The sequence below is a fragment of the Pseudomonas sp. W5-36 genome, from assembly GCF_046540455.1.
Taxonomy (GTDB): Bacteria; Pseudomonadota; Gammaproteobacteria; order Pseudomonadales; family Pseudomonadaceae; genus Aquipseudomonas; species Aquipseudomonas graminis_B.
The window spans coordinates 113725-170221 of the sequence record NZ_JAXCIQ010000009.1; the positions used below are offsets into that span (position 1 = coordinate 113725).

Genomic DNA, 56497 nt, shown 5'->3' on the forward strand with positions numbered 1-56497 from the left:
ATCCGGCCGACGCGGTCATCGAGCAGCTGCTGCATGAATTTGATCGCGCAGGGAAAACCTCCGGCGGCGGTTTTTACGACTACCCCGACGGCGCGCCCAAGCACTTGTGGCCAGAGTTGAAAATCCGGTTCGAGAAGCCCGACGCACAGATCAGTGGTCAGGATATTCGCGACCGCTTGCTGTTCATCCAGGCCCTCGAAACGGTGCGCTGCATGGAGGAGGGTGTGCTGCGCTCAACAGCGGACGCCAACGTTGGTTCGATGCTCGGGATCGGCTTTCCGGCCTGGACCGGTGGGGCGTTGCAGTTCATCAATCAATACGGGCTGAAGCTGTTTATTAACCGCGCCCGCGCCTTGGCTGAGCGCTACGGCGAGCGCTTTCAACCGCCTGCGCTGCTGTTGCAGAAAGCCGAGGAAGGGACGCTGTTCTAGCGAAGACTCCTCGCTGTGCCATATCAAGGGTTGGGACAGCGTGGGTTCAGCTGAACACGGCGCACTGCCTCAACTGGGCCTTGCCTTGCCCTGGCCTTCAAGGCAGGCTTGGCCCACGCATTTTCGCTTTTGTCGCTTCAGGGACTTTTATGTCGTTACGCATCTGCATTCTGGAAACCGACGTACTTCGCCCGGAACTGGTCGATCAATACCAGGGTTACGGGCGGATGTTCGAGAAACTCTTCGCGCGCCAGCCGGTGCCAGCGGAATTTGTCGTCTACAACGTCATGCAGGGCGATTACCCGCCAGATGACGAGCCGTTCGACGCGTATCTGATCACCGGCTCCAAGGCTGATTCCTTCGGCACCGATCCGTGGATCGAAACCCTGAAGACGTATCTGCTCGACCGCTACAAGCGCGGCGACAAGTTGCTGGGTGTGTGTTTCGGCCATCAGTTGCTGGCACTGCTGCTGGGCGGCAAGACCGAGCGCGCGCCACAGGGGTGGGGCGTCGGCATTCATCATTACAACCTCGCACCCACTCAACCGTGGATGACGCCGGCGCTGGACAAGCTCACGCTGCTAATCAGCCATCAGGATCAGGTCACTGCGCTGCCCGAAGGCGCGACGGTCATTGCCACCAGCGAGTTCTGCCCGTTTGCTGCTTATCACATCAACGACCAGGTGCTGTGCTTCCAGGGGCATCCGGAATTCATCCACGACTACTCGCGCACGCTGCTCGACATCCGCCAGGACGCCCTGGGCGAACAGGTCTACGGCAAAGGCATCGCCAGCCTGGAAGAAGACCACCACGGCACGGCGGTGGCGGAATGGATGATGCGGTTTGTGGCGAACAAGCGGCCGGTGAGCTAAAGCGCTGTTTTGCCGGGTGCAATAACCAGGCAGGACCGGCTTCAGCTGGATCGCCCGTAGGACCGGCTTCAGCCGGGAAGGGGTCAGTTGCCACGCTGCAAAATTGATGGTGCTCACGCTGGCCTCTTCCCGGCTAAAGCCGTTCCCACAGTCGTAGGCGTATTCGAAGCCGGTGCCACAGCCGTAAGCACATTCAAAAGCCTCAAAGCCAACCCGACCGCTTGAAGCTGGCAAACAAGATCCCGCACCCGCCGACGATCACCCCCAACACCATGTAATACCCGTAGTGCCAGGTCAGCTCGGGCATGTTCTCGAAGTTCATCCCATAGATCCCGGCGATGGCGGTGGGGAAGGCCAGGATCGCGGCCCAGGCGGCAAATTTGCGCTGGGTCAGGCTCTGCCGCGAAGACTCCAGCAGCAGGCTGATTTCGATGGTTTGGCTGGCGATGTCGCGCAGGTTGGAAAGGTCTTCCATCTGCCGCTTAACGTGGATTTCCACGTCGCGGAAGTACGGGCGCATGTTCTTGTCGATGAAGGGGAAGCTGAGCTTCTGCAGCTCCTCGCCAATCTCGACCATGGGCGCCACGTAACGGCGCAGGCGCAGCAGGTCCCGACGCAGCGAGTGGATGCGGTGGATGTCGGCTTCGTTGAGGTCCTTGCGCAGCACGTTGTGCTCAAGCTCTTCAAGCTCGCAGTGAATCGATTCGGTGACCGGCTGGTAGTTCTCGGTAACGAAATCCAGCAGTGCGTACAGGACGAAGTCTTCCCCATGTTCCAGCAGCAACGGCCGGGCTTCGCAGCGCTGACGCACCAGGCCATAGGACTTCGAGTCACCGTTGCGCGAGGTGATGACATAGCCCTTGCCGGCGAAAATATGGGTTTCGATGAAGATCAGCTTGCCGTTCTCGCGAATCGGCGCGTAGGTCACGATGAACAGCGCGTCACCAAAAGTCTCCAGCTTCGGCCGGCTGTGGACTTCCAGCGCGTCTTCGATGGCCAGCTCGTGCAGATTGAACTGCCGTTGCAGCGTGGTCAGTTCTTCGAGGCCCGGATGCTCCAGGCCGATCCAGACGAAATGCCCGGGTTTCGCCGCCCAGGCTGCGCCTTCGTCGAGGGCAATATTGGTGACTTTCTTTCCCGCACTGTAAACCGCAGCGGCAACCACTCGACCCATAATGTCTGCTTCTTCTTTTAGGGAAAACTCACGCGCAGCTTAGCGCGCTCCCTGATCAGAGTCGGCGGATTTAAACGAGTTCGCAGGTTTTTTCAGTGCCGTTCAGCGTCTGTTGGGAGGGTAGCCGCGCAGCCTCGGACTTGCGCGTCCATGCTGGCGATGCAGGCTTGCATCTGGCCGTGGCACAGCGCGATGAGTTGAGGGATATCGTCGCCGGTGAGGTTTGCGGTCGGGATCGCGGGCAGCGTGCGGATGATCACCTCGCCGCTGTTCCATCGGTTCAACGCCATGCTGCGCACGTAGGTGCTCACGCACACAGGCACAATGGGCACACCGGCTTTGATCGCCATCTGAAACGCCCCGCGCTTGAACGGCATCAGCCCTTCGCCCTTGTTGCGCGTGCCTTCAGGGAACACCCAGATGGACGTGTCCTTGTGCTGCAGGGTGTCGGTGGTCTGGAGAATGGCGCGGCGTGCCTTCTGCGGATTGCCTCGGTCGATCAGCACGTTGCCCGCCAGCCAGAAAAGCTGGCCAAAAAACGGCACCCACTTGAGACTTTTTTTGCCGATGCAGACCGTGCGCGGCGGCACGATGTTGCCGAGGACAAACAAATCGTAGTTGGACTGATGGTTACAGATGATCACGCAGGGCCTGGTCTGCTCGAACTGCGGGCTGAGCTGGGTGTTCAGGCGCAGCCCGAGAATGCCCATGGCGGGGAGGGCGTAGAGGCGAGCACACAGACGGCTGTTGTCAGGGTTGAACGGGCGGCACAGGCCAAGTAAAAGCCCCAGTGCGCCTGCGATGAGAAAGTGCAGGCCCATCAACAACATACGCAGTACGAACAGCATGCAAACCACCCGGTAGGCGAAAAGCCGCGCAGTGTACGGATGTACACTGGAATCGGCAATCGCCCACAGGGCGGGCGGGGGATCAGGAATTTAACGGGATGTTTCAGCGGGAACGCGCTGCCGGGAATGCAGCGCGTTGTCAGGGCTACCTCAGAGCGGGATCTGGCGATCCAGCTCGATAGCCCGGTCGAGGGTCTCGAGAAATGCCTTGCGCACTTTCAGTTTGGTCTGCTTGTGGGCCCGCATGTTGATCTTCTTCATCTGCAGCGCCACGGCGCGCGCGGCCCCGGTGAGTTGTTCCGGTGCGACCACCTTGTCGAAGAACCCGGCTTGCAGCGCGCCCTGGGGATCGAACATCTCGCCGCAGATCACCGAGCGACCGAAGGCACTTTTGCGCAGGCGATCACGGGCCAGTTCGATGCCGGCATGGTGCATGGTCATGCCGATCTGCACCTCGTTCAGACCGATGCTGAACGGGCCTTCGACGCCAATACGGTAATCCGCCGACAGCAGCAGAAACGCGCCTTTCGCTACAGCATGACCGCCGCACGCGACCACGACCGGGAACGGGAACGACAGCATTCGCCGCGCCAGGGTTGAGCCTTCGGCGACCAGGGCCATGGCGGCTTCCGGCGACGAGGTCATGATTTTCAGGTCATACCCGCCGGAGAGAATTCCCGGCTGACCGGTGATGATCACCACGGCACGGTCCTGCTCGGCGCGGTCCAGTGCGGCATTGAACGCGGCGACCACGTCGTTGCTGATGGCGTTGACCTTGCCGTTGGTCAGGGTCAGCGTCGCAACGCCGTCATCCAGTTGATAGGCGACCAAATCACTCATGGCGCGAGTCCTTTTTTGTTTTGAAGTGGCGCAGACGTTACTCACCCGGCAGGGCAAGGTAAAGCGTAAAGGATGACTGGCAAGTCAGGGGGCGGGCCGCCAGGTCTGGCGACCCTGAGAGGGAACGGGGCGGTTAAACCTCGACTTCATTCAGTTCGCAGTACTCATCCCAGTCCATGTCCAGTGCCTCGGCCGCTTCCTTGTGCGTAGCCAGACGCAGTTCCTTCAATTGCTCGGGGGTTTCGGCAATGAAGGTCAGCGCCAGCTCCCAAGTCGGGATGCCTTGGGCTTCGGCTTCGTCTTCGAAAGCCCAGAGGGTTTGCTGCTGCTGTTCTTTCGGGCTCAAATCCTGGATTTCAGCCTGCAACATCGGATTGGTCACGATGTACTTCGCCAAGGCAGCTTCGGTCCAGTCGTTTGCGTTCATGCGGGGGTGATCTCCTGTGGGTCGAGCTGACGTGTTGCGGTGGGTGGGATGCTGCTGAGGTCATGAGCCAAGCGGCGATTGTGCGTGATGTGCATCACTGGCGCCAGTCACAGGCGACCCGTCGGTCGGTGTAGCCCGGGGCTTGGATCGCTGAACGAATAGCGCCGCCGCGGACACATAAAAAGGGCCCGCCTTGCAGCGAGCCCGCGGGCAACGGCGTCGGACTGTCAACCGATCGCCATCGGCTTCTTCATATTACGGCGCGCGTTATTGCCGAGCAGCGGGTGCGGACCCTGAGCACCATACACGCCGACCGGTTCCGGGAAGGTGCGCAGCAGGGTGATGTACAACAGCGTCGCCAGGCCAAGGGTGATCGGCAGGCTGATGTCGATACCGCCCGCCAGATTGCCCAGTGGACCGACAAACTGCCCTGGCAAGTTGACGAAGCACAGGCCCACTGCCGCGCTTGGCAGCCACGCGCCCAGCCCGCGCCAGTTCCAGCCATGCTCGAACCAGTAGTGTCCGCCGCTCTGGCCACGGGTGAACACTTGCAGGTCCGCCGGATGATAGAAGCCACGGCGTACGATCAGGCCCAGGACCATGATGACGATCCACGGCGAGGTGCAGGTGACGATCAGCACCGCGAAGGTCGACACGCTTTGCACCAGATTGAAGGCGAAACGGCCGATGAAGATGAAGGCAATCGCAGCGATGCCGATGAGAATCGTCGCTTGGGCGCGATTGAGCAGGCGCGGAAACATGCTCGACAGGTCCAGCCCGGTGCCGTAGAGCGACGTCGTGCCGGTCGACATCCCGCCGATGATCGCAATCAGGCACACCGGCAGAAAGAACCAACTGGGCGAGACCGTCAGCAGGCCGCCGACGTAGTTGTTGTCCGTGATGTATTGCGGCGCCTGGGTGGCCACGATGGTCGCCGTGCACAGCCCAAACAGGAACGGAATCAGCGTGCAGATCTGCGCCAAGAACACCGACGCCATGATGCGTTTTTTCGACGTCTGCCGTGGGATATAGCGCGACCAGTCACCGAGAAATGCACCGAACGACACCGGATTGCTCATCGCCAGAAGCGCAGCCCCGATGAACGCTGCCCAGAACCCTTCGCTGCCCCGATTGACCGTGCCAGCAAAGCCCGCATCGAAGCTGCCGCCGAAGGCAAAGAGGCCGAGCAGGAACAACAGGCTGGAAGCGAAGACCGCGATCTTGTTGACCCACAGCATGAAGCGGAAACCGTAAATGCACACCGCCAACACCAGTACGGCAAACACGCCGTAGGCCAACGCCAGGGTGACGTCGTTTTCCGGCAGGCCGACCATGCGTTTGGCGCCGCCGATCAACGCATCCCCCGAGCTCCAGACCGACAGCGAGAAGAACGCGACCGCCGTGAGCAGCGACAGGAACGAGCCGACGATGCGTCCGTGAACGCCAAAATGCGCGCCGGATGAAACCGCGTTGTTGGTGCCGTTGAGGGCGCCAAACAGACCCATCGGCGCAAGGATGATCGACCCGAGCACGACGCCCAACAGGATGGCCCAGACGCCGGCCTGGAACGACAGGCCGAACAGCACCGGAAAGCTGCCCAACACTGCCGTGGCGAACGTGTTGGCGCCGCCGAAGGTCAGACGAAACAGGTCGAGGGGCGCAGCGTCGCGCTGATGATCGGGGATCTGTTCGACCCCGAAGGTTTCGATCGTGGTGGTGGGGTGAGCCATGGGAGGTTCCTGCGCGCTGTCGTGTTGTTATGGGGCCGGCGAAAAGCGCTGGCCCGTTATCTCGACCGGTGAACCCGATCGTGGCATTGGCAGTGGTCGGCATTGCGACCCTGAATCAGGTGAAGCAGTGGGTGGTGCGTACGGCAGCCTCTGAGGGCCACTCGCCATTGATTGCGCGTCGCGCTAGTGGGTTTTCACGGACAGGTGTTCGTGGCACGCCAGCCAGCGCGCGCCATATTGCCGAAAGACAATGGTTTCACGTTCGCTGGAATGGCTTTCCTGATCGCCGAAGCGGACGTGGGTGTCGACGTCGTGCATGAAAATCGCGGTCTCACCCTGCAGGCAGATGTGCGCGTTGCGCGATTGGCAACCCAGCACCGCAAAGCCGTCGGCCTGCCAGCCGGCCCACACATCGCGGTAAGCGGCGCGTGACGGCAGGGGCGCAGGCAGCGTGTGAAAGAGGAAAGTGGCGTCTTCGGCGAATGCGGCGAAGTAGGCGTCCGTGTTGTTGCTGGCGAACGCGTCGATGAGCGCTTGTGCCGCGTGTTGAACGGCGTCGTGGCGGGTGTCGTGGCGGGTGTCGGTGGAGGTCATGGCCGGCTCGTTTTTGTGATTCTGGCGATGGGGCCCGACTGTAAGCAGCTGTCACGGGGCGTCACATCGGCGCCGGTAAAAACTTAGTTCAGAAAATCGAGAAGTAACGGTGAGCGGCAAGCCTTAAGCGGCAAGCCGTAACTAAGCAATAAGCAGGCAACGCTGTCAGTTTCCTGAGGATTTCATCAGGCCGCTTTTGACCGGCTGACGAACCCGGCCGCCGGAGGGGTCGAAGCAGGCACTGTCGTAACGAGGGGCGACGCAGGTCGAGGGAAGGCCAGGGGGAGGGGGGCGAATGCTTTGCAGGCGATCGGCGATCTCCCGCTCGTTGGTGATGATGAGCTTTCGGCGTCGGCTGACTTGCAGAATTTCAGTGGCGTTTTTGTTCAGGCGATAGGGAAAATCAGTCTCTTCCCACTCGCTGGAAAGCCGGGACGGAGGCGGGCGCTGTACCGTGGATTCGCCCACGTAAGTCGGGCAAGGGCTTTGGGCGAAACTGATGGCGCCGTTGGCGGCGACGCATTTGAACACGTCGGCGTTTACCATACCGGACAAGGGCAACATTATGGCCGTCAGGCACAGCGCTGGAAATCTGATCATCGAAACCTCCCTGGATGGCGCAAGGCTACCATCTGAGAGGTTCGGCTGTCAGTCACGCTGATCGGGATCAGTGGGTTTCGTGGGCGGCTTTCTGGACTTTCGCCAGGGCGAGTGCCGCGAACATGTCGGCGTCGCTTTGCAACACCCTCAGGTGGTCTTCGACATGATCAGCGCTTGCGCGCGGTTCTTCGGAATTCACCAAACGGGTCACTTCGCACAATGCATTGGCCGTGATCCACAGGCTCTGGCGCAGCTGGCTGATGATTTTCACCATGCTTTCCGAGCTGTCGAGATCGGCTGCACCCTCCATGTCCTGGTCTGTCTGCACCGTCGAAAAGGTGGGCATTTCAGCGCGGGCCGAGGGGTCGACCCCAGTGACAACGCGGTTAATGTCCACTCCGGCGGCGGCGATCTTGAACAGATAATCCGCCCTGGGCAATCGCTGCCCGCTCTCGTAATGCCCCTGAGCGTTGGCTTCCACACCACCGATAGCGCCCAGCGCGCTTTGTGTCAATTTCAGACGTTTTCGTTCTTGGCGCAAACGTTTGCCGATGCCATTCATCTACCTTCTCCTGCGAATTCGCACCCTGCAGATGTCTCTTGCGGGTGCGCAATGGGGGCCGGAATACGGACTGTTTTCTGTTGGTGTAGCGCTAGCCGTTAACGGGAATTGGAGTCATTCCCACGTACAACGGGTAGACCTTAGCTGCTAAGACACCCAAATGGCGATTTTTCCGACGCTTTGCGTGGAAAAATAAACGCGGGGCGATTCTAGTTATTCTATTGGGTCGGGTCACGTGTTGGTGACATGGGGGAATGGCGGGGGCATGGCGAGATACCTCACAGTTGTTTCAGTCGATGAAAGAACTGTGGGAGCGAGCTTGCTCGCGAAGATCGTGTTTAATCTGCAGAGTAGTCAACGGTTGAAATGCCGTCTTCGTGGGCAGGGTCACTCGCGCATAGACAGTGGTTGCCACGCACCACAAACAAAAATCCCCGCACGCCAGAAGCGTTGCGGGGATCTTTTTAATGTGGCGGTGAAGGAGAGATTCGAACTCTCGATACAATTTCTTGTATACACACTTTCCAGGCGTGCTCCTTAAGCCACTCGGACACTTCACCGTATCTCTTCAGACGTTCAGTCTGTAGAGGCGCGCTAATGTAGTCGAAAGCTTTGGCGAAGGCAAAACTTTTTTTCAGAATTTTCATGCGCTTAAGCAAAAAAGTCCGAGGCCCCGGCTCCTGAACGAGGTCCGGGGCTTCGTGTCGGTGGCGAGTGCGCGGGGATCAGGCGCCGAAGCCGCCGTCGATGGTCAGGCTGGCGCCGGTGACATAGCCCGCTTCGGGGCCGGCGAGGTAGGCGACCATCGCGGCGATTTCTTCGGACTTGCCGTAGCGCGGGATGGCCATCAGGCCCATCAGTGTTTCGGCGAACTCGCCGTCGGCCGGGTTCATGTCGGTGTCGACCGGGCCGGGCTGGACGTTGTTGATGGTGATGCCGCGCGGACCGAGGTCGCGGGCCAGGCCCTTGGTCAGGCCGACCAGCGCCGATTTGCTCATCGCGTAGACGCCGCCTCCGGCGAAGGGCATGCGGTCGGCGTTGGTGCTGCCGATGTTGATGATGCGACCGCCTTCTTTCATGTGACGCGCCGCTTCCTGACTGGCGATGAACACGCTGCGCACGTTGACCGCCAGGGTTCGGTCGAAGTCTTCGAGGGTGAATTCGTCGAGCGGCGCGATGGCCAGCACACCGGCGTTATTGACGAGGATGTCGAGGCCGCCGAAGGTCTTCACGGTCTCGGCGACGGCGTCGCGGATGTTTTCGGCGTTGGCGCTGTCGGCCTGGATCGCCAGGGCTTTGCCGCCGGCTGCGGTGATGCTGTCTTGCAGTTCCCGGGCTTTGGCTTCGGAGCTGACGAAGGTGAACGCCACCGCTGCGCCTTGTTCGACCAGACGCTTGACGATCGCAGCGCCGATACCGCGCGAGCCGCCTTGTACCAGTGCTGTTTTACCGATCAGATTGGTGGGATGAGTCATGTCGATCTCCTTTAGGCCTGAGTGCTCAGTCGTGGGTGGATGGGCAACAGTATCTGCGCTCCGTGGCTCGCGCGGTAACCGGTGGTCGAGATAGTCTGGGTAAACCGGAGGTCGTGAGTGAAGGCGATGAAATACTTTCAACGCGCCTTGGTCTTCACGGCACTGACGTCTTCAAAGGGGACAACATGCACATCCAACCGAAAGCCGCCCTGGTCCTCATCGACATGCAGCAGGGCATCAACCACCCGAAATTGGGCCAGCGCAACAACCCGGACGCCGAGCAGCGGATGCTTGAGCTGCTGGGCGCGTGGCGCGACAGCGGGCGCACGGTGATTCACGTGCGGCATTTCTCCCGCTCACCGGACTCGGTGTTCTGGCCGCAGCAGTCCGGCGTGGAGTTTCAACCGGCGTTTATGCCGTGGGATGACGAAGGCGAGCTGCACAAACAGGTGCCCGACGCGTTCTGCCATTCGGCGCTGGAAGGTTGGCTGCGTGCGGACGGGATCAATCAGGTGGTGATCGTTGGCGTGGTGACCAACAATTCCGTGGAGTCCACCGCGCGCACTGGCGGCAATCTCGGCTTCGAGGTCATCGTGCCCCATGACGCCTGCTTCACCTTCGACGGCGCGGACTTCTTCGGGCAATCGCGCAGTGCCGAAGACATCCACGCCATGTCGCTGGCCAACCTGCACGGTGAGTACGCGCAGGTGATGGCGACCGAGGCGGTTCTGCGAGCGCTCAGTTAACCCGCATGTCAAGGCTCAACGCGCGGCTCAGGCGTGCTGCACACCCGCGCGCTTGAGCAGCTTTTTGCAGCGTTCCGACAGATGCACGACACGCAGGTGTTTGCCCGCCTTCTGGTAGCGCTCGCGCAGGGTTTTCAGCGCCGCGATGGCGGAATAGTCCACGAAGATCAGATGACGGCAGTCCAGGCTGACCTGTTGCGGATCGTTGACGTGATCGAACTGATCCAGGAAGGGCGTGGTGGAGGCGAAGAACAGCGTGCCGTGCAGGTGATACATCTTGCTGCCGTCCGGCTCGGTGTGGCTGTCGGCGTACAGCTCGCGGGCCTGTTGCCAGGCGAAATTCAGCGCCGCCACCAGGATGCCGAACAGCACGGCGGTGGCCAGGTCGGTGAGGACGGTGACGATGGTCACGGCAATGATTGCGAAGACATCGTTCAGCGGGACTTTGCGCAGCACGCGCAAGGACGCCCAGGCGAACGTCTGCTGGGCCACCACGAACATCACGCCGACCAGCGCCGCCAGGGGAATGCGCTCGATGAGGGGCGACAGGAACAGCACGAACATCAGGATCATTACCCCGGCGACGATGCCGGACAGACGACCGCGGCCGCCGGAACTCAGGTTGATCACGGTCTGGCCGATCATCGCGCAGCCGCCCATGCCGCCGCACAGGCCCGAAGCCAGGTTGGCGACGCCGAGGGCGACGCACTCGCGGTCGGGGTAGCCGCGGCTCTCGGTGATTTCGTCGGTGAGGTTCAGGGTCAGCAGGGTTTCCAGCAGACCGACCAGCGCCATGAGTATCGCGTAGGGCGCGATGATCTGCAGGGTCTCCAGATCCCACGGCACGTCCGGCAGCGACAGGCTCGGCAGACCGCCGGCGATGTGCGCCATGTCGCCGAGGGTGCGCGTCGGCAGGTCGAACAGGTACACCAGCAGGCCGACGCCGAGGATGGCGACCAGCGCCGGCGGCACCGAGCGGGTCAGGCGCGGCAGCAGGTACACCACCGCCATGGTCAGCGCCACCAGGCCGATCATCAGGTACAGCGGCGTGCCGCTGAGCCAGGATTCGCCGCTTTTGAAATGCTCCAGCTGCGCCATCGCGATAACGATGGCAAGGCCGTTGACGAAGCCGAGCATGACCGGATACGGCACCATTCGCACCAGTTTGCCCAGGCGCAGCAGTCCGAACGCGATCATCACCAACCCGCCCAGCAACACCGTCGCCAGCAGGTACTGCACGCCGTGTTGCACCACCAGCGCCACGATGACCACGGCCATCGAACCCGCCGCGCCGGAGACCATGCCGGGACGCCCGCCGAACAGCGCGGTCAGCGTACAGATGATAAAGGCCCCATACAGGCCCATCAGCGGGTTGAGGTGCGCGACCAGCGCGAAGGCGATGCACTCGGGCACCAGGGCAAAAGAGGTGGTGAGTCCGGCGAGGACATCGGCGCGAAGACGGGCGGGTTTCATGACATTCCTGAAGGGCGGTGGGCAAAAGGAGGGGATGTTACGGAATGTAAGCGGCGACGGCCAGTCGCAGGAATGCCGCACCCTGCTGCCTTTCACTCATTCTTCATGTGTCCTGTCGCGGCCGATTATGTAACGATGTTTGACTCAAACAGCTCGCCGATTCCTGTCGCCCAGGCTCGGCACGTCATCAAGGACAGAACACGGATGCTCGCTGCGCTCAGACACTACCCGGCTTCGGTCAATCTCCTGCTTTCGTCGTCGTTGTTTCTGACGCTGGGCAGGGCGATTACTCTGCCGTACCTGGTGATTTACCTTTCTTCGAATTTCGTCCTGGGCATGAGCGACATCGGCATGGTCGTCGGCGGAGCGCTGATTGCCGGCTCATTGCTGAGTCTGTACGGTGGCTACCTCACCGACAAACTGTCCAGCTACCGGCTGATTCTGTGCTTCACCGGGTTCTTCGTCGCCGGCTTCATCGGCATGTGCGTGACCAGCAAGCTGTGGCTGTTCTTCCTGTTTCTGGTGTCGTTCAATTTCGCGTATTCGGTCATTGATATCGTGGTCAAGGCGGCATTCGGCAAGCTGCTGCCGGTGGCCGAGCAGAGCAAGGTGTTCTCGGTGCGCTACACGCTGATCAACATCGGCTATGCGGTCGGGCCGTTCATTGGCGCAGGGCTGGCGCACTGGAACATGAAGCTGCCGTTCGTGATGTCGGCCGCGCTGGGCCTGGGTTTCCTGGTGGTGTACGCGATGTACGGGGACCGCAAGCTGAGCTCGGCGGACCCGGCCAATGCGCCGATTTCCTTCATCGCCGTCGGACGCATCCTGCTCAAGGACTACCGACTGGTGTGCTTCACCATCGGCGGCGTGCTCAGCGCGGTGGTGTTCGGGCAGTTCACGGCGTACCTCTCGCAATACCTGGTGACCACCAGTACGCCGGAATTTACCTATCAGGTGATCAGCTCGGTGGTCGCGGTGAACGCCGCCGTGGTGATCTGCTTGCAGTACCTGGTCGGCAAACGCATCAGCCATGAGTACCTGAATCAGTGGCTGACCGCGGGTTTCAGCCTGTTCCTGATGGGCGTGGTGGGGTTCGCCCTATCCACGACGGTGCTGCACTGGTCGCTGGCGGTGGCGGTGTTCACCCTCGGCGAGATCATCGTGTTTCCCGCCGAGTACATGTTCATCGACCGCATCGCGCCCACTCATTTGCGCGGCATGTATTACGGCGCGCAAAACCTCTCCAACCTCGGCGGCGCGCTGGGGCCGGTGCTGTGCGGCTTCGCACTGGCGACCCAGTCGGCGCATTTCATGTTCTACATGCTGGCGGCGTTCATTATCGCCGGCGGCTGCTTCTATCTGTTGGGCGCCTCGTATTCCAGACGCCACGACCAAAATTCCACTGCGCAGTGAAGCGTTTCGATGACCGTTCTGTCTCCACTTGAGGCCTGGCAGCAGGCCGTTGATGCCCAGGGCTTTCAGCCGGACGAGGCCCAGCGCAGTGCCGTGTTGCACTTGCAGGCGTGCTGGCAGGGGCTGAACGACGGCAAGCGCGGCCACGCGGTCAAGGGCGTTTATCTGTGGGGCCCGGTGGGGCGTGGCAAGACCTGGCTCATGGACCGTTTTTACGAAGGCCTGCAGGTCCCGGCCCGGCGCCAGCATTTTCATCACTTCATGCGGTGGGTGCATCAGCGGCTGTTCCAGCTGACTGGCGTGGCCAAACCCCTTCAGGTGCTGGCCCGGGAGCTGGCCCAGGACGTGCGCGTGCTGTGTTTCGACGAGTTGTTCGTCAATGACATCGGCGACGCGGTGATTCTCGGCGGCCTGTTGCGCGCGATGTTCGACGAGGGCGTGGTGCTGGTCTGCACCTCAAATCAGTTGCCCGAGCAGCTGTACGCCACGGGGCATAACCGCGAGCGTTTCGTGCCCGCTATTACAGCGATCAACCACTTCATGGAAGTGGTGTCGGTTGACGGCGGCGAGGACCACCGGTTGCACCCCGGTCAGGCTCAGCAGCGTTACTGGGTGAAGGCGGAGCAGGGGCCGAGCGCGTTGGTGGAGGTATTCGAAGCGCTGAGCAGCGGTGAGTCGGTGTCGACTCAGCCGGTTCCGCTGGGTCGTCGCCATGTGCCGGTGGTGCGCAGCAGTCGAACGGTGATTTGGTGCCGGTATGCCGTCTTGTGCGAGCAACCGCTGGCGGCGATGGATTTCATCGAGCTGTGCGATCGCTATAAAGCGGTCTTGTTGAGTGAAGTGCCGGCGTTGAGCGCGCCCCAGCGCGAAGGGCGCATTGCCCGTGGTACCGAGGATGGCGTGGAGCAGGTGACGGCGGGGGACCGCGAGCTGCCCCAGCTGTCGCCTTACGACGACGGCGTTCGGCGCTTCATCGCCTTGGTCGACGAGTGCTACGACCGCAAGGTGCCGCTGTACATAGAAGCCGCGATGCCGATGGCCGAGCTGTACACCGAAGGCTACCTGGCGTTCGCGTTCCGGCGCACGCTGAGCCGGTTGCAGGAAATGCAGCTGGCGCGCTTCGGTCATTAACGCTGCCAACGAGCAAACGTCAATTCACACGCTGTTGCGTCGCCGCTGGGCCAACACATGTTTGGCGCCTTCTCCCACCAGGACCATGACCGCCAGCCAGATGGGCAGGTAGGTCATCCATTCATCGCGGCCGATGGATTCGCCCAGCAGCAGGGCGACGCCGACCAGCAGCACCGGCTCGACGTAGCTCAGCAGGCCGAACACGCTGAACGCCAGCAGGCGGCTGGCGCGAATGTAGCTGACCAGCGCCGACGCACTGATCGCCCCCAATACCGGAATCAGCACATAGAACCGCGGGAATTGTTCCACCACCGACGGGTTGCCTTGGCAGATGAACAGCACCGCGACGGGCAGGATCAGCAGCATGTCCCACCACAGGCCGCCGAGGTTGTCGGTCTTGAGCTTGCGCCGCAGCACGAAGTACAGCGGATAACCCAGGCAGACGAGCAGGGTTTCCCAGGAAAAACTGCCCAGGCGCAGCAGTTCGTTGCCGACGCCGACGAGGGCGCAGCAGGCGGCGATTTTTTGCAGGTGGGACAGGTGTTCGCCATACACCACGCGTCCGGTGAGGATCATCGTCAGCGGCAGCAGAAAATACCCCAGTGATACTTCCAGGCTGCGGCCGTGCAGCGGCGCCCACATGAACAGCCACAATTGCGCGCCCATCAAGGTCGCTGACAACGCCATCGCCGCCAGCAGGGCAGGCGTCTGACGCACACGGGCGGCGAGGGCGCGGGCGAGTTTCCAGTCTCCGGTGGAGAGCATGAATACCGTCACGCAGGGCAGGGTCAGCAGCATGCGCCAACCGAAGATTTCTTCACCGCTCAATGGCGTGAGCAGTGAGGTGTAGTAGTACATGACCGCGAACAGGCAGGAGGCCATGACCGATAACGCAACGCCCTTGTACACAGGGGCTCCTTGTTTTCGATGCTTCAGGATTGGGGTGCAGGGATGCTTTTATCGGCGGGCTCTGATGGCGCGCTTTGATGGCACTTGTTGAGGCGCTTTTTGAGGCATAGCGCACTGCAACGGCGCAGAGTTTATCTGAGGTCGTGCCGTCGGTCCGCAGCAATCTGGTAAGCCGCAGGTGGGCTGGCAGTAAACGATGCTCGTTCGGGATCAAGATCAAGATCAAGATCAAGGTCAAGGTCAAGGTCAAGGTCAAGGTCAAGGTCAAGGTCAAGGTCAAGAGCGTCTGCCTGAGGGCAGACTGTTTCGCCTTCGGCGAGTTACTTGGAAAAGCACCCCAAGTAACCAAGGGTGCTTGCTCTCGGTTTGGCCCGACTTCGTCGGGTTCCTTTACTCCGGTCTCGCTCCGTGGGCCCGCCGCCATCCGCCATCCATGGCGGGGGACGGCTCTCGCCGCATCCATGCCGCTCGGCCCACTCCGCGAGACCTGCGTTCAGCCTGCACCAAAGTCGCGATTGGCGGTGTTTGAACTACCGCGTAGAAGATCAACAGCGACAGCAACAGCAACGGCAACGGCTTCCCGGCTGAAGCCGGTCCTACTGAAGCAATTGATCGTTCCCACGCTCCGCGTCCGTGTCGTCGAGATCGATTGAGGCGTTCTTGAGGCCACTCCCTTCAACATCCCTTCTTCGGCATTGTTTCAAGCTTTGTTAGGCTGGTCCCTATTTCGAGGGGACTGATTTATTTACAGCGCTTCACCGTAAATGAATCTGTCCCCGTCCAAGAGTCCCCGTCCAAGCATTTCAAGGGAGCGGCAATGACTTCCATCAGCACCGCAGCGCCCGTGGTACCGGGGCGGTTGGAGCAGTTTTCGACGCGGATTGCGTTTTTTGTCACCGGGTTCAGTATGTCGGCCTGGGCGCCGCTGGTGCCTTATGCGAAAAGCCGTCTGGGCCTGGATGACGCCGGCCTCGGGTTGTTGCTGTTGTGCCTGGGCATTGGCTCGATCGTGTCCATGCCACTGGCTGGGGCAATGACGGTGCGTTATGGCTGTCGGCGGTTGATCGTGATAACGGGCGGCATCGCCTGTGTGTGCCTGCCTTTATTGGCGACGCTCAGCTCGGTGCCGCTGATGGTCGCCACGCTGTTTGTCTATGGCGCGAGCATGGGCGCGCTGGGTTGCGTCACCAATATTCAGGCGATCATCGTCGAACGGGCGAGCGGCAAGACCATGATGTCCGGGTTTCACGGGCTGTTCAGCTGCGGCGGGATTCTGGGGGCGGCGGGGGTGTCGGCGTTGTTGAGCGTTGGCGTCTGGCCGTGGCTGGCGATGGCCTTCGTCGCGTTGTTCATTGCCCTCGCGTTGTATAAAGCCGCGCCGCACTTGTTGCCCTATGGCAGCGAACCGGGCGGGCCGGCGTTTGCGATTCCGCGGGGCGTGGTGCTGTTCATCGGGTTGATGTGCTTCACGGTGTTCCTCACCGAAGGCGCGATGCTCGACTGGAGCGCGGTGTTCCTCAGCGCCCAGCGCGGGGTTGAGCCGTCTTACGCAGGGTTCGGTTATGCGGTGTTCGCGCTGTTCATGGCAATCGGGCGCCTGTGTGGCGATCCGATCGTCCGGCGCCTCGGTGTGCACAAGATCATCCTGTTTGGCGGGTTGTGCGCGGCCGCCGGGATGACCGTCGCGACCCTTATTCCGGTTTGGCAGGCGGCGCTGTGCGGGTACGCGCTGGTGGGCATTGGCTGTTCCAACATCGTGCCGGTGTTTTACAGCGCGGTCGGCCGGCAGAAAACCATGCCGGAGAACGTGGCAGTGCCGGCGATCACCACATTGGGCTACATCGGCATTTTGATGGGGCCGGCCGGCATCGGTTTTGTCGCTCACCTCAGCAGCCTCGGCGCGGCGTTCATGATCATCGCCGTGATGCTGCTGGGCGTGGCGATCAGCGGTCGGTTCTTGCGGGTCTGAAGCCAATAACGGAATCAGCTCGGCATCATCGCAAAGCCCACGCCGAAGCGGTTCCAGGCGTTGATGGTGGCGACGGCGAGCGTGATGTTGACCACATCGGCGTCGCTGTAGTGCTTGAGCAGCGCCTCGTACTGATGCTGCGGCGCGCGGTGCACGGGCAGCAGCGTCAGGCTTTCCACCCAGGCAAGTACGACCTTTTCCTTCTCGGTGAAGAATTCGGTGTCTTCCCACACGCTAAGGGTCTGCAGACGGGCCTCGGTTTCGCCGGCCTTGCGTGCGTCATTGGCGTGCAGGTTGACGCAGTACGCACAGCCGTTGAGCTGCGAAGCACGCAGACGGATCAGCTCCAAGAGCGAATGATCCAGCCCCGATTTGCTCAGCGCCGTCTCCAGCCCGGCCATGGCTTTGTAGGCCTCCGGCGATTTCTGGGCCCAGGCGATTCGGTTGTTCATGTCAGTGCTCTCTTCAAAGGTTGCCGGCGATAGCCGCTGGACGTGGCGAAAGCTTACGTCGGCGCTGGGGCATGCCGAATAGCCAATGAAGGAGGTTTAGGGGAGACCAATTACACGGTTATCAATCAGCGGCGCATGACTGGGGCCGGGCAATCAGTCGCTCGCGAATCCCATCGTAGGCCAGGTTGAACAGCATTGTGTACGGCAGATATAAGAGCACCAGGCCGATGTCCAGCAGGAAGGCTTCCAGCAATGTGACCGACAACCACCACGCCACCATCGGCACCACCATGAAAATCAGTCCCGCTTCAAAGCCGATGGCATGCAGCGCACGCGCCTTGAGATTCAGGGCGAAACCCAACCGCGCCCGCAGGCGGTCGAACCCGGCGTTGAAGACCATGTTCCAGAGCATGGCGATGGTGGAGATCATCACGGTCATCGCGCCCATCTTGCCAATGGACTGGCCGAGCACCCAGGCCAGCCCTGGCGCAAACATCAGCACGCCGATCAGTTCGAACAGCAGCGCATGCAGCACGCGCTCTTTGAGGGACTTTCGCGAAACAACCGGCTTCGCGGTCGTGTGGGAGGTCAGGGTATGCAGAGGCATGGGGGCGATCACTTTTTCGGGGCAGGTGTGCATTGTCGTGGTGCGATGGGCTAGAGTGAAAATCGGTCCCATCGGAAAAACCGATGGAGAATTCAGCGCTGTGCAGAGGTGCCACCCCGTGAGTTATTCCCCCGAAGCCCTTGAAGCGTTCGCGCAGACCATCGCGCTGGGCTCGTTCAGTGCCGCTGCGCGACGGCTGGGCAAGAGTCAATCGACCATCAGCGAGGCCATTTCGCGGCTGGAGATTGATCTGGGCGTCGAACTGTTTGATCGGTCAACCCGCCATCCGGCGCTTACCGAAGCGGGCAGGGCGCTGGAAGGGCGCATCGAAGACGTGCTCGCAGCGTCCGACACCTTGCGCCGCGCGGCAGGGCGTCTGGTTGAAGGGATGGAGCCGCGCCTGACGCTGGTGCTGTCCGACGCCAACCAGTTCGCTGAATTTCAGGCACGCATGACCGAACTCGATCAGCGCTTTCCGGAGCTGGAACTGGAGTGCGTGTTTGCCGAGCACGGCGACGCGATCAACTTGATCCAGACGGGTCGTGCCTCCCTGGGTTTGCTGTCGGCCCAGGCCTCGTATCCGCCGGAAGTGGGCTACGCGACCATCGTCGAGCGCGCCGACTTCGGCATCTTCGTTTCCCACAACCACCCGCTGGCCACTGAAAAGGCCGTCGATTATCGCCATCTCGCGCAGCATCGGGCGTTGCGCCTGAACACCATCGTCGACGAAAGCGTGCCCACCGACGACCTGCCCAGTGGCGCACGGCGCAGCTGGTCAGCGCCCAATTACCTGCTGCTGATGGACATGGCGATCTTCGGATTCGGCTGGTCGGCACTGCCGCGCTGGCTGGTCAGCACCTGCGGTCAGGGCCGGTTGAAGGAACTCACGGTGCCGGGTTGGCCGCGCAGCTCGGCGGTCGACGTGATCTGGTCCCGGCAAAAAAGCCTGGGCCCGGCGGGGACGTGGCTGCTGGACACGCTGCTGGAGGGGCGGGGGGGCTATTGATCGGGCTTACTCGGGTTCGCCCTCCAGTACAAACCCTTCCTGCATCTCCTGAGCGAACGCGTTTACCACCTCGCGGGTCAGGCTGACGATGTCTTCCACCAACTCCATGCCCGCGCCGGTGCGCCAGCTGGCGACGATGTCCATCAGCGGCGGCAGCGGGACGTTCTCGATCAGCGTCAACGCGCCTTGGGCCAGTTCGCCATGGACCAGCGTCACCGGCAGCGCGCCGATGCCGAAGCCGTCGCGCACTAGGCGGGTAATCGCCGACGCCGAGTTCACGCAGTTGATCCGTGGCGTGACGATGTTAGCGGTGTGCAGCATGTTGAGGATGTCCTGGTGCGGCCGCGAGTTGCGCGAGAACGTGACGATGCGCGCCTCGGCGATCTCTTCGAGGGTCACGTCGGGGCGGTCGAACGCCGAGCCGGTCGGCACTACCCAGCGCAGGGGATAGCGCGCCAGCACCGCATTGCGCACGCTGTCAAAACGCAGCACGTCGGTCTGGAAAATGATGTCCTGATACCCCTTTTCCAGCTGCGAGCAGAGGTTGCTGGCGGTCTCGGCGGTGAGCTCGATTTCCAGGTTCGGGTAACACTTCATCAGGCGTGTTACCAGGGGGCTGAGCCAGGTGTGTATCACCGTATCCATGGCGCCGATGCGGATGCGGCCGCGCACCTGGCTCGGGTCCTTGATCGCCGCCTTCATGCTTTGCATCGTGTCCATGATGTGCTCGGCGTATTCGAGCACGCGCACGCCCTCTTGGGTCAGCGACACGCCCCTGGAATCCCGGACGAACAGGCGCACGCCCATTTCGTCCTCCAGCGCGGCGATGCGGCTGGAGATGGAGGCCTGGGTGCTGAACAGTTTTTCTGCCGTCAGACGAAAGCTTTTCAGCCGCGCGACCCAGACGAAGGTTTCCAGAAACTTGAGATTCACCGAGGGATTTCCTTGAGCAATTGAGCGCCGGCTGACATTCAGCATGACCTGCGATCGACACATCGTGGCCGGCACGGCCTGTGCAAACCGAGCACTGGAACAGCAGGTTGCATGCCATCCCGGCAACAGAAAATCTTATGGACCATAGCGGGTTTTTCCCGTTGGACGCCCGGGCGGGACTGCGGTGCCATGGGGCAGCGGCGCTGTGAATCCGTTGAGCCTGGGCTTAGCCTGTTCTGAGCATAAGTGCTGCCATCGCTCGTTTCTCGACCCTGTTCCTCATTCGTGCCAGCAAGGTACCGCCACTGCCAACGAGAACCCCATCATGCAAACCGCTATCAACCTCTGGCCGCTGCTTGGCGTGCTGGTCATCGTTCTGGGCTTCGTCCTGCGTTTCAACCCGATGCTGGTCGTGGCGCTTGCCGCTCTGGCCACCGGCCTTGCCGCCAGCATGCCGCTGGAAACCATTCTGGCGACCATCGGCACGGGCTTCATCAAAACCCGCACGCTGCCGCTGATCATCCTCTTGCCCCTGGCGGTGATCGGTTTGCTGGAACGCCACGGCCTGCGTCTGCACGCGCAGAACTGGATCGCCCGGTTCACCGGCGCCACGGCCGGACGCCTGCTGATCGCCTACCTGTTCGTGCGGGAAACCACTGCCGCCCTGGGGCTGACCAGCCTCGGCGGCCACCCGCAGATGGTGCGGCCGTTGCTCGCGCCCATGGCCGAGGGCGCCGCTGAATCCCGCTTCGGCAAGCTGCCCGAGGGGTTGCGCATCAAGCTGCTGGCGTTGTGCGCAGCGACCGACAATGTCGGGCTGTTCTTTGGTGAAGACATCTTCGTCGCGTTTGGTGCGATTGCGCTGATGCACACCTTCCTGCTCGGCTCCGGCATTGATGTCGACCCGATGCACATCGCCTTCTGGGGGATTCCGACAGCGATCTGTGCGTTCGTCATCCACGCCATCCGCCTGCACCGTTTTGATCAGCGCCTGAACCGTGAGCTCAAGGTGCTGCCGCCGGCCGCCGCGGTCGACAAGGAGCTGGCGCGATGATCATTTCCATTCAATACCTGTACTGGCTGGCGGGCGTGATTCTGGCGATCACCGCGTTCATGACCGCGACCGATCGGACCAATCCCAAGCGCTGGACCACGGGCTTGTTCTGGGGCTTGTTCGCCATCGCGTTTCTGGTCGGCGAGAAGCTGCCACCGGTGTGGGTGGGCGTCGGGGTGATCGTCATGGCGGTGATCGCCGGGTTCGGCGGCGTGGGTTTCGGCCAGCATGAGAACCTCAACGACCGGGCGCGGCGGGAGAGTGCAGGGCGCTTGAAGAACAAGCTGTTCATTCCGGCGCTGGCGATTCCTCTGGTCACCGTGATTGGCGCGGTGCTGCTGAAGAACATCAAGTTTGGCGACGTCTTTCTGCTGGACCCGGCCAACAGCACGTTCGTGTCGCTGGGCATTGGCAGTCTGGTAGCGCTGGGACTGGCCTGCTGGCTGACCCGCGACACGCCGGTGCAGGCCATGCGCGAATCGCGGCGCCTGACCGAAGCGCTGGGTTGGGCATTGGTGCTGCCGCAGATGCTGGCAATGCTCGGCCTGGTGTTCAACGATGCGGGCGTCGGCAAAGCGGTGGCTCACCTGGCCACGGCCTACATCAACCTGGATTTTCGTCTCGTCGCGGTGATGGTGTATGTGCTGGGCATGGCGCTGTTCACCATCGTCATGGGCAACGGCTTTGCTGCGTTTCCGGTGATGACCGGCGGCATCGGCGTGCCGGTGCTGGTAGGCATGTACGGCGCCAACCCGGCGGTGATGGCCGCCATCGGCATGTTCTCGGGCTACTGCGGCACGCTGATGACGCCCATGGCGGCCAACTACAACCTGATACCTGCAGCGTTGCTGGAACTGCCTGACAAATATGCCGTGATCAAAGCGCAAATCCCCACCGCGCTGGCGATGCTGGTGGCGAATATTCTCCTGCTGTATTTCCTGATGTAGTCATTTCCTGATCTGGTTTCAGCGCCCGGCCCGCAGGCTTTTGCGGGCAGACCTCCTCCCTCGGCTCGCTTCCACCATTCAAATTCGGCGTTGTCTGCCCCTCACCGCAAACGTTTGCGCGAATTCGTGGTCTGTACGACCAGTGGCTGCAAACCCTCTGCCTCAGGGCTTACAGCCCGCTTCCCGTTACCACCGTGTGCACCCGATACCAGGCCGCATGTCTACCCGGGAAGAAATAGGTTGAATAGTCACACAAAATGTTATTTAAATAACAAAAATAAAACCGCGACGGTGGCTCATTCTTCGGGCCCAGCGCGTGAACAAGGTACTCACACACATGAATAAGATCGCGGTCATCGGCAGCAATATGGTGGATTTGATCACCTACATCGACCGGATGCCGGCGCAGGGTGAGACCCTCGAAGCACCGAATTTCGCCATGGGCTGCGGCGGCAAGGGCGCCAATCAGGCCGTTGCGGCGGCCAAGCTGGGCGCTGACGTGCTGATGCTGAGCAAGGTCGGCGACGACATGTTTGCCGACAACACCCTGGCCAATTTCAAGCGCTACGGCATCGATACCCAATTCGTCCAGCGCGTTCCCGGCGTATCCAGCGGCGTCGCGCCGATCTTCGTGCAAAGCGATTCCCACAACAGCATCCTCATCGTCAAAGGCGCCAATGCGCACCTGAAACCTGCGGACATCGACGCTGCCCAGGCCGCGTTGCGCGACTGCACGCTCATCGTGCTGCAACTGGAAATCGAGCTGGAAACCGTTTACTACGCCATCGAATTCGCCAAGGCCAACGGCATTCCGGTGCTGCTCAATCCTGCGCCTGCCGTGAAGGGCTTGAGCCGCGAGCACCTGTCGCAGCTGGACTTTTTCATTCCCAACGAAACCGAACTGGCGCTGGTCACCGGGCGTGTCATCGACTCGGTGGAATCGGCCCGCGCGGCCGCCCGGCAACTGGTGCAGGACGGCATTCGTCACGTCATCGTCACCCTCGGTGAGAAGGGTGCGCTGTACGTCGGCGAACAAGGCGAATTTCGCGTCGAAGGCATCAAGGTCGATGCCCGCGACACCACCGGCGCCGGCGACGCGTTCATCGGTTGCTTCGCCCGCCACTGGAGCGAAGACGGCGACATGCGCAACGCCATGACCCGCGCGGTGGCCTATTCCGCCTGCTCGGTCACCGGCCTCGGCACCCAGAGTTCCTACCCGGACGCTGCCGCGTTCAGCCACTTTCTCGACACTCTTTGAGCCGCCGCGCCCTGCCGATCGCCTGATCGGTGGGGCGAGTATTTCCTGTACTTCCCGGAGAACAACAATGACAAAGCCCGCGCTCCAACAATCACCGGACGGGTTCTACCTGAACCGCACGCCGTGGTTCGCCTTCCTGCTGCTGTGCTGCTGTTTCGCGCTGTGGGCGGCGGCCGCGAGCATGAACGACGTGCTCATCGCGCACTTCAAGAAAGCCTTCCTGCTCAGCGATGTGCAGACCTCTTTCGTGCAATCGGCGTTCTACCTCGGTTACTTCTTCGTGGCGATTCCGGCGGCGATGGTCGTCAGACGTTTCAGCTACAAGACCACTATCCTCATCGGCCTGGTGCTGTACATGGCGGGCTGCTCGCTGTTCTTCCCCGCAGCGTCGATGGCCAAATACGGCATGTTCCTGATGGCGCTGTTCGTCATCGCGGCCGGCCTGGCTTTCCTTGAAACCGCCTGCAACACCTACTCGACGCTGATGGGGCCGCGTGAAACCGGTACCCGTCGCCTGAACATTTCCCAGACCTTCCACCCGTTCGGCGCGATGACCGGCGTGTACGTGGGCAGTTTTGTGATGTTCAAGGACACCGACGCCACCCGCGAGCAGTTGACGCAAATGAGCGCCTCGGAAGCCGCCGTCCAGCAACTGCAGATGATTCAGTCCACGCTGCTGCCGTATAAATGGATGATCGCGGTGCTGGTCCTGATGTTCGTGCTGATCGCGTTCACCAAGTTTCCGGCGTGCAAGGGCATCGTCAAGGCCAACGTCAAATCCAGCAGCATCGGCCAGAGCCTGTCGCGTCTGTGGCGCAACCCGCGCTTTACCTTCGGCGTGCTGGCGCAGTTTCTGTATGTCGGCGCCCAAGTGGGCGTGTGGAGTTTCACCATTCGCCTGGCGATGCAGATGGGCGGGATGAACGAGCGCAGCGCCTCGTGGTTCCTGCTGACCACTTTCGCGGCGTACTTCGTCGGCAAGATGGTCGCCAACCTGCTGATGCGCAAAATGTCCCCGGCCAAGGTGCTGGCGATCTACGGCGTGCTGGCCATCGTACTGCTGGCCTACACGATTCTGGTGCCGAACATCAGCGCGGTGTATGCGGCGGTGGGTGTGAGTATTTTCCTGGGCCCGTGCTGGCCGACCATTTATGGCCTGACCATCGACGGTCTGGGTGAGGACACTGGCGTCGGCGGTTCGCTGCTGGTGATGAGTATTGTCGGCGGCGGCGTGATGCCGATCTTCCAGGGCCTGCTCTCCGACGCTACCGGCGGCAACATGCAGATTGCCTACACCGTGCCGCTGCTGTGCTTTGTGGCGATCGTCGCCTACGCCATTAAATGCATGCGTGATCCGCTGCCGGCCCAGGCGCCGGCTGGCGCGGTGACGGCATCATGAGGGGCACCGAAAAGCGCACCACGATTTCGCTGTACCCGGAGCTGTTCACCGGCGATGAAAAGACGCTGCTGGAATCCGCGGACTTTCGTGTGCTGGCCTGGACCTACCCCAGCGGCGTGAAAGCCCTGGCGCTGGAGAATGACCGCGGCCGGGTTGTGGTGCTGCCGTATCAGGGGCAGATGGTCTGGTCAGCGGTGTTCGATGGCTGCGACCTGACCATGCGCAACATGTTCGAGCAGCCGCTCCCGAGCCCAACGGTGATCGGCACCTACGGCTGCTTCATGTTCCACAGCGGGATCTTGCGCAACGGCTGCCCGACGCCGGAAGACGATCATCCGTTGCACGGCGAAATGCCCTGCGCGCCGATGGACAGCGCCTGGCTGGAGATCGGCGAGGATGCTGGCGGCGGGTTTTTGCGCATCGGCGGCGAGTATGAATACGTGATGGGCTTTGGCGACCGTTATCGCGCCAGGCCCAGCGTGACTTTGCGCCCGGGTTCGGCGCTGTTCGACATCGGCATGGACGTGCGCAACCTGGCCGGCAAGCCGATGGAGCTGATGTACATGGCGCACATGAACTATGCCTACGTCGACGGCGGACGTTTCGTCGAGCCATTGGGCATGGCGCGTACACGGGTTCGCAGCAGCGTGCCGGCCCACGTCAAGCCGACGCCGGCATGGTCGGCGTACATGGCCGAACTGAGCGAAGACCCTTCGCGGCTGGAAAGCCTGAGCACGCCTGATTTGTACGACCCGGAGATCGTTTGCTTCTTCGACGGCGTCCACGCGGACGCCCAGGGCAATGCGCATTTCCTGCTCAAGCACCCTGAAGGCCCGGCGTTTTACACGCGTTATCAGCCGGCGCAGTTCGACCATGCGGCGCGGTGGATCCTGCACAACGCTGATCAGCAGGTGGCCGCATTTGTGCTGCCCGCGACTTGCGAGCCCGAGGGGTATCTGGCGGAAAAGGCCAAAGGTAATGTGCGTTTGTTGGGTGCGGGGGAGAGCGCGTCTTTTAGCTTGATAACGGGGTATCTGGGGGCTGAAGAGTTGCGGCAGCTGGAAAGCGATCTGAAACGCTGAAGGCGCCTTCGCGATCAAGGTGGAGCGCCACCCCGGTCGCTCCCACCGTGACCGGTTTCCGTCAACAGATGTCCGGTGACTTCTGATTCGCTGAGAGTGAGCTTGCTTACTCTCACAGTGATCAGTTTCCATCCTCGGATCTTGAAACCACATCATACTTGTGGGAGTGAGCTTGCTCACGAATGCGGTGGCGCAGGCAACACAAATTCAGGGCTGATCACACCACCCAACGCGCCCGATACCCCTCAATCAAATCCCGATAAACCTTCGGCAGCTTCTTGTCGCTCACCACCACATGAAAGTCCTGCAATGTCGCGAAATGCGCCGTGCGCACGGCATCGAACTTGGAATGATCGGCCAGCAACATGCAGTGCCGGGCCTGGCGCAGGACCTTTTGCTTGACCTCCACTTCATTGAAATTGAAGCAGGTCACGCCCAGCTCGTCGCTGACCCCGGCTGCTGAAACGAACGCCCAGGTCAGGCGGATGCCATCCAGAATCGTCGCTTCGCTGTGGTGCTCGAACACCTGATTCTTGCGATGAAAGGTCCCGCCGCACAACACGATGGAGCAGTTGGGCTTCTGCTGCAGCTTGAGCAGGACGTTGAGGGAGTTGCACACGGCGGTGAATTCCAGCTCGTCCGGGATGAAGTCGATGACGAAAGGGATCGTGGTGCCGCAATCGAAAAACACCGTATCGCCGGGTTGGATGAACGCTGCCGCGAGCTTGCCGACCCGGCGCTTTTCCTCGACGTGGCGGGTGCCTTGCTCAGTGACCTTGTAATCACTGGCCTCGGACGGATCAAACGCCAGGGTTATGTGCCCGCCCAACAGATGGAATTTGTCGGGGTGGCGGGTCAGGTCCCGACGCAGGGTCATCTCCGAAACGTCCAGCAGGGCGGCCATTTCCTTCAGGTGAATAGCCTTCTGATCGTGCAGGGCTTGCTGGATCAATTTGATCCGGTCGGATTTTTTACTGTCCACGGGCATTCCGATTGTCGAATGGATATGGTAAAAAAATAACATTCATTGTTATATTTACAACATAAAATGATGCGCTCAGGCATGAAGCTTAAAGCGTGTCGCTGGTTACCGCCTCACTATCAGGAAACGATTGGCCATGAAGATCGAACCCGCAGCACTCGCCCAGTACATCGACCACACCTTGCTGGCCGCCGACGCCAGTCGCGAGCAGATCGCGACCCTGTGCCGCGAAGCCCAGGCGCACGGATTCTATTCGGTGTGCGTGAATTCTGGCCAGGTGCCTTACGCCGCCTCGTTGCTGGAAGGTCAGGCCGTCAAAGTCTGCGCCGTGGTCGGGTTCCCGCTGGGTGCCGGGCTGAGCGACACCAAGGCTTTCGAGGCGAAGCAGGCCATCGCGGCCGGCGCGGGCGAGATCGACATGGTCCTGAACATCGGCTGGCTGAAGGACGGTCTGTTTGATGAAGTGCGCGACGACATCGCTGCCGTCAAAGACGCCTGTGGTGCGGTCCCGCTGAAGGTCATCTTCGAAACCTGCCTGCTGGATGACGCGCAGAAAACCCGCGCCGCCGAGATCTGCCGTGACCTCAACGTCGCCTTCGTCAAAACCTCCACCGGTTTCAGCCGCAGCGGCGCGACCCTGGAAGACGTCACCCTGATGCGCAAGGTCGTGGGGCAGGGCGTTGGCGTGAAAGCGTCCGGCGGCGTGCGTGACTATGCAACAGCGGTGGCGATGATCGAAGCGGGCGCGACGCGGCTGGGCACCAGTTCCGGGATCGCGATCGTCAGTGGGGCGGCGGCTTCGGGCTCGGGTTACTGATTCTGCCGGAAGGTGTCTGGCGCTGACCCTCGCAGGGCACCGTCCCTGGTGTGGGCTGGCCTTTCGACAGAAGGCCTTTCGACAGAAGCCTTTCGCCGAAAAGAGCAGGACCCACCCCGCCAATGAGTGGCAAACTGCCGGTGCACTCACTTCTGCACCGGACACCTTTCTCAATGCGAACATTCTCCCTGGCGCGGCTCAAGGCTCGCTGGTTCTTCTGGCTGTGCATGCTGCTGATCGTCGTCGGTCTGCCGGTCGGTTGCGCAGCGCTGCAGCACAAGGAGCGTGAACTGGTCTTCATGATCGAGCCCGGCACGGCGAGCTGGTACCGCGGCCTGCCGTCCGATGTGCAAGAGCTGGAACTCAAGGGGCCATCGTTTGGCCTCGGGCAGAACATCCATGCCTGGTGGTGGGCTTCGGACAAAAAAGACGCTCCCGCCATTCTGTATCTGCACGGCTCGCGCTGGAACCTCACCGGTCAGCTGTTCCGCATCGAACAACTGCGCGCCCTGGGCTTTTCAATCCTCGCCATCGACTACCGCGGTTTCGGTCAGAGCAAGGGCCAGTTGCCGTCGGAAGCGTCGGTCTATGAAGACGCGCGCATCGCCTGGGAACGTCTCAAGCAGATTCAACCCGACCCGCAAAAACGCCTCATCTACGGTCATTCGCTGGGTGGCGCCGTGGCCGTTGACCTCGCCGCCGAACTGGGCCGGGACACGCAGAAAGGCGACGGGCCAATTCAGGCGCGGGGCCTGATCATCGAATCGACCTTCACCAACCTCGCCGACGTCGCGTCCTCCGTCGCCAGCAAACGCACCTCGTTGCCGGTGCGCTGGCTGGTCTCGCAGAAATTCGACTCCATCGACAAGATCGCCGATGTGCACATGCCGGTGCTGATCGTCCATGGCACGGCGGACCCGTTCGTCGCGCCGCATTTCAGTGAAGCGTTGTTCGACGCGGCGCAGGAGCCAAAGAACCTGCTGATGGTGCCGGGCGGTAACCACAACAACAGCATGAATCTCGGGCGCCAGGCTTACAGTCAGGCGATCCAGAACCTGCTCAGCGAGAAGCCACCGGCGGTGCATGCGTCCAACGCATCGGCGGCGTTGCTCAAGCAACCCGGTTAGCCCCTTTTCATGAACGCGGCCGGTGTCCTCTCAAAGCACCTGCCGTCCGCTGCCGCGAGCGCTGCCAATGGACACACACGCAGACGAAGACGCTCACCTGATCCACTCCGCGCGGGACTGGGTGCTGCGTGCCGCGCCACTGCCGCAGATCGAGCGGATCGAGGCGTATTTTCACGGCCACGGTTTCGAGATGCACCGCCACGACACCTACGCCATCGGCCATACGATGTCCGGGGTGCAGAGCTTTCAGTACGGCAAGGAACGGGTCAACAACCTGCCGGGGCAGACGATGGTGCTGCACCCCGACGAAGCTCATGACGGCCACGCCGGGACCGAAGACGGCTTTCGCTACCGGATGTTCTACCTGGAACCGGCGATGATTCAGCAGGTGCTCGGTGGCAAGCCGCTGCCGTTCATCAAGGGCGGGGCGTCGAATGATCCGCGCCTGTTCAGGGCGACTCAGGCGCTGCTGTCCGACCTGAATAACGCGCTGGATCCTCTGGAACTGGACGACGCGATCTACGACCTCGCCATCGCCCTGCAAGCGGCCGCCGGTGTGCGCAAGGGTCGTCAGACCGTCAACTACGCCGGCGCGCAACGGGCGCGGGAAATGCTCATGGCCAGTCTGGAACAGGGCGTGAGTCTCACCGATCTGGAACAGGCCAGCGACACCGATCGCTGGCGCCTGTCGCGGGATTTTCGCGTGCTGTTCGGCACCACGCCTTATCGCTACCTGACCCTGCGCCGGCTGGACCTGGTGCGTCATTCGATCGCGTTGGGCGTGTCCTTGAGTGACGCTTCGGTGATGGCGGGATTCTCCGACCAGAGCCACATGACGCGGCATTTCGTGAAGACCTTTGGCTACCCGCCGGGGCGGTGGTTGAAGATGTTGAGGGCAGGCGCATAGCGGATCGAACGCCCTTGGTGGGACTGGCCTTGGCTGGGAAGGCTGTGCACCTTGTGGGACCGGCTTCAGCCGGGGAGGCGCCAGACGTCACGCCGCAGAGTGGATGGCGTACCCACCGGCCTCTTCCCGGCTGAAGCCGGTCCTACGAAGGCACCGCATACCCCCCCTGAAACACTGCCCGCTTTTGTAGGACTGGCTTTAGCCGGGAAGGCGTCAGTTGAATCACCGCAATACCAACCCACCCACCACCCTGCAATAACGTACAAGACCCCACCCATAACCACGCTCTAGATTGGCTCCACATCAAACACTTTCGGAGCCGCCCACGTGTCCACGTCCAACACTCAACACACGCCCATCAATTTCGCTCAGAAATACAGCCTGTTCACCGAGCAGTGGCAGCCAAAAGTCATCGCGCAGATGAACGACTACCAGTTCAAGCTGGCACGACTGGAAGGAGAGTTTCTCTGGCACAGCCACGCTGACACCGACGAAACCTTCATCGTGCTCGAAGGCTGTTTGCGCATCGACTTTCGTGACGGCTTCGTGGAGCTCAACGCGGGTGAGCTGTATGTCGTGCCCAAGGGCGTCGAGCACAAGCCGTCCGCTGTGCAGGAGGTGAAGCTGATGCTGATCGAGCCCAGCGGCGTGATCAACACCGGCAGCGACACCAACGAGCGCACGGCGCAGAACGACGTCTGGATCTGATTACGCCTCGGGCGTTGCGGCCTCGGTTTCAGCCTCGGGCGCCGGCAGCAACACCGCAATCAACGCCCTGACAACCCCCGGCAGGGCGTCCAGTTCGCGGACCAGAATGCTTCGTTCGCGCACGGCCCAGGGCTCGTCGAGCTCGATGGTCACCAGCTTCATCGTCCTGCTGTGCCGCAACGCCGCCGACTCCGGGATCACCCCGATGCCCACCCCGGCTTCGACCATCCGGCAGATGGCCTCGAAGCTCGACACTTGAATCCGCAACGACAAATTCTGCCCCAGCCGCTCCACGTGATCGCGCAGAAAAGTCAGCAATGTGCTGCCTTCGTGCAGCCCGATGTGCTGAAACGCCAGGGTTTGCTTGAACGTGATCTTTTTCTCGGCCGCCAGCTCATGGCCCACCGGCACGGTCAGCACCAGGCGGTCGGTGCTGAAGTGGATGACCTGCAAACCCGCTGCTTCCACCGGCCCGGCGATGATGCCCATGTCGGTGCTGCCGTCGAGCACGCCGCGCACGATGTCCCGGGACAGGCGCTCTTGCAGGTCCACCGTGACGCCGGGCCGTTTCGCCAGAAACCCTGCCAGCACTTCGGGCAGAAACTCGGTGACGGCAGTGGTGTTGGCGAAGATGCGAATGTGTCCGGCCGAATCAGTCCCGTAACTGGTGAACTCACTCTTCAGGTAGTCCACCTGGCTCATGATCAGCCGCGCATGTTTGAGCAGGCGCTGACCGGCAGGGGTCAGTTCCACGCCGCGGCTGTCGCGGTACAACAGGCGTGTGCCGAGTTGACCTTCCAGCGCCTTGATCCGTGCGCTGGCGGCGGCAGGGGAGAGAAACGCCCGGCGCGCGCCCTGGGTCAGGCTCGGTGATTCGCCGATATGAATGAAGAGGCGCAAGTCAGCCAGGTCGAAATGCATGGGCGTGTCCGGACGTTGCAGAAGGCGTTCATCATACCCGAACGCCGCTATACGCAAATGCAAATTCACAGAATGCCGGCGCACTTCCATGATCGGGCCATAACAACACAACAAACCCAGAGGGTTCCCGCCCATGAGCGCTGCAGCGTCACCCGTGGATTTCACGGCCTGGATCGGCCGCACTGAAGAAGCCCAGGATCATCTGAGCGTCAACCTGATCAAGCGCATCGCCGCCACCTTTGGCGAGCCCACGCCCGCTGCCGGCGATCCATTGCCGCCGCTGTGGCAATGGTGTTTTTTCCAGGAGCCGCTGTTCGAAGCGCAACTCGGCGGTGACGGCCACCCGGCCCGTGGCGGCTTTCTGCCCCCGGCGGACAATCGCAACCGCATGTGGGCCGGTGGCCGCGTCGAGTTCATTCAGCCGCTGAAGGTGGGTGCTGACGCCCATCGCCTGTCGACCATTCTGCACATTGAGGAAAAGCACGGCCGCACCGGGTCGCTGCTGTTCGTGACCGTGCGCCACGACCACTCGCAAGACGGCGAGTTGTGCGTGCGTGAGGAGCAGGACATCGTTTACCGCGAGCCCAATCCGCCAAAGCTCAACAGCGGTGACGCGCCAGATCAGGGCGAGTGGAGCGAGGTCATCGAGCCTACGCCAACGCTGTTGTTCCGCTATTCGGCCGTGACCTTCAACGGCCACCGCATTCACTACGACTATCCCTACGTCACCGACACCGAGGGCTATTCCGGCCTGGTCGTGCACGGGCCGATGATCGCCACGTTCAACCTGCGCGCCTTCATTCGCGCCCATCCCGACAAGCGCGTGCGGCATTTCGCCTATCGCGGCGTGCGCCCGCTCAACGTCCCTGCTGCATTCCGCGTCGGCGGACGAATCGTCGAGGCGGGCAAGGCTCAGCTGTGGGCCGGCAATGACGCCGGCGTCGCCCAGAGCGCCGAAGTCGTTTTTGACTGAACCCTTCTTTCTATACAGCCAGGCGCGCCGATTCCGTGGCCGCCGGCCGATGCGAGTGGACACCATGAACCCTTACGAAAACGAAGACCTCAATGCCATCCGTGACGGCGTGCGCGCGCTGTGTGCTCAGTTTCCGGCCGAATACTGGCGCAAGATCGATGAACAGAAAGGCTTTCCGGAAACCTTCGTCAAGGCGCTGACCGATGAAGGCTGGCTGTCGGCGATGATTCCCGAAGAGTACGGCGGCTCCGGGCTGGGCCTGGGGGAAGCTTCGGTGATCCTTGAAGAAGTGAACGCCTGCGGCGGCAATTCCGGCACCGTGCACGGCCAGATGTACAACATGTTCACCCTGTTGCGTCACGGCAGCGACGCACAGAAAAGCTACTACCTGCGCAAGCTCGCCAGCGGCGAACTGCGCCTGCAATCCATGGGCGTGACCGAACCGAGCACCGGCACCGACACCACCAAGATCAAGACCACGGCGGTGAAGCAGGGCGACAAGTACGTGATCAACGGCCAGAAGGTCTGGATCTCCCGCGTGCAGCATTCCGACCTGATGATCCTGCTGGCGCGCACCACGCCGCTGGCCGAGGTGACGAAAAAGTCCGAAGGCATGTCGATCTTCATCGTTGACCTGCGCGACGCCATCGGCAACGGCCTGACCGTTCAGCCCATCGCCAACATGGTCAACCACGAGACCAACGAGCTGTTCTTCGACAATCTCGAACTCCCCGCCGAGAGCCTGATCGGCGAGGAAGGCAAGGGCTTCCGCTACATCCTCGACGGCCTGAATGCCGAACGCACGCTGATCGCCGCCGAATGCATCGGCGACGGCCGGTGGTTTATCGAGAAGTCCGCCGCCTACGCCCGTGATCGCGTGGTGTTTGGCCGCCCGATCGGGCAGAACCAGGGCGTGCAGTTTCCCATCGCCGAAGCGCACATCGAAATCGAAGCCGCCGACCTGATGCGCTGGCGTGCCTGCGAGGAATACGACAGCGGCAAAAACGCCGGTGCCAGCGCCAACATGGCCAAATACCTCGCGGCAAAAGCGTCGTGGGAAGCGGCCAATGCGTGCCTGCAAACCCATGGCGGATTCGGGTTCGCCTGCGAGTACGACGTGGAGCGTAAATTCCGCGAAACCCGTCTGTATCAGGTCGCGCCGATCTCCACCAACCTGATTCTTTCCTACGTTGCCGAGCACCTGCTCGACCTGCCGCGCAGCTTTTGAGGACGCCGACATGAGCCATACCCAGGCATTGGCGGGTTTCCTCGCCGAGCTGACCTACGAGCAAATTCCCGGCGTCGTGCTGGACCGAACCGAAGACCTGTTCCTCGACTGGATAGGCTCGGCGCTGGCCAGCCAGGGCGCACGGCCGATTCCGTTGTTCGAGCGCTACGCTGAACGCATGGGCCCGCAACAGGGCAAGGCGAAGATTCTGGTGAGCGGTCGCGGCACTTCGGCGTACTTCGCCGCGCTGGTCAACGGTGCGTCTTCGCACCTGGTCGAGCAGGACGATCTGCACAACAGCTCGGTGCTGCACCCGGCGACGGTGGTGTTTTCCGCCGTACTGGCAGCGGCCCAGGACCTCGACAAAACCGGCCAGGATTTACTGCTGGCGTCGGTTGCCGGTTATGAAGCCGGCATCCGCATCGGCGAATTCATGGGCCGCTCCCACTACCGCATCTTCCACACCACCGCGACGGTCGGCACCCTCGCCGCTGCGGTGGGCGTCGGCAAGCTGCTGAATTTCGACAAAGAGCAGTTCATCAACCTGCTGGGCACGGCGGGCACCCAGGCCGCCGGGCTGTGGGAATTTCTCCGTGACGCAGCCGATTCCAAGCAGCTGCACACCGCCAAGGCGGCGGCCGATGGCCTGCTGGCGGCGTACCTCACCGAAGACGGCCTGACTGGCGCACGGAATATTCTGGAAGGCGATCAGGGCATGGCGGCGGGGATGTCCAGCGACAGCGATCCCGCCAAGCTGTCCGACCGCCTCGGCAGCCGATGGGCGCTGGTGGAGACCTCATTCAAGTTTCACGCCTCGTGCCGCCACACCCATCCGGCGGCCGATGCCCTGCTGCACCTGATGCAGCGCGAAGGCCTGCGCCATGGGCAGATCGCCAAGGTCGTCACCCGGGTTCATCAGGGCGCCATCGATGTGCTCGGCCGGGTCGATGTGCCGCAGACCGTGCATCAGGCGAAGTTTTCCATGGGCGCAGTGCTCGGGTTGATTGCGGTTCACGGCAGCGCGCAGTTGATCGAATTCCGCGACCTGGCCCTGAGCGATGCCGACGTTGCGGCCTTCCGCGAAAAATTGACGATGGAGCTGGACGCGGAGGTGGATGGCGCCTATCCGGCGCGCTGGCTGGGGCGGGTGATCGTGACCACCACCGATGGCCGGGTGTTGAGCGCTGGCATCGATGAGCCGAAGGGCGATCCGGGCAACACCCTGTCGCGGCCTGAGCTGGAGGACAAGGTTCAGCGCCTGCTGGCGTTCTCCGGCGCACGCACGGCGGAGCAGGGCACGGCGTTGATCCAGCGGGTGTGGCAGCTGCGCGATGCGCAGAATTTGAACGATCTGATCTAAACGCAAGCGCGCTCCTGCAGGTGGGCACGAAGAGGTTTTCGAACATGACTCAACAACCCCCGCGTCCTTTGGACGGCATCACCGTCGTCAGCCTTGAACACGCCATCGCGGCGCCGTTCTGCACCCGCCAACTGGCGGATCTCGGTGCCCGCGTGATCAAGATCGAGCGCCCCGGCGTCGGCGATTTCGCCCGTGGCTACGACCAGCGCGTCGACGGCCTGGCCTCGCATTTCGTCTGGACTAACCGCTCCAAGGAAAGCCTGACCCTGGACCTCAAGCAGGACCAGGCCGGCGACATTCTTGAGTCGTTGCTCGGCAAGGCCGACGTGCTGGTACAAAACCTGGCGCCGGGCGCCGCTGCCCGTATGGGCCTGTCGTTCGAAGCCCTGCACGAACGCTTCCCGCGCCTGATCGTCTGTGACATTTCCGGCTACGGCGAAGGCGGGCCCTACGAGAAGAAGAAGGCCTACGACCTGTTGATCCAGAGCGAGGGCGGCTTTTTGTCGGTCACCGGTGGCCCCGGGGAAAACGAGATGGCCAAGGCCGGTTGCTCCATCGCCGACATCGCCGCCGGTATGTACGCCTACACCGGGATTCTGTCGGCGCTGATGCTGCGGGACAAAACCGGGCACGGCAGCCGCATCGACGTCAGCATGCTGGAAAGCCTGGTGGAGTGGATGGGCTACCCGATGTATTACGCCTACCACGGCGCGCCCCCACCGCCACGGGCCGGCGCGTCCCACTCGACGATCTACCCCTATGGCCCGTTTCCCACCGGCGGGGGCGGCACGATCATGCTGGGCCTGCAGAACGAGCGCGAATGGGCGGTGTTCTGCGAGAAGGTCCTGCTCGATCCGGCGCTGGCCACCGACGAGCGCTTTTCCGCGAATTTCAAGCGCTCGGAAAACCGCCAGGCGCTGCGGCAGATCATCGTCGACGGCTTCGCCCCATTGAGCGTCGATGACGTGGTTGCTCGTCTGGAAGACGCGCAGATCGCCAACGCCCGGGTCAACGACATGCAGGGCGTCTGGGACCATCCGCAGCTCAAGGCCCGTGACCGCTGGCGCGAAGTCGACAGCCCGTCCGGCCCGCTGCCGTCGCTGCTGCCGCCGGGCCACAACACCGCGTTCACGCCGCGCATGGACGGCGTGCCGGGCCTGGGGCAGCACACCGGCAGCATCCTCGGCGAGCTGGGGTTTTCGGCTGAAGACCAGGCGCGGATGGCGGCGGGCGGGGTGGTCTAGCGCCCGTTCTGCAAAAGGCTCTTTTGCACAGCGCATCCCTTCCTACAGGACACTCTCAGGACACCCACATGGCCCACACCAACATCCGCTCCGCACTGTTCGTCCCCGGCAGTCGCCCCGATCGTTTTGCCAAAGCGCTGGCGGCCAGCGCCGATGCCGTCATCGTTGATTTCGAAGACGCCGTCGAAGAACCTCTCAAGCGCCAGGCGCGGGACAATCTCGCGGCCTTCCTGAACGACAACCCCCAAGCCTCTGTGTGGGTGCGGGTCAATGCGCCGACTCATGCCGAACATGCCGATGACTTGGCGTTTTGCCGGCAGCACGCGGGCGTGGCCGGGGTGCTGCTGCCGAAAGTCGAAAGCGCTGCTCACGTCGCTGCGGTCTGGCAGACAGGCAAACCGGTTCTGCCGATCATCGAAAGCGCCAAGGGCCTGCTGGCCCTGGAGCAGATTGCCCATGCCGAGGGGGTTGAGCGATTGTCGTTTGGCGGGCTTGACCTGGCCCTGGACCTGAACCTCAATAGCAGCACCCACGCTGCACAGATGTTTCTTGACCAGGCGCGGATGTCGGTGCAACTGCATTCAAGGGGCGCGGACCTGCTGCCACCGCTGGACGGTGTGCACCCGGCCATCGGCGACCCGAAAGGTTTGCACCGCGCCATTCGCCACGCCTACGACATGGGGTATGGCGGCGCGTTGTGCATCCATCCGGCGCAAGTGCCGGTGATCCACGCCGCGTTGGCCCCCAGCGCTGATGACTTGAACTGGGCGCAAAAGGTGATCAACGCCAGCGCGGCGGCCAAGGGGGCGGGAGCCTTTCAGCTGGACGGGCACATGGTCGACGCGCCGGTGTTGCTGAGGGCCCAGCGTTTGCTGGCGCTGGCGGCGGGGTGAACGCAGTCAGCGCCGGGGCGCCGGTGGAAAGCCGGATCGCGTTCAGCAACCCCGAACGCCGGCTTTCACAAAAGCAGATTCTCTAAACACCGGAGCTTCGTCATGGTGTAGTTGCACTATGCTCATGGGCTCCACCTGCTCCTGCCAACATAAGTTCATACAAAAATAAAAAGGTGATATCGATGTTGAAGCTGACCAAAGCGCTTTTCTGCGCGGCCGCAGTGTCTGTGGCCAGCCTTGCACAGGCCGCTGATCCGATCACGATCAAGTTCGCCCACGTGGTGGCGGAAAACACGCCGAAGGGGCAGGGCGCGTTGCTCTTCCAGAAGATGGTCGCCGCCGACCCGGCCTTGAAAGACAAAGTCAAAGTCGAGGTGTACCCCAACTCCTCGCTGTTCGGCGACGGCAAGGAAATGGAAGCCCTGCTGCTCGGCGACGTGCAGATGCTGGCGCCGTCACTGGCGAAATTCGAGCAGTACACCAAGAAAGTGCAGATCTTCGATCTGCCGTTTCTGTTCAACGACCTTGCTGCCGTTGACCGCTTTCAGCAGGGTCCCCAGGGCAAGGCGTTGCTGACCGTGATGGACGACAAAGGCATTCACGGTCTGGCGTATTGGCACAACGGCCTGAAGCAACTGTCCGCCAACAAAAAGCTCGTTGAACCGAAAGATGCCCGTGGCCTGAAATTCCGCGTTCAGGCCTCCAGCGTGCTCGAAGCCCAATTTGTCGCCCTGCACGCCAACCCGCGCAAGATGAGCTTCGCCGAGGTCTATCAGGGCCTGCAGACCGGCACCGTCAACGGCACCGAAAACACCTGGTCGAACTACGAAAGCCAGAAGGTCAACGAGGTGCAGCCGTTCTTCACCGAGTCCAACCACGGCCTGATCGACTACATGGTGATCACCAACTCCAAGTTCTGGAACGGCCTGCCCGCGGACGTGCGTGGCGAACTGCAAACGATCATGGATCAGGTGACGGTCGAGGTGAACAAACAGGCCGAAGCGTTGAACCAGACCGCCAAGCAGAAAATCATCGACGCCAAGACCAGCGAAATCGTGACGCTCACCCCTGAGCAGCGCGCGAAATGGCGTGAAGCCATGAAGCCGGTCTGGGACAAATTCTCCGAAGAAATCGGTGCCGACCTGATCAAGGCTGCCGACGATTCGAACAAGGCGCCTTGAGCCCTTCCTTCGCTTCTCGCTACAGACCGTGACGGCCCGGCGGCCACCCGTTTCGCGGGTGATCCGCCTCCACGGCCGTCGCCATGCCCGGCTACATTCGGCTTCGTTCGGAGAATGCTTATGCACCCGCTGACGCGACTCTGGGAGCATCTGGAGGAGGGCATCATTGCCTTTCTGCTGGCTGCCATGACCCTCGTGACTTTCGTCTACGTGGCGTTGAACAACATCTACACCCTGTTTTATTCCCTCAGCGATCAATGGGCCGTCAGCAGCGATTTCTTCGCCGGCATCGGCGACCACCTGATGGGTTACGCCCAGGGCATGACCTGGAGCGTGGCGCTGACCAAAGCCCTGTTTGGCTGGCTGATCTTCTTCGGGATTTCCTACGGCGTACGCACGGCGGGCCACCTGGGCGTCGACGCGCTGGTCAAGAAAACCAGCAAGCCGGTGCAGCGGATTCTGGCGATGCTGGCCTGCGCCTGTTGCCTGGCGTACGCCGGCTTGTTCCTCGTCGCCAGCTACAAGTGGGTCGCAGCGCTGTTCATGGCCGGCATCGGTGCCGAGGACCTTGATCGGTTCGGCATCAAGGTCGCCTACATCGCCGTCATCGTGCCCATCGGCTTTGCTCTGGTGATCGCGCGCTACCTGGAAATCCTTTACCGCATCTGGACGCACCGGCAGACCGGTCTGGGTCTGGCCGACGAAGCGGCTGAAGCGAGCAAACTGGCCAACCCTGCCGAGGAGCAGCACTGATGACCGTTATCTGCCTGTTCCTGCTGCTATTCGTTTTCATGTTCCTGGGCGTGCCTATCGCTATTTCCCTGGGATTGTCCGGCGCCGTTTCGATCCTGCTGTTCAGCCCGGACTCGTTGAGTTCGCTGGCGATCAAACTGTTCGAAACCTCCGACAGCTACACCTTTCTGGCGATTCCATTCTTCCTCTTGTCCGGGGCCTTCATGACCACCGGCGGGGTGGCGCAACGGCTGATCGACTTCGCCAACGCCTGCGTCGGCCACATTCGCGGCGGCCTGGCGATTGCGGCGGTGCTGGCGTGCATGCTGTTTGCAGCGTTGTCCGGTTCATCGCCCGCCACCGTGGCGGCCGTGGGGTCGATTGCGGTCGCCGGCATGGTGCGTTCCGGCTACCCGAAGGCATTCGGCGCGGGCATCATCTGCAACGCCGGTACGCTGGGCATTCTGATTCCGCCGTCCATCGTGATGGTGGTCTACGCCGCCGCGACGGAAACGTCGGTCGGCAAGCTGTTCATTGCCGGTGTGGTCCCCGGGATTCTGCTCGGCGTGATCCTGATGGTGGTGATCTACATCGTCGCCCGGGTCAAGAAACTCCCGGCCCAGCCACGGGTGACCTTCCGCCAGTGGCTGCACACGGCGCAACGGGCGTTTTGGGGCCTGATGCTGCTGGTCATTATCCTCGGCGGCATCTACAGCGGTATGTTCACTCCCACCGAAGCGGCGGCGGTGGCGGCGGTGTATTCGGCGTTCATCGCGCTGTTCGTTTACAAGGACATGAGCTTCAAGGACTGCCCGAAAGTGCTGCTGGAGTCCGGCCGGCTGTCGATCATGCTGATGTTCATCATCGCCAACGCCATGCTGTTCGCCCACGTCCTGACCACGGAGCAGATTCCGCAGCAGATCACCGCCTGGGTCATTTCCGAAGGCCTGACCCCGATCGGCTTCCTGATCATGGTGAACATCGTGCTGCTGGTCGCAGGTAGCTTCATGGAGCCTTCGGCAATCATCCTGATCCTGGCGCCGATCTTCTTTCCGATCGCGATGAAACTCGGCATCGACCCGATTCATCTGGGGATCGTCATGGTGGTCAATATGGAGATCGGGTTGGTCCACCCACCGGTGGGGCTGAACCTGTTCGTGACGTCTGCGGTGACGGGGCTGACACTGGGCGAGACCATCCGAGCGGCGCTGCCGTGGTTGTCGATCCTGCTGGTGTTCCTGCTGCTGGTGACTTACGTGCCTTATATCTCGCTGGCGCTGCCTAACTGGCTGGGGATGCCATGATCAATGGCGTGGCTGAATGGGCTTAAGGTCAAGAGCTTTGGGTCAAGAGCTTAAGGACAAGAGCGTCTGCCTAGGGGCAGACGTTTCGCCTTCGGCGAGTTACTTGGAAAAGCACCCCAAGTAACCAAGGGTGCTTGCTCCTGGTTTGGCCCTTCGTTCCTCAGGGTTCCTTCACTCCGGTCCCGCTCCGTGGGCCCGCCGCCATCCGCCATCCATGGCGGGGGGCGGCTCTCGCGGCATCCATGCCGCTCGGCCCACTGCGCGAGACCTGCGTTCAGCCTGCACCCAAGTCGCGATTGGCGGCGTCTGATCTATTGCGTACGAAGATCAAGATCTAAAGCAGATCTAAAGCAGATCTAAAGCAGATCTAAAGCAGATCTAAAGCAGATCCAAAGCAGATCCAAAGCAGATCCAAAGCAGATCAGGGGCAAAGCACGGCAGATCAAGCGCTGAGGATTTGTGGGAGTGAGCTTGCTCACGAACGGGTCAGTACATTCACCGGATTTCTGGTGTTTGGAGTACAGCATTCGCGAGCAAGCTCGCTCCCACAGGCAGGAGGTGCTATCAGCAAAATTGTTGGCGGCTGGGCTTGCCTCTTCCCGGCTAAAGCCGGTCCCACTAAGGCAGCGCATGCATCCATTGAAATCGGCCCCGACGGTAGGACCGGCTTCAGCCGGGAAGCTTTTGCTTTTTGCTTTTGCTCTCGCCTTTGCTTTTGATCTCCTACGCAGGAAGTCCAAACGACACCGATCGCGACTTGGGTGCAGGCTGAACGCAGGTTTCGCGGAGTGGGCCGAGCCGCATGGATGCGGCGAGAGCCGCCCCCCGCCATGGATGGCGGATGGCGGCGGGCCCACGGAGCGAGGCCGGAGTGAAGGTACTCCGACGAAGGAGGAGCCAAGCCAGGAGCAAGCACCTTTGGCTGCTCTTTAGAACAGAGAGGGGGGTGCTTTTCCAAGTAACTCGCCGAAGGCGAAATGTCTGCCCTTAGGCAGACGCTCTTGATCTCTAAAACTGACAGACCCACTTTCCGGCAGACCAAAAAAATCCGCGCTGCCTCGGGGAGAACAGCGCGGATCTTTAATCAATCACTCAATCAATGCACAAACAGTGCAATCAAAATGATGATCGGGATTGGAATGCCGAGGAACCACAGAAGTAGTGAACGCATGATGACTCTCCTTAATCAGCGAATGCTGGAAGTATTGGAATAAGCACGGGTTTCGACATACGTCACCGCATCACGACGACGACCACCCCAGATGGCAGCAAGGCTCGCGACGAACGCACCGCACAGCAGCGAAACGAAAGTCCACAGCGCAGCGGTTGCAGCGGCCTTCGCGGCAGCGTCGGCAGCCTGTTGAGCTTTCAGCTTGGCATCAGCCACAGCCTGCTTGGCCTGACCATAAACCTGATCAACCCGCGCCTGGGCATCGGCCTGACTCATGTCGGTACGCTGAGCGACCAGCTGTGCCAGATAAGTACGGTCTTCCGGGGCCAGCTGACCATCGTTGGCCATGGTTTTGGTGAAGATACGTACTACAACACCGTGGGCAGCATCATCGCTGACGGCGGCAGGGCGATCATCGCGGAAGAGCGAATCGATGTAGTAGCCATACTGATCGCTGCTGGTATTGCCCGCTGCAGAACCGGCCGCGGTAGCGGCAGTACCTGCAACACCGGCAACCGCAGTAGCGCCGGCTTTCACGCCGCTGCCAACGATGCCGCTGACGGAGCCGACGATCAGCACGGCAGCGACCAGCGTCGCCACAGCCCACGACAGGAAGCCGTGCGCAGTATCACGGAAGTAAACTTCGTCACCGTGCATATTGGCCCATTTGACGCGCAGGCGGCCGGCGAGGTAACCGCCAAGACCCGAGGCCACGATCTGCGTCAGTGCGAGCCAGACGACCGTGGAAATACCGATGGTCTTCGCGCTGGCACCTTCGTTGGCCCAAGGCGACATCGCCGAGAAACCGAGGCCCGATCCCAGCAGGACCAGGATTAAGGAAAGCGCGGCGGCGCCGGCGGCACCCGCGAAGATGGCCCCCCAGGACACGCCTGAGACCGAGGAGGATTCTTCTACAGCGGCAGGATAAGAATCAGGTGAGACGTTCATTGTGCTGCTCCGTGCGAATGATGTTGTGCTTCTCCCCATTACGGTGCACTGCCTGTGCCAGCAACCGCTACTTTAAAAAATCAATAAAATCAATTGCTTGTGGAATAGGGGTTTTGATGTGTTCGTGCAAAATGCATGAACCCGATAAATCGACGGATGCGTTCTGCCCGGTCAATGGATTTCCATGCCTGTCAAAGGTTTGCGACAATCCTTTGCGACGGATTCCGTCAACGCGCAACATTCCGGCACATTTATGTGTGGACGTTGTCTCATAACATCAGCCCCGCAGGTTGACAGCCACAGTCCGCCCACGGCTCCTGTTTCTTCGAGAGGTAACCCAGCATGTTTGTCCATCGCCCCCTGGAAGAAAAAGACGTCCCTTTTATCTGCGACATGCCCCAGAGCATTGATGAGCTCTTCTATATGTTTCCAAAGGCGGTGTTCCCGCTGACACCGGAGCAGCTCAATGAATCCATCGCGCAGCGTTCGGACAACACCGTCATCGAATTGGACGGCCAAGTAGTCGGATTCGCCAACTTCTCCCGATACGATTTCAGAGGCCGTTGTTCCATGGGCAACGTCATCATCGATCCGCGCTTTCGCTCAAAAGGCGTTGGCCGCTACATGATCGGCTGCATGATGGAGTTGGCCTTCGGCAAACACGAAGCGGCGGAGCTGACCGCCTCCTGCTTCAACCATAACGTCCCCGGACTGCTCTTCTACCCCAAGCTCGGTTTCAAGCCTTTCGCTATTGAAGAGCGCCTGGACAAGCGAGGCGCGCGCGTGGCCCTTATCCATCTCAAGTTGCCTCGAAGCTGACCCACAGACCGCTTAATGACGCCAGTCGTCGGGCGCTTCACGGCTGCCCGACGAACGGATGAGCACAACCCTCGGCCCCTCCCGGGCGATAAATCCCATTATTCCGCCAATTAAGCGATGAGCCGCGGCGTTTCCAATCCGGTGAATCGTTTTTCCTCGAGCAACTTGGCTCGTGCGCAGCCATTTGCGTGTGGTAGGCAGCTGTTTGCCTCACTTTGGGGCGCGGCGTATAAGGTGAATATCCCTGATTGCCGGATGGCGGACGGGGTACGGGAAACTTCTCCACCTTCGTGGAATGGGATATTGATAGTCAGGCGAGCGGCTGAACGCATCAACCAGTCCTGCCTGTGGAGGATTGACGATGATTGCCTGTACGCTCTCTAACCTGGAACTGCGCAGCATTATAGAAAGCGCGTTTCTGCCCCTGCGGTGTCACTGCACCGTATTGGGGGACCTGATGACGGTTGAAGTCATCGACCCCGCGACCGAGCACGTCGAACTGTTCGCTTCCAATATTGCCTTGGACTCACTCGATAACAGCCACGCCTTGTGCGCGCTGATCCGGGAGCTTCAGGCCGAGCTCGCAAAGGCCAGGCATTACCCCCATTCCCTGGCGAGCTGAGCGCAGGGCTCTAGCAATAATCGCCGTTCGGCCTTATGTTGGTGAGCATCGGCCCTGAGAGGCCAGGCGGGATATTGAGGATTTGCATGGCGCAGGCGCAACCCGAGATTGAGGCAGTACAAGAGCAGAGACCAGCGGCACCCTTGCGCCGTCGGCGCAAGGTCATGATCGGCGTCGGCGGCCTGCTGGGCATTGTGGTGGTAGGCGCGGTGACGATCGTCACGATGCTGGAGCAGCTGGAAATGCGAAACGCCAGCTTCCGACCGCCCATGACTTCCCTGGAACGGCAACAGCTCCTGCCACCGGAGCCTGTGCTGGAAGTCAAACCTCAGGTGGAAGGCCTGCGCTACGGCGCCGCCATTTTGCCGGATCAGGCTGCGAGCGCCGATTCCGCCACGCCTGAACAGGCGTCGGCTTCAGCAGCGGCCCTGCTCTTTAGCGCGCCGTCTTCGCCCCTTGGCGCTGCACCCCTCACGACACCTGATCCGCAGTCCAGCAAGCCAACGGGCATCGCTCAGGCGATCCACGTGCATAACAGCGCGCAGTAGGCCCCACCTTTCTCAATGCATCCGGCGACGGTGCTCATTTTCGAAGAGCAGTTTGAACTGCTCTTCGCCATTGTCTTGAACCGCATAGTGCTCGCGAACAGGCCCTGCTTCGATGCGGCCATCCATTGCAACTCGGATGACGGCTGACTTGGGCAGATAGTCCGGCACGTCACCGATGATCGTCAGCTCGCGCAGGCGGTGGCCGTCGTGCTCTATGGTAGTAAGCCGCACTCGGCAGGTTGCCTGCATGGGGATAGGCCCAAACAGCGTGTCCCGCGAATAATCAATTTCGGCGATGCTGGACCGACGGGTTTTATCAGCATTTATAAGGTCACCTCTCTCTGTCCATTGGAAAGAGTTCAAGCATGACAATGGAGGCATTGCAGGCCGGAATAGTTCTCATCGCTGCTGACGATAGTTCTCCATTCATCCGATACGCCAGTGCGTGCCCGTGCTTTTCGGGAGAGTGATGGTAATAATCGGGGTCGATAATTCTGACGTCAATAAACACGACGGCACTTAAACGGTTATAGGAAGTACATGCGAAGCGTGACACTAAAAGCACGACGCATGTTGCGAAGAAAGCCGCTTATATCCGTCAACGACCTGCGATCTGAAATTAAATTGCGAAAGACTCTTATTTTATAAATCCATGGGCGCCTGCTTGTGCGACGGAATAATGGCGTCATATTTAAAAAATCTACAAAAAACAATGGCTTGTGTATCTAGATTGTCGGGCAGAACTTTTTTTCGGAAAATTGACACGTTGCCGGTTATTTGCAACCATCACTTTACGTTTTCAAGTCTGATGATCTGCACTTAGTGCAAGCGTCGACACTTCTCTTTTCGGGATTAATCTTTGCAGACGCGCGACGAGTTGGCGGTAGCGTCCCTGAAGAAACCTTGAAAAGAGCAGCGCAAAGAGTAGGCACCCGGGCAGGCTCGGAAAAGGCCCCGCCACCCGGCAAGCAGCGTGTCAGAGCCTGCGCCGATTGATCGACCGCGCATTGATCGTCCGACCTTCCAGAGCCGCAAACGTGACGCAAATCACCGCGGTTGTCATGCCTGCCGAGTGCAATAGTTCAATAACAGCGCCTTTATTTTTCAACTTGAAAGTCCAGACATCGCCTCAGCGATAGCGGTTGAACGCGCACGCAAGTGCGGCGGTTTATAACGCACGTGGCGATACGGTAACGACCCAGCGTGGAGTGACAGTTATGCAAGGAGATCATCTGGAAACCGTTTGCGGTTGCGTAGTAGGGGGTGCCGGACCTGCGGGAATGGGACTGCTTTTCAACGCACTGAAAAGTGGCGCCATGCCAGAACTGGCCAAGGAAGGTTTAATCATTGTCGATGCAAGTCCCACGCCGGGCACGGGTCGTTTGGGCGATTACCGGATCACCGCCAACTCGGTGGGCGATGTGTTCCTGGATTGCCTGCGCGACCCGGCTTTGCGTGATGTATTCGAACCCCTCGAACATTCGCCCGCTTATTGGCGCATCCGTCGTCAGGCGCAAAGTGCGCCGCAATTGGCGGACGTCGCCGAACTGCTGGCGGAAGCCTCGACGCTGGTGCTCGACTTTATCGTCGAGCGGTACGGCGTGAAGTTATGGAGCAGCACGACGATCACCGAGATCGTGCGCGACGGCGATGACTATCAGGTGTGGGTCGAGTCCGATGGCCGCAGTCAGCGAATTCGCAGCCGTGCAGTCGTCCTCAATCTGGGGGGGTGGCAGGAACCGCAGCATCTCCTCGACAGCCTGGCAGATCAAGGCCTCGCGGTGCCGCCCTCGGCGCAGATCGAGAGCGCCGATGCGCTGCTGAGAATGAATGCCGTGCAACTGCGCCACCTCTTCGCGAAGACGCTGGCGGCCAAGGGCCGGGTGTGCGTCGTGGGCGGTTCCCACAGTGCGTTCTCGGTGCTGGAAAACCTGGCCGACGCGCTGGAGTTTGCCGGCCTGGAGGAGGTCACGCTGGTCCACCGTTCGCCGATCCGCCTGTTTTACGAAACCGCTCAGGCCGCGCTGGATGCAGGCTATGTGTTCGATGGGGTCAGGGATGTCTGCCCGGTGTCGGGGCGGGTCAACCGGTCAGGCGGCTTGCGCTATCGGGCGCTGGACGTGGGGCGTGAAGCCCTGTCCAAAGGCCAGATCGGCAAGACCGGCGTGCGCGTCCAGCTGCTGCAAACCCATCAGGGGCCGACCGATCAGTTCGAGCGCGCTCGTCTGGCGCTGGCGGAAGCCGACATTGTGGTGCAGTGCACGGGTTATCAGCCGTTGCTGCCAGCCTTGAGTCATGCCGGTGGTGAGGCCATCACGCTGATGGAGGTCAAGGGCGGGCTGGATTCAGATCCAACGGGTTGCCCGCTCGACGCCAGCGGTCAGCGCCTGCACGGCCTGCACCTGTTCGGTCTGGGGGCCGGGCTGGGGGTTGATCCGCGATTGGGCAGCGAAGCATCGTTTGACGGCCGCATCTACGGGGTCTGGCAGTTCCATCACGACGCCAGCGGCGTGGTGATCGATTCGGTCCTGACCCGTTTGCAAACCCCGGCACTGCAGCCGGTCGCTGCGACGCCACGGTTGGTGTCCAGTCGCAGCGAAGAACGTTTGCCGTTCCTCTGGCCCGTGCTGATCAACGCGCAATCCTGAGGCACATTGCAACACCTGAATCCCGGCGCTCCTTTGGTTAGGCAGCCCGGGATTTTTTTTGCCCGAGAGGCGACCAGGCGTCGGTCACTTGCCCGGAGTGTGCGTCGCCAGCTCCATGATCATCCGCGTCAGCAGGTAGATGCGCGGCGACACGCTGTCGACTTCCGCGTATTCCTCGGGCGTGTGAATATTGCCGCCAACGATGCCGAAGCCATCCAGGGTTGGCACGCCGACCCCGGCCGAGAGGCTCGCATCGGCCGCGCCGCCGCTGCCTTCGATGGTCAGTTTGCGGCCGATCTCGCCGTAGATGCCCTGGGCGATATCAACCAGCTTGTCGGTTTCCGGCGTCTGCGGCATGGGTGGCAAACCGCGCTCCAGGCGGGTGGTCACTTGGGTGTCCGGGATCAGCTTGTCAGCCGACACCCGCGCCAGATCCTTCTCGATGCGGTCGAACTCTTCCGGCACGGCGGCGCGCACATCGGCCTTGGCGGTGGCCTGATCGGGGATGACGTTGGTGCGATCGCCGGCGTTGAGCACGGTGAAATTGATCGTGGTCTTCTTCTCGGCGTCGCCCAGCTTGCCCAGTTGCAGAATCTGATGCGCCACCTCCATGGCCGCGTTGCGCCCCAGTTCCGGCGCGACGCCGGCGTGGGACGCCTTGCCCTTGACCTCAACCACTGCGGTGGCGCTGCCTTTGCGCCAGATCACCAGACCGTCGGCGGGGCGCCCCGGCTCCAGGTTCAGGGTCACATCGTGCTGTTTGGCGACCTTCTGGATCAGCGCGGTGGCGGCGGCGGAACCGGTCTCCTCGCTGGCGTCCAGCAGGAAGGTAATCTGCGCGTAGTCCTTGAAGTCGAGCTTCTTCAGAATCTTCAGCGCGTAAAGGCCGGCAACGATGCCGCCCTTGTCGTCCATCACCCCTGGCCCGTACGCACGGCCGTCCTTGATGTGGAAGGGTCGGGCGGCGGCGGAACCTTCCTTGAACACGGTGTCCATGTGCGCCATCAGCAGTATCTTCGCCTTGCCGCTCCCTTTGAGCGTCGCGACCACATGCTGGCTCTTGTCCGGCGCGGTGTTGGGGATCATCTCGATGGTCGCACCGAGCGCCTTGAGTTGGGCGACGACGATGTCACGCACTTGGGTCAGTCCCGGCTCGTAGCCGGAGCCCGTATCGATATTGACCAATTGTTCCAGCAGCTTCAGCGCGTCGTCCTTGGATTGCTCGGCGTCCGCCTGAACCTGTTTATTGGGCTCGGCAAAGGCAGGCGCTGCCGCGGAGAAGGCGATACCGAAGGCCAGCGCGCTGGCGAGGAGAGAGCGGGAAAACGGTGAGGTCATGGTCGATCCTTGAAGTGGCATAAAAGGGCTGGAGAGACACCGTAGCCCGTTGCGCAGGATCGTGCATGTCAAAACGCGTTATTCACATCGACAAAAACGCCGAACCTTTAGGCTGGGCTACCCTCAACATTCCTACGTCAGTCATCAGAGGAGAGGCATCCCATGCCGGTTAAGCACGATTTGTACGCGGACCTGAGCATCACCAAAGACGAGCTCGCCAAGCGCAAGGGCACCGACGCGAAGCTCAACGCCCTGGTCGAGCACTACAATGAGCTGGACATCCATATTGTCAGCGCCGAAGAGGCGGGCGATATTCCCGACGATGAGTTGAAGAAGCTCAAGGAAAAAAGGCTGCAGGCCAAAGACACCATCGCCAGCCACCTGAATACCTCGGGCTGATCGGGTCAAACGACTCAGCAACTAAAACGGCCGATCTCTTATGGAGGTCGGCCGTTTTTAGTTGGCGATTCCGGATGCCTGACAACTTGTCGCGGCATCTGGAAGTGCATCGCCCAATACGCTGGATCTGTGTGTTCGCTCGCGCTTAGTTATCGGCGTGGGCGACTTCGATGGATCCAAAGTTCAGACGAAAAAAAACGGCGTCTGGTCAGTCGCCGTCGCCGATCTGTCAGCACCGGGTGGCCGCTGACAGTAATCGAATAAGCATAAACCGGAGGGTTTATTGCGGATCCTGGTCGGGTGCAGCCTCGGCCTTGATGCGCTTGTAGATTTCTTCGCGGTGCACTGAAACATCTTTCGGAGCGTTGATGCCAAGACGGACTTGGAGACCCTGAACGCCCAGAATGGTAACGGTGATGTCGTCACCAATGTTTATGCTTTCGCCGACTTTGCGGGTGAGTATCAACATAATCTTTTCCTTGATGGCCTCATGAAGCGCCTCTACCGGGAGGCTGGCGTGAGCCTTTGGGTGGTGGTGATTGCCGATTGCATCCAAATGCGTTCATCAGTATGACGCCATTGGTACGATTTTAATTCCCCAGGTTCATCGTCTTGTCACAGTTAGCGCCGCTCCTGGGTCGAACGGCAGGGGAATCTTGCCTGATACTGGCGGTAAATTCCCGTGCAAATCGGCCATCGTTTGATAGCCGGATTCCGCGCGGCGCCTATTCCACACTCCTTTAGCCTTTATTGCAAAGAACTCATGCGGGCCGGTGATGAAATTTTCATTAGATTGCCCCGTACGAGTTCTCAGAACGGAGTGTAGGAGACTTCCGAAATGAGTACCGGCAAAACGCCGTAACTTTAATCGAATTGATGAGGGGATGTGTGAACGGTTTTGTATCAAGCCCCGGTTTATCAGACCTGAAGACTCGGACGTCGACATCGGGATAGGAGCGGAAGGGGGCGAGGGGGGGCTGAAATAACATGCCCACCGCGGGGGTGGGCATGGATGCAACAGGGGGGCATGGCCGCGTCAATATGCCGCGATCAATGCATCAGACGACCAGCGACAGCAGCATGATCAGGATGATGCCCACCACCGACAGGATGGTTTCCATCACGGTCCAGGTTTTCAGTGTTTCAGCCACGGTCATGTTGAAGTACTGCTTGACCAGCCAGAAACCCGCATCGTTCACGTGGGACAGAATCAGCGAACCGGCACCGGTTGCCAGAACCAGCAGTTCGCGGTTCACGCCTGGGATCATGCCAACCACCGGCGCGACGATCCCGGCACCGGTGATGGTCGCGACGGTCGCGGAACCGGTGGCGATACGGATCACTGCAGCCACCAGCCACGCCAGCAGAATCGGCGAGATCTGCGCCTGCACGGCCATGTGGCCGATCAGGTTACCGACGCCACTGTCCACCAGCATCTGCTTGAAGCCACCGCCGGCACCGACGATCAGCACGATCGCGGCCACTGGCGCGAGGCTCTGGTCGAGCAGCTTGATGATGTGATCGCGGCTGAAGCCACGGGCCGAACCGAAGGTGTAGAACGCCAGCAGCAGGGCGAACAGTAGAGCAGCGATCGGGTGACCGATGAAGTCCATCCAGATGCGGAAGATGTGACCGGCTGGCAGCGCAACGTCGGCAAACGTCTTGAGCAGCATCAGGAACACCGGCAGCAGGATGGTCACCAGCGTGATGGCAAAGCTTGGCAGGTTGTCGTTGGTCGATTCCTTGGCAATCTGGTCCATCAGCTCTTTCGACGGGTTGCCCGGAATGCGCTTGGCAATCCATTTACCGTAGATCGGGCCGGCGATGATGGCGGTCGGGAACGCGACGATCAGACCGTAGAAAATGGTCTTGCCGATGTCTGCGTTGAAGATGCCGATCGCCAGCAACGGACCCGGGTGCGGCGGCACCAGACCGTGGACGGCCGACAGACCGGCCAGCAACGGGATACCGATCTTGACGATGGACACGCCGCTGCGACGGGCAACGATGAACACCAGCGGGATCAGCAGCACGAAGCCGATTTCGAAGAACAGCGGGATACCCACCAGAAACGCCGAAAACATCATGGCCCAGTGCACGCGGTCCTTGCCGAAGCGACGGATCAGCGTCTGGGCGATCTGGTCAGCACCGCCGGAGTCGGCCATCAGCTTGCCGAGCATGGTGCCCAGGCCGAGGATGATGCCGACGAAACCCAGCACGCCGCCGAAACCGTCCTGGAACGATTTCATCACTTTGTCGACCGGCATCCCGGAGGTCAGCCCGAGAAAACCGGCAGCGATGGTCAATGCAATAAAGGGGTGGACTTTGAACTTGGTGATCAGAAGCACAAGGCCAATGATGGTCACCAACGCATCGACCAGCAGATACGTGTCTTGAGTCATACCGAACATGGGGGTGTCTCTCCGTTGTATTTTGTTTTTTTGGAGCTGCTGCTTGACGCTGTCGCTCTCTGCCCTGTGAAGCAAGGGCAGCGTCATCAGAGACAGCGCTACCTTTGCCGCTCACGCCTGATCGAGGATCAAGAGCCGGTGCGCGCGGTGACAGATGGGGTTTGAGCCTCGGAGCCAGACTCGCTCCACCATGTGGCTGCTTCCTTACCGATGGTCTCGATCGATTGGGTCGCGTCCACCACCAGTGTGCGGTCCTCGTTATAAGGAGGCTCGAGGGTCGCGAACTGGCTGTCGACCAGACTGGCCGGCATGAAGTGGCCCGGGCGATGGGAGCAGCGTTCGGTGGCGAGTTCCTTGGTCAGCTCCAGAAACACGAAGCCCAGCTCCGGCACGGCTGCACGCAGACGTTCGCGGTAGATGAGCTTGAGGGAGGAGCAGGTCAGGACAGGTTTTTCGCCGTTCTTCACAGCGGCGGCCACTTCTTCGCCGAGGCGGGTCAGCCAGCCGGCGCGATCGTTGTCGTCGAGGGGATGGCCGTCGGTCATCTTCTTGATGTTGGCAGGAGGATGGAACGCATCACCCTCGATCAGGCGGCCGCCGCTGTTTTTAGCGATGGCCTCGCCGACGGCGCTCTTGCCGCAGCCGGAAACACCCATTACCACGATGGCGGAAATAGCATGTGGAGCAGTAGTCATAAAAACCTCGTCCCGGAGACAGCGCTGTCTTCGCCGAATGGTGTGCAAGTCCGGCGAGACTGTTTCCAGGTGTAGTCATTGTTATGGGTATCTCGCTGATCCATGAGATGCAAAACCCGGTCGTGGAATCGATCGAAAAGTTGCGGGCCTCCGTGAGATAGCGCTACCTTAGAGCCCATCCCACACAATCGCAACCCCCGCAGCTTTCTTCCAATCAGTTGGCAACGCATGACACGTATTGGTTCCCGCTCCACCGGTCGTCCCACCCTCAACGAAGTCGCCAAACTGGCCGCCGTCTCGCCGATTACCGCGTCCCGGGCCTTGCGTGGCGTGGCCACTGTGGCGCCGGAGCTGGTGGAAAAAGTCCGCGCTGCTGCGCTGAGTCTAGGCTATGTCACCAATCCTGCCGCCCGGGCGCTGGCGTCTTCGCACAGTCAGTCGGTGGTGGTGCTGGTGCCGTCGCTGTCCAACCAGTTGTTCATCGAAACCCTTGAAGCGATTCAAACGGTTCTGCGCCCGCGCGGGCTGGAAGTGGTGATCGGTAATTATCACTACTCGCCTATAGAAGAAGAGAACCTGCTGCGCAGTCATCTGTCCCACCGGCCGCGCGGTATTCTTCTGACCGGCTTTGACCGCAGCGTGGCGGCGCAGCAGTTGCTGGCGTCCAGTGGCGTGCCCTGCGTGCACATGATGGAGCTGGACCCGACCCGTGCCGAGCCCTGCGTGGGGTTTTCCCAGCAACAGGCGGGTGCCGAGGCGGCGCGGCATCTGTTGAGCCGCGGCCGGCGGCGGCTGGCGTATGTGTCGGCACAGCTGGATCCACGGGTGATTCAACGGGGCGTCGGTTTTCGCGGCGCGCTGGAGCAGGAAGGGCTGTATGACGAAGCGCTGCAATTGGCGTCGCCGCTGCCGTCGTCCATCGGTTTGGGGAGTGAGTTGTTCGCCCGTTTGATGGAAACGCATCCGGACGTCGACGGGGTGTTTTTCTGCAATGACGACCTGGCCCAGGGCGCATCGCTGGAAGCCCTGCGGCGGGGCATTCGTATTCCGGAGCAGGTGTCGCTGATCGGCTTCAACGACCTGCCGGGCTCGGCGCACATGGTGCCGCGCCTGACCTCCATCCGCACCCCGCGCGAACAGGTCGGCCAGCGCGCCGCGCAGTTACTGCTCGGCTTGCTGGACGGCACGGTTCAAGAGGCACAGGTGGATCTGGGGTTTGAACTGGTGGTGCGGGAGAGCACGTAGCTCGCTCGCACCCTTGGATCAATGCTCCTTCTTGAATGCGAGGCGGAACTCATGCAACAGCGGTTCGGTGTAGCCGCTCGGCTGCTCGCGGCCTTTGAACACCAGCGCGCTGGCGGCCTGGAAGGCCACTGACTTCTCGAAATTGCCGGCCATTGGCGTGTAAGCCGAGTCCCCGGCGTTTTGCCGGTCGACGACCTTTGCCATACGTTTCAATGCATCCTTCACGTAGTCCTCGGAGACCACGCCGTGGCGCAGCCAGTTGGCGATGTGCTGGCTGGAAATACGCAGCGTCGCGCGGTCTTCCATCAGGCCGACGTTGTGGATGTCCGGCACCTTCGAACAGCCAACGCCTTGCTCCACCCAGCGCACCACATAACCCAGCAGCCCTTGAGCGTTGTTTTCAACTTCCTCGCGAATCTGATCCTCGTTCCACTCCGCCTTCTCGACGACCGGAATGCTCAGCAGGTCCAGCAGAATGTCTTCGCTGATGCTGTCCAGGTCGACCTGTTCCAGCTCCTGCTGCACCGCTTTCACGTCCACTTTGTGGTAGTGCAGCGCGTGCAAGGTAGCCGCTGTTGGCGAAGGCACCCACGCGGTGGTCGCGCCGGATTTCGGGTGCGCGATCTTCTGCTCGAGCATGTCGGCCATCAGGTCCGGCATTGCCCACATGCCCTTGCCGATCTGCGCACGGCCGCGCAGTCCGCAAGCCAGGCCGACCAGCACATTATTGCGCTCATACGCCTTGATCCACGGCGTGGCTTTCATGTCGCCCTTGCGCAGCATCGGCCCGGCTTCCATCGAGCTGTGCATCTCGTCGCCAGTGCGGTCGAGGAAGCCGGTGTTGATGAATGCCACCCGCGACGATGCCGCTTCGATGCACGCCTTGAGGTTGACGCTGGTGCGCCGCTCTTCGTCCATGATCCCCATCTTCAAGGTGTTACGCGGGATCTTCAGCGCGTCTTCGATGCGGCTGAACAGCGTGTTGGCGAACGCCACTTCGTCCGGGCCGTGCATCTTCGGTTTGACGATGTAGACGCTGCCGGCGCGGGAGTTGGTGCGGTTATGCAAGTCGTGCAAGGCGATCAGGCTGGTGATGACGCCGTCGAGAATGCCTTCGGGGATTTCCTTGTTGCCGTCGTAGAGGATCGCCGGGTTGGTCATCAGGTGGCCAACGTTGCGGATGAACAGCAGCGAGCGCCCGTGCAGGGTGATCGCGCTGCCGTCGGCGGCCGTGTACTGGCGGTCGGCGTTCAGGCGACGGGTGATGGTCTTGCCGTTCTTGACCAGCGCTTCGGTCAGGTCGCCTTTCATCAGGCCCAGCCAGTTGCGGTAGATCACCAGCTTGTCGTCGGCATCGACGGCGGCGACCGAGTCTTCGCAGTCGATGATGGTCGACAGCGCGGCTTCCAGCAGCAGGTCCTTGATCCCGGCCGGGTCAGTGCCACCGATCGGGCTGGCGGGGTCGATCTGGATTTCGATGTGCAGGCCGTTGTTCTTCAGCAGGATCGCATTCGGCTGGCGCGGCTCGCCCTGATAACCGACGTATTTCTCGGGCTGGGCAAGGCGCGACGGGCTGCCGTCGGCGAGGGTGACCAGCAATTCGCCGCTGTCCACCGCGTAGGCCTTGGCGCCGACGTGGGAACCGGTGGCCAGGGGCGCGGCTTCATCGAGCAGGGCGCGGGCGAAGGCGATGACTTTCTCGCCCCGCAGCGGGTTGTAACCGGCTTTGATCTCGGCGCCGTTCGCCGAGGAAATGGCATCGGTGCCGTACAGCGCGTCGTACAGCGAACCCCAGCGCGCATTGGCGGCATTAAGGGCGTAACGGGCGTTGGCAGCGGGCACCACCAATTGCGGGCCGGCCTGTTCGCTGACTTCGATATCCACCTTGTTGGTGGACACCTGGACCTGCGCCGGTACCTGCTTGAGGTAGCCGATGCTGTCGAGGAAGGCGATGTATGCCGGCATGTCGTTGACCGGGCCGGGGTTGGATTTGTGCCACTTATCCAGCTGAGCCTGTAGGCGGTCGCGCTCTTTCAGCAGTTCGCGGTTGACCGGGGCGAGGTCGTGGACCAGCGAGTCGAAATCGGCCCAGAACAGCTCCGGGGTCAGGCCTGTCCCGGGAATCACTTCCTCGTCGACAAAGCGCTTGAGGTTGGCCGCCACTTTAAGGTTGTGGCAATTGACGAACTCGGTCATCTCGGTCTCCATCATGAATTGGGTTTGCAGCGTTGCGGCAGGCGGTCGCGGCGGGCGTTATTGCGCGCTCACCGCCGCCACCCCTGCCTTGGCCACTTGCGCATCCTGGTCGGCTTTGACGCCGGACACACCTACCGCGCCGATGGTCTCTCCGTCGATGATCACCGGCACGCCGCCTTCCAGCGACGTCAGCAGTGGCGCGGTGACGAAGGCGGTACGCCCGCCGTTGACCATTTCCTCATACCCCTTGGATTCACGACGACCCAACGCCGAGGTGCGCGCTTTTTCGATGGCGATGTACCCGCCAATCGGCGCGCAGCCGTCCAGGCGCTCGAAGCCCAGCAGGTGACCACCGTCGTCCGTCACGGCGATGGACACGGCCCAGCCATTGTTCTGCGCCTCGGTGCGTGCCGCGGCGAGGATCTGGGTGACTTCGGTCTGGGTCAGTACGGATTTGGTTTTCATGCAGTTCTCCTGAAGGCAAAGGGTGTCATGAGTGTGCGTCTGATACGGAGCCAGGGCGCCTGCAATCAACTTGGAGGCAAGGCGTCCTCGATGAGTTCGATCCAGTGTTTGACCGGCGTGCGGTTGGCGCTGGCCAAGTGCGTCTGACAGCCAATGTTGGCCGTCGCGATCACGTCCGGGTTGCCGCTTTCCAGCGCGTTCATTTTGTTGTCACGCAGCTGTTTCGCGAGCACTGGCTGAGTCACCGAATAGGTGCCGGCCGAGCCGCAGCATAAGTGACTGTCGGGCACCGGTGTGAGGTTGAAGCCCAATCGCGTCAACACCGACTCAACGGCGCCGCCGAGTTTCTGCGCATGCTGCAGCGTACACGGGCAATGGAACGCCAGGGTCTGGCGCGTGCAACCGCCGAGCTGTTCAAGGGGTTCGGCGCGCAGCACCTCAACCAGGTCCAAGGTGCGTTCGCTGATGGCCGCCGCTTTTTGCGCGTAAGTCGGGTCATTGCGCAGCAGGTGGCCGTAATCCTTGACGAAGGCGCCGCAACCGCTGGCGGTCTGCACGATGGCCTCGGCACCGGCCTGAATGCTTGGCCACCACGCATCGATGTTCCGCCGTGCGCGCTGCAAGCCTTGTTCCTGCGCATTCAAGTGGTAATCCACGGCGCCGCAACAACCGGCCTGGGCAAT

The 56497-nt window shown here is 61.4% G+C and carries 55 protein-coding genes and 1 tRNA gene (2 of these 56 running past the window's edge); 30 read left to right on the forward strand and 26 right to left on the reverse strand.

What is annotated here, in order from left to right; all coding sequences use genetic code 11:
• Positions 1-431 carry the 3' portion of a 3-hydroxyacyl-CoA dehydrogenase NAD-binding domain-containing protein gene (locus SLW74_RS16430; RefSeq protein WP_410929518.1) on the forward strand. It extends 1711 nt beyond the left edge of the window, so only the last 431 of its 2142 coding nucleotides appear in the window; the start codon falls outside the window, past its left edge; the stop codon is at positions 429-431.
• A gap of 149 nt (positions 432-580) precedes the next feature.
• Positions 581-1303, forward strand: coding sequence for an amidotransferase (locus SLW74_RS16435; RefSeq protein ID WP_192134398.1), 723 nt, complete (start codon positions 581-583; stop codon positions 1301-1303).
• 202 nt (positions 1304-1505) lie between these two features.
• Here SLW74_RS16435 and SLW74_RS16440 read toward each other — a convergent pair whose 3' ends face one another.
• From SLW74_RS16440 to SLW74_RS16485, 10 genes are all read right to left on the reverse strand, one after another.
• Complete coding sequence (locus SLW74_RS16440) at positions 1506-2477, reverse strand: magnesium and cobalt transport protein CorA (RefSeq protein WP_065989417.1); 972 nt, start codon at positions 2475-2477, stop codon at positions 1506-1508.
• Between the two features lie 92 nt (positions 2478-2569).
• On the reverse strand, positions 2570-3325 hold the full coding sequence (locus SLW74_RS16445) for a lysophospholipid acyltransferase family protein (protein ID WP_410929519.1): 756 nt from the start codon (positions 3323-3325) through the stop codon (positions 2570-2572).
• A gap of 150 nt (positions 3326-3475) precedes the next feature.
• On the reverse strand, positions 3476-4165 hold the full coding sequence (locus tag SLW74_RS16450; protein ID WP_410929520.1) for a crotonase/enoyl-CoA hydratase family protein: 690 nt from the start codon (positions 4163-4165) through the stop codon (positions 3476-3478).
• A 133-nt stretch (positions 4166-4298) separates the two neighbouring features.
• Entirely contained in the window at positions 4299-4592 is a 294-nt protein-coding gene (locus SLW74_RS16455) for a DUF6388 family protein (RefSeq protein WP_065989420.1), read from the reverse strand.
• A gap of 227 nt (positions 4593-4819) precedes the next feature.
• On the reverse strand, positions 4820-6322 hold the full coding sequence (locus SLW74_RS16460) for a purine-cytosine permease family protein (RefSeq protein ID WP_410929521.1): 1503 nt from the start codon (positions 6320-6322) through the stop codon (positions 4820-4822).
• A 183-nt stretch (positions 6323-6505) separates the two neighbouring features.
• Positions 6506-6916 carry a YybH family protein gene (locus SLW74_RS16465; RefSeq protein WP_410929522.1) on the reverse strand — a complete coding sequence of 137 codons (411 nt, stop codon included), beginning with the start codon at positions 6914-6916 and terminating at the stop codon, positions 6506-6508.
• Positions 6917-7081: 165 nt separating this feature from the next.
• Complete coding sequence (locus SLW74_RS16470) at positions 7082-7516, reverse strand: DUF4124 domain-containing protein (RefSeq protein WP_369319465.1); 435 nt, start codon at positions 7514-7516, stop codon at positions 7082-7084.
• A 67-nt stretch (positions 7517-7583) separates the two neighbouring features.
• On the reverse strand, positions 7584-8078 hold the full coding sequence (locus SLW74_RS16475; protein ID WP_065989425.1) for a helix-turn-helix domain-containing protein: 495 nt from the start codon (positions 8076-8078) through the stop codon (positions 7584-7586).
• Positions 8079-8548: 470 nt separating this feature from the next.
• Positions 8549-8638 (reverse strand) — tRNA-Ser (locus SLW74_RS16480).
• A 165-nt stretch (positions 8639-8803) separates the two neighbouring features.
• Positions 8804-9553 (reverse strand): 3-oxoacyl-ACP reductase family protein, encoded by a 750-nt coding sequence (locus tag SLW74_RS16485; RefSeq protein ID WP_410929523.1) that lies wholly within the window; start codon positions 9551-9553, stop codon positions 8804-8806.
• A 185-nt stretch (positions 9554-9738) separates the two neighbouring features.
• Between SLW74_RS16485 and SLW74_RS16490 the strand changes: the two genes are divergently transcribed.
• Positions 9739-10299, forward strand: a complete 561-nt coding sequence (locus tag SLW74_RS16490; RefSeq protein ID WP_410929524.1) for a cysteine hydrolase family protein — start codon at positions 9739-9741, stop codon at positions 10297-10299.
• Positions 10300-10326: 27 nt separating this feature from the next.
• Here the strand turns inward: SLW74_RS16490 and SLW74_RS16495 are convergent, their stop codons facing one another.
• A complete protein-coding gene (locus tag SLW74_RS16495) occupies positions 10327-11772 on the reverse strand; it encodes a SulP family inorganic anion transporter (protein WP_410929525.1) in 1446 nt (481 codons plus the stop codon).
• A gap of 204 nt (positions 11773-11976) precedes the next feature.
• On the opposite strand from SLW74_RS16495, the gene SLW74_RS16500 reads away from it, so the two are divergent.
• Both SLW74_RS16500 and zapE read left to right on the forward strand, forming a co-directional pair.
• Positions 11977-13185, forward strand: coding sequence for an MFS transporter (locus tag SLW74_RS16500; RefSeq protein ID WP_410929526.1), 1209 nt, complete (start codon positions 11977-11979; stop codon positions 13183-13185).
• A gap of 9 nt (positions 13186-13194) precedes the next feature.
• Positions 13195-14316 (forward strand): cell division protein ZapE, encoded by a 1122-nt coding sequence (gene zapE / locus SLW74_RS16505; RefSeq protein WP_410929527.1) that lies wholly within the window; start codon positions 13195-13197, stop codon positions 14314-14316.
• A gap of 24 nt (positions 14317-14340) precedes the next feature.
• Here the strand turns inward: zapE and rarD are convergent, their stop codons facing one another.
• Positions 14341-15225: an EamA family transporter RarD gene (gene rarD, locus SLW74_RS16510; RefSeq protein ID WP_192134380.1), complete on the reverse strand. Its 885-nt coding sequence runs from the start codon at positions 15223-15225 to the stop codon at positions 14341-14343.
• Between the two features lie 817 nt (positions 15226-16042).
• On the opposite strand from rarD, the gene SLW74_RS16515 reads away from it, so the two are divergent.
• Entirely contained in the window at positions 16043-17194 is a 1152-nt protein-coding gene (locus SLW74_RS16515) for an MFS transporter (protein WP_065989436.1), read from the forward strand.
• A 14-nt stretch (positions 17195-17208) separates the two neighbouring features.
• On the opposite strand, the gene SLW74_RS16520 is transcribed toward SLW74_RS16515, so the two are convergent.
• Positions 17209-17646: a carboxymuconolactone decarboxylase family protein gene (locus SLW74_RS16520; RefSeq protein WP_410929528.1), complete on the reverse strand. Its 438-nt coding sequence runs from the start codon at positions 17644-17646 to the stop codon at positions 17209-17211.
• A 121-nt stretch (positions 17647-17767) separates the two neighbouring features.
• On the reverse strand, positions 17768-18253 hold the full coding sequence (locus SLW74_RS16525; protein ID WP_065989700.1) for a multidrug/biocide efflux PACE transporter: 486 nt from the start codon (positions 18251-18253) through the stop codon (positions 17768-17770).
• 118 nt (positions 18254-18371) lie between these two features.
• Here SLW74_RS16525 and SLW74_RS16530 point away from each other — a divergent pair, with 118 nt between their 5' ends.
• A complete protein-coding gene (locus tag SLW74_RS16530; protein ID WP_192134376.1) occupies positions 18372-19259 on the forward strand; it encodes a LysR family transcriptional regulator in 888 nt (295 codons plus the stop codon).
• Positions 19260-19265: 6 nt separating this feature from the next.
• Here SLW74_RS16530 and SLW74_RS16535 read toward each other — a convergent pair whose 3' ends face one another.
• On the reverse strand, positions 19266-20192 hold the full coding sequence (locus tag SLW74_RS16535; protein WP_410929529.1) for a LysR family transcriptional regulator: 927 nt from the start codon (positions 20190-20192) through the stop codon (positions 19266-19268).
• 325 nt (positions 20193-20517) lie between these two features.
• Between SLW74_RS16535 and SLW74_RS16540 the strand changes: the two genes are divergently transcribed.
• From SLW74_RS16540 to SLW74_RS16560, 5 genes are all read left to right on the forward strand, one after another.
• Positions 20518-21246 (forward strand): DUF969 domain-containing protein, encoded by a 729-nt coding sequence (locus tag SLW74_RS16540; protein ID WP_410929530.1) that lies wholly within the window; start codon positions 20518-20520, stop codon positions 21244-21246.
• A complete protein-coding gene (locus SLW74_RS16545; RefSeq protein ID WP_265389186.1) occupies positions 21243-22193 on the forward strand; it encodes a DUF979 domain-containing protein in 951 nt (316 codons plus the stop codon). Before SLW74_RS16540 ends, SLW74_RS16545 begins: the two co-directional genes overlap by 4 nt.
• A 337-nt stretch (positions 22194-22530) precedes the next feature.
• Positions 22531-23451 carry a ribokinase gene (gene rbsK / locus SLW74_RS16550; RefSeq protein ID WP_296312252.1) on the forward strand — a complete coding sequence of 307 codons (921 nt, stop codon included), beginning with the start codon at positions 22531-22533 and terminating at the stop codon, positions 23449-23451.
• 67 nt (positions 23452-23518) lie between these two features.
• Positions 23519-24850 carry an L-fucose:H+ symporter permease gene (gene fucP / locus SLW74_RS16555; RefSeq protein ID WP_065989457.1) on the forward strand — a complete coding sequence of 444 codons (1332 nt, stop codon included), beginning with the start codon at positions 23519-23521 and terminating at the stop codon, positions 24848-24850.
• Complete coding sequence (locus tag SLW74_RS16560; RefSeq protein ID WP_410929531.1) at positions 24847-25932, forward strand: aldose 1-epimerase family protein; 1086 nt, start codon at positions 24847-24849, stop codon at positions 25930-25932. The genes fucP and SLW74_RS16560 overlap by 4 nt, the downstream gene beginning before the upstream one ends.
• A gap of 217 nt (positions 25933-26149) precedes the next feature.
• Here SLW74_RS16560 and deoR read toward each other — a convergent pair whose 3' ends face one another.
• Positions 26150-26920 carry a DNA-binding transcriptional repressor DeoR gene (deoR, locus tag SLW74_RS16565; protein ID WP_410929532.1) on the reverse strand — a complete coding sequence of 257 codons (771 nt, stop codon included), beginning with the start codon at positions 26918-26920 and terminating at the stop codon, positions 26150-26152.
• A 130-nt stretch (positions 26921-27050) separates the two neighbouring features.
• Here deoR and deoC point away from each other — a divergent pair, with 130 nt between their 5' ends.
• The 4 genes from deoC to SLW74_RS16585 all read left to right on the forward strand — a co-directional run bounded on the left by deoC (position 27051) and on the right by SLW74_RS16585 (position 30473).
• A complete protein-coding gene (deoC, locus tag SLW74_RS16570; protein ID WP_410929533.1) occupies positions 27051-27731 on the forward strand; it encodes a deoxyribose-phosphate aldolase in 681 nt (226 codons plus the stop codon).
• 173 nt (positions 27732-27904) lie between these two features.
• On the forward strand, positions 27905-28858 hold the full coding sequence (locus SLW74_RS16575) for an alpha/beta hydrolase (protein WP_410929534.1): 954 nt from the start codon (positions 27905-27907) through the stop codon (positions 28856-28858).
• Positions 28859-28925: 67 nt separating this feature from the next.
• Complete coding sequence (locus tag SLW74_RS16580; RefSeq protein ID WP_410929535.1) at positions 28926-29765, forward strand: AraC family transcriptional regulator; 840 nt, start codon at positions 28926-28928, stop codon at positions 29763-29765.
• 327 nt (positions 29766-30092) lie between these two features.
• Positions 30093-30473 (forward strand): cupin domain-containing protein, encoded by a 381-nt coding sequence (locus SLW74_RS16585; RefSeq protein ID WP_410929536.1) that lies wholly within the window; start codon positions 30093-30095, stop codon positions 30471-30473.
• On the opposite strand, the gene SLW74_RS16590 is transcribed toward SLW74_RS16585, so the two are convergent.
• Positions 30474-31394, reverse strand: coding sequence for a LysR family transcriptional regulator (locus tag SLW74_RS16590; RefSeq protein WP_410929537.1), 921 nt, complete (start codon positions 31392-31394; stop codon positions 30474-30476).
• 133 nt (positions 31395-31527) lie between these two features.
• Between SLW74_RS16590 and SLW74_RS16595 the strand changes: the two genes are divergently transcribed.
• From SLW74_RS16595 to dctM, 8 genes are all read left to right on the forward strand, one after another.
• Complete coding sequence (locus SLW74_RS16595) at positions 31528-32367, forward strand: MaoC family dehydratase N-terminal domain-containing protein (RefSeq protein ID WP_410929538.1); 840 nt, start codon at positions 31528-31530, stop codon at positions 32365-32367.
• 64 nt (positions 32368-32431) lie between these two features.
• Positions 32432-33595 carry an acyl-CoA dehydrogenase family protein gene (locus SLW74_RS16600; RefSeq protein ID WP_410929539.1) on the forward strand — a complete coding sequence of 388 codons (1164 nt, stop codon included), beginning with the start codon at positions 32432-32434 and terminating at the stop codon, positions 33593-33595.
• A gap of 10 nt (positions 33596-33605) precedes the next feature.
• On the forward strand, positions 33606-34955 hold the full coding sequence (locus tag SLW74_RS16605) for an MmgE/PrpD family protein (RefSeq protein WP_410929540.1): 1350 nt from the start codon (positions 33606-33608) through the stop codon (positions 34953-34955).
• Positions 34956-34999: 44 nt separating this feature from the next.
• Entirely contained in the window at positions 35000-36199 is a 1200-nt protein-coding gene (locus SLW74_RS16610) for a CaiB/BaiF CoA transferase family protein (RefSeq protein ID WP_410929541.1), read from the forward strand.
• 68 nt (positions 36200-36267) lie between these two features.
• Entirely contained in the window at positions 36268-37092 is an 825-nt protein-coding gene (locus SLW74_RS16615; protein ID WP_410929542.1) for an HpcH/HpaI aldolase/citrate lyase family protein, read from the forward strand.
• 182 nt (positions 37093-37274) lie between these two features.
• A complete protein-coding gene (locus SLW74_RS16620; RefSeq protein WP_410929543.1) occupies positions 37275-38273 on the forward strand; it encodes a TRAP transporter substrate-binding protein in 999 nt (332 codons plus the stop codon).
• Positions 38274-38393: 120 nt separating this feature from the next.
• Positions 38394-39026: a TRAP transporter small permease gene (locus tag SLW74_RS16625; protein WP_410929544.1), complete on the forward strand. Its 633-nt coding sequence runs from the start codon at positions 38394-38396 to the stop codon at positions 39024-39026.
• A complete protein-coding gene (gene dctM, locus SLW74_RS16630) occupies positions 39026-40309 on the forward strand; it encodes a C4-dicarboxylate TRAP transporter large permease protein DctM (RefSeq protein ID WP_065989499.1) in 1284 nt (427 codons plus the stop codon). The genes SLW74_RS16625 and dctM overlap by 1 nt, the downstream gene beginning before the upstream one ends.
• A gap of 1186 nt (positions 40310-41495) precedes the next feature.
• On the opposite strand, the gene SLW74_RS16635 is transcribed toward dctM, so the two are convergent.
• Positions 41496-42428, reverse strand: coding sequence for a hypothetical protein (locus tag SLW74_RS16635; protein WP_410929545.1), 933 nt, complete (start codon positions 42426-42428; stop codon positions 41496-41498).
• Between the two features lie 342 nt (positions 42429-42770).
• On the opposite strand from SLW74_RS16635, the gene SLW74_RS16640 reads away from it, so the two are divergent.
• From SLW74_RS16640 to SLW74_RS16650, 3 genes are all read left to right on the forward strand, one after another.
• Complete coding sequence (locus tag SLW74_RS16640; RefSeq protein WP_065989503.1) at positions 42771-43247, forward strand: GNAT family N-acetyltransferase; 477 nt, start codon at positions 42771-42773, stop codon at positions 43245-43247.
• Positions 43248-43608: 361 nt separating this feature from the next.
• Positions 43609-43869 (forward strand): DUF1652 domain-containing protein, encoded by a 261-nt coding sequence (locus SLW74_RS16645; RefSeq protein WP_410929546.1) that lies wholly within the window; start codon positions 43609-43611, stop codon positions 43867-43869.
• Between the two features lie 86 nt (positions 43870-43955).
• Positions 43956-44417 (forward strand): hypothetical protein, encoded by a 462-nt coding sequence (locus SLW74_RS16650; protein WP_192134309.1) that lies wholly within the window; start codon positions 43956-43958, stop codon positions 44415-44417.
• A 12-nt stretch (positions 44418-44429) separates the two neighbouring features.
• Here the strand turns inward: SLW74_RS16650 and SLW74_RS16655 are convergent, their stop codons facing one another.
• Positions 44430-44780, reverse strand: coding sequence for a hypothetical protein (locus tag SLW74_RS16655; RefSeq protein ID WP_410929547.1), 351 nt, complete (start codon positions 44778-44780; stop codon positions 44430-44432).
• A 917-nt stretch (positions 44781-45697) separates the two neighbouring features.
• Between SLW74_RS16655 and SLW74_RS16660 the strand changes: the two genes are divergently transcribed.
• Complete coding sequence (locus SLW74_RS16660; protein ID WP_410929548.1) at positions 45698-47065, forward strand: pyridine nucleotide-disulfide oxidoreductase; 1368 nt, start codon at positions 45698-45700, stop codon at positions 47063-47065.
• An 84-nt stretch (positions 47066-47149) separates the two neighbouring features.
• Here SLW74_RS16660 and SLW74_RS16665 read toward each other — a convergent pair whose 3' ends face one another.
• The gene (locus SLW74_RS16665) at positions 47150-48403 is read right to left on the reverse strand and encodes a M20/M25/M40 family metallo-hydrolase (protein ID WP_065989516.1); all 1254 of its coding nucleotides are present in this window, start codon (positions 48401-48403) and stop codon (positions 47150-47152) included.
• 162 nt (positions 48404-48565) lie between these two features.
• On the opposite strand from SLW74_RS16665, the gene SLW74_RS16670 reads away from it, so the two are divergent.
• The gene (locus SLW74_RS16670) at positions 48566-48802 is read left to right on the forward strand and encodes a DUF465 domain-containing protein (RefSeq protein WP_065989518.1); all 237 of its coding nucleotides are present in this window, start codon (positions 48566-48568) and stop codon (positions 48800-48802) included.
• 280 nt (positions 48803-49082) lie between these two features.
• Here the strand turns inward: SLW74_RS16670 and csrA are convergent, their stop codons facing one another.
• The 3 genes from csrA to SLW74_RS16685 form a co-directional block, all read right to left on the reverse strand.
• Positions 49083-49271, reverse strand: coding sequence for a carbon storage regulator CsrA (csrA, locus tag SLW74_RS16675; protein ID WP_065989520.1), 189 nt, complete (start codon positions 49269-49271; stop codon positions 49083-49085).
• A gap of 589 nt (positions 49272-49860) precedes the next feature.
• On the reverse strand, positions 49861-51213 hold the full coding sequence (locus tag SLW74_RS16680; protein WP_065989522.1) for a GntP family permease: 1353 nt from the start codon (positions 51211-51213) through the stop codon (positions 49861-49863).
• Positions 51214-51341: 128 nt separating this feature from the next.
• A complete protein-coding gene (locus tag SLW74_RS16685) occupies positions 51342-51869 on the reverse strand; it encodes a gluconokinase (protein ID WP_410929564.1) in 528 nt (175 codons plus the stop codon).
• Between the two features lie 267 nt (positions 51870-52136).
• On the opposite strand from SLW74_RS16685, the gene SLW74_RS16690 reads away from it, so the two are divergent.
• A complete protein-coding gene (locus tag SLW74_RS16690) occupies positions 52137-53153 on the forward strand; it encodes a LacI family DNA-binding transcriptional regulator (RefSeq protein WP_065989526.1) in 1017 nt (338 codons plus the stop codon).
• Between the two features lie 18 nt (positions 53154-53171).
• Here SLW74_RS16690 and SLW74_RS16695 read toward each other — a convergent pair whose 3' ends face one another.
• From SLW74_RS16695 to glcF, 3 genes are all read right to left on the reverse strand, one after another.
• Positions 53172-55349, reverse strand: a complete 2178-nt coding sequence (locus SLW74_RS16695; protein ID WP_410929549.1) for a malate synthase G — start codon at positions 55347-55349, stop codon at positions 53172-53174.
• Positions 55350-55406: 57 nt separating this feature from the next.
• Positions 55407-55814: a heme-binding protein gene (locus tag SLW74_RS16700; RefSeq protein WP_065989530.1), complete on the reverse strand. Its 408-nt coding sequence runs from the start codon at positions 55812-55814 to the stop codon at positions 55407-55409.
• A gap of 65 nt (positions 55815-55879) precedes the next feature.
• Positions 55880-56497, reverse strand: the 3' portion of a protein-coding gene (gene glcF / locus SLW74_RS16705; protein WP_410929550.1) for a glycolate oxidase subunit GlcF. It continues 606 nt past the right edge of the window; only the last 618 of its 1224 coding nucleotides appear in the window; its start codon lies beyond the right edge, outside the window — the gene reads right to left on this strand; its stop codon occupies positions 55880-55882.

Bases quoted from the DNA above. Each gene is read 5' to 3' on its own strand.
- SLW74_RS16435 (WP_192134398.1), top strand. From the start codon at position 581: ATGTCGTTACGCATCTGCATTCTGGAAACCGACGTACTTCGCCCGGAA.
- SLW74_RS16440 (WP_065989417.1), bottom strand. From the start codon at position 2,477: ATGGGTCGAGTGGTTGCCGCTGCGGTTTACAGTGCGGGAAAGAAAGTC.
- SLW74_RS16445 (WP_410929519.1), bottom strand. From the start codon at position 3,325: ATGCTGTTCGTACTGCGTATGTTGTTGATGGGCCTGCACTTTCTCATC.
- SLW74_RS16450 (WP_410929520.1), bottom strand. From the start codon at position 4,165: ATGAGTGATTTGGTCGCCTATCAACTGGATGACGGCGTTGCGACGCTG.
- SLW74_RS16455 (WP_065989420.1), bottom strand. From the start codon at position 4,592: ATGAACGCAAACGACTGGACCGAAGCTGCCTTGGCGAAGTACATCGTG.
- SLW74_RS16460 (WP_410929521.1), bottom strand. From the start codon at position 6,322: ATGGCTCACCCCACCACCACGATCGAAACCTTCGGGGTCGAACAGATC.
- SLW74_RS16465 (WP_410929522.1), bottom strand. From the start codon at position 6,916: ATGACCTCCACCGACACCCGCCACGACACCCGCCACGACGCCGTTCAA.
- SLW74_RS16470 (WP_369319465.1), bottom strand. From the start codon at position 7,516: ATGATCAGATTTCCAGCGCTGTGCCTGACGGCCATAATGTTGCCCTTG.
- SLW74_RS16475 (WP_065989425.1), bottom strand. From the start codon at position 8,078: ATGAATGGCATCGGCAAACGTTTGCGCCAAGAACGAAAACGTCTGAAA.
- SLW74_RS16485 (WP_410929523.1), bottom strand. From the start codon at position 9,553: ATGACTCATCCCACCAATCTGATCGGTAAAACAGCACTGGTACAAGGC.
- SLW74_RS16490 (WP_410929524.1), top strand. From the start codon at position 9,739: ATGCACATCCAACCGAAAGCCGCCCTGGTCCTCATCGACATGCAGCAG.
- SLW74_RS16495 (WP_410929525.1), bottom strand. From the start codon at position 11,772: ATGAAACCCGCCCGTCTTCGCGCCGATGTCCTCGCCGGACTCACCACC.
- SLW74_RS16500 (WP_410929526.1), top strand. From the start codon at position 11,977: ATGCTCGCTGCGCTCAGACACTACCCGGCTTCGGTCAATCTCCTGCTT.
- zapE (WP_410929527.1), top strand. From the start codon at position 13,195: ATGACCGTTCTGTCTCCACTTGAGGCCTGGCAGCAGGCCGTTGATGCC.
- SLW74_RS16515 (WP_065989436.1), top strand. From the start codon at position 16,043: ATGACTTCCATCAGCACCGCAGCGCCCGTGGTACCGGGGCGGTTGGAG.
- SLW74_RS16520 (WP_410929528.1), bottom strand. From the start codon at position 17,646: ATGAACAACCGAATCGCCTGGGCCCAGAAATCGCCGGAGGCCTACAAA.
- SLW74_RS16525 (WP_065989700.1), bottom strand. From the start codon at position 18,253: ATGCCTCTGCATACCCTGACCTCCCACACGACCGCGAAGCCGGTTGTT.
- SLW74_RS16540 (WP_410929530.1), top strand. From the start codon at position 20,518: ATGCAAACCGCTATCAACCTCTGGCCGCTGCTTGGCGTGCTGGTCATC.
- SLW74_RS16545 (WP_265389186.1), top strand. From the start codon at position 21,243: ATGATCATTTCCATTCAATACCTGTACTGGCTGGCGGGCGTGATTCTG.
- rbsK (WP_296312252.1), top strand. From the start codon at position 22,531: ATGAATAAGATCGCGGTCATCGGCAGCAATATGGTGGATTTGATCACC.
- fucP (WP_065989457.1), top strand. From the start codon at position 23,519: ATGACAAAGCCCGCGCTCCAACAATCACCGGACGGGTTCTACCTGAAC.
- SLW74_RS16560 (WP_410929531.1), top strand. From the start codon at position 24,847: ATGAGGGGCACCGAAAAGCGCACCACGATTTCGCTGTACCCGGAGCTG.
- deoR (WP_410929532.1), bottom strand. From the start codon at position 26,920: ATGCCCGTGGACAGTAAAAAATCCGACCGGATCAAATTGATCCAGCAA.
- deoC (WP_410929533.1), top strand. From the start codon at position 27,051: ATGAAGATCGAACCCGCAGCACTCGCCCAGTACATCGACCACACCTTG.
- SLW74_RS16575 (WP_410929534.1), top strand. From the start codon at position 27,905: ATGCGAACATTCTCCCTGGCGCGGCTCAAGGCTCGCTGGTTCTTCTGG.
- SLW74_RS16580 (WP_410929535.1), top strand. From the start codon at position 28,926: ATGGACACACACGCAGACGAAGACGCTCACCTGATCCACTCCGCGCGG.
- SLW74_RS16590 (WP_410929537.1), bottom strand. From the start codon at position 31,394: ATGCATTTCGACCTGGCTGACTTGCGCCTCTTCATTCATATCGGCGAA.
- SLW74_RS16595 (WP_410929538.1), top strand. From the start codon at position 31,528: ATGAGCGCTGCAGCGTCACCCGTGGATTTCACGGCCTGGATCGGCCGC.
- SLW74_RS16600 (WP_410929539.1), top strand. From the start codon at position 32,432: ATGAACCCTTACGAAAACGAAGACCTCAATGCCATCCGTGACGGCGTG.
- SLW74_RS16605 (WP_410929540.1), top strand. From the start codon at position 33,606: ATGAGCCATACCCAGGCATTGGCGGGTTTCCTCGCCGAGCTGACCTAC.
- SLW74_RS16610 (WP_410929541.1), top strand. From the start codon at position 35,000: ATGACTCAACAACCCCCGCGTCCTTTGGACGGCATCACCGTCGTCAGC.
- SLW74_RS16615 (WP_410929542.1), top strand. From the start codon at position 36,268: ATGGCCCACACCAACATCCGCTCCGCACTGTTCGTCCCCGGCAGTCGC.
- SLW74_RS16620 (WP_410929543.1), top strand. From the start codon at position 37,275: ATGTTGAAGCTGACCAAAGCGCTTTTCTGCGCGGCCGCAGTGTCTGTG.
- SLW74_RS16625 (WP_410929544.1), top strand. From the start codon at position 38,394: ATGCACCCGCTGACGCGACTCTGGGAGCATCTGGAGGAGGGCATCATT.
- dctM (WP_065989499.1), top strand. From the start codon at position 39,026: ATGACCGTTATCTGCCTGTTCCTGCTGCTATTCGTTTTCATGTTCCTG.
- SLW74_RS16635 (WP_410929545.1), bottom strand. From the start codon at position 42,428: ATGAACGTCTCACCTGATTCTTATCCTGCCGCTGTAGAAGAATCCTCC.
- SLW74_RS16640 (WP_065989503.1), top strand. From the start codon at position 42,771: ATGTTTGTCCATCGCCCCCTGGAAGAAAAAGACGTCCCTTTTATCTGC.
- SLW74_RS16645 (WP_410929546.1), top strand. From the start codon at position 43,609: ATGATTGCCTGTACGCTCTCTAACCTGGAACTGCGCAGCATTATAGAA.
- SLW74_RS16650 (WP_192134309.1), top strand. From the start codon at position 43,956: ATGGCGCAGGCGCAACCCGAGATTGAGGCAGTACAAGAGCAGAGACCA.
- SLW74_RS16660 (WP_410929548.1), top strand. From the start codon at position 45,698: ATGGGACTGCTTTTCAACGCACTGAAAAGTGGCGCCATGCCAGAACTG.
- SLW74_RS16665 (WP_065989516.1), bottom strand. From the start codon at position 48,403: ATGACCTCACCGTTTTCCCGCTCTCTCCTCGCCAGCGCGCTGGCCTTC.
- SLW74_RS16670 (WP_065989518.1), top strand. From the start codon at position 48,566: ATGCCGGTTAAGCACGATTTGTACGCGGACCTGAGCATCACCAAAGAC.
- csrA (WP_065989520.1), bottom strand. From the start codon at position 49,271: ATGTTGATACTCACCCGCAAAGTCGGCGAAAGCATAAACATTGGTGAC.
- SLW74_RS16680 (WP_065989522.1), bottom strand. From the start codon at position 51,213: ATGTTCGGTATGACTCAAGACACGTATCTGCTGGTCGATGCGTTGGTG.
- SLW74_RS16685 (WP_410929564.1), bottom strand. From the start codon at position 51,869: ATGGGTGTTTCCGGCTGCGGCAAGAGCGCCGTCGGCGAGGCCATCGCT.
- SLW74_RS16690 (WP_065989526.1), top strand. From the start codon at position 52,137: ATGACACGTATTGGTTCCCGCTCCACCGGTCGTCCCACCCTCAACGAA.
- SLW74_RS16695 (WP_410929549.1), bottom strand. From the start codon at position 55,349: ATGACCGAGTTCGTCAATTGCCACAACCTTAAAGTGGCGGCCAACCTC.
- SLW74_RS16700 (WP_065989530.1), bottom strand. From the start codon at position 55,814: ATGAAAACCAAATCCGTACTGACCCAGACCGAAGTCACCCAGATCCTC.